Source organism: Cohnella sp. WQ 127256, assembly GCF_024519285.1.
In the GTDB taxonomy this organism is placed as follows: domain Bacteria; phylum Bacillota; class Bacilli; order Paenibacillales; family Paenibacillaceae; genus Cohnella.
The window spans coordinates 230,687-288,357 of record NZ_JAMZCY010000010.1; the positions used below are offsets into that span (position 1 = coordinate 230,687).

At 46.1% G+C, this 57,671-nt stretch carries 39 protein-coding genes and 1 pseudogene (2 of these 40 running past the window's edge); 33 read left to right on the top strand and 7 right to left on the bottom strand.

Annotated elements, in window-relative coordinates; translation table 11 throughout:
* Positions 1-365 carry the beginning of a X2-like carbohydrate binding domain-containing protein gene (locus M1K58_RS25920; protein ID WP_256761784.1) on the bottom strand. 4,084 nt of this gene lie to the left of the window's left edge, so only the first 365 of its 4,449 coding nucleotides appear in the window; the start codon lies at positions 363-365; its stop codon lies beyond the left edge, outside the window.
* Between the two features lie 883 nt (positions 366-1,248).
* On the opposite strand from M1K58_RS25920, the gene M1K58_RS25925 reads away from it, so the two are divergent.
* The 9 genes and pseudogenes from M1K58_RS25925 (at position 1,249) to M1K58_RS25965 (ending at position 23,939) form a co-directional block, all read left to right on the top strand.
* Complete coding sequence (locus tag M1K58_RS25925) at positions 1,249-3,855, top strand: S-layer homology domain-containing protein (protein WP_256761785.1); 2,607 nt, start codon at positions 1,249-1,251, stop codon at positions 3,853-3,855.
* A 332-nt stretch (positions 3,856-4,187) separates the two neighbouring features.
* Positions 4,188-4,544 (top strand): annotated as a pseudogene (locus M1K58_RS25930) (type II toxin-antitoxin system PemK/MazF family toxin).
* 175 nt (positions 4,545-4,719) lie between these two features.
* Positions 4,720-5,424 (top strand): response regulator transcription factor, encoded by a 705-nt coding sequence (locus tag M1K58_RS25935; RefSeq protein ID WP_256761786.1) that lies wholly within the window; start codon positions 4,720-4,722, stop codon positions 5,422-5,424.
* A 343-nt stretch (positions 5,425-5,767) separates the two neighbouring features.
* Positions 5,768-13,327, top strand: a complete 7,560-nt coding sequence (locus M1K58_RS25940) for an InlB B-repeat-containing protein (protein WP_256761787.1) — start codon at positions 5,768-5,770, stop codon at positions 13,325-13,327.
* A 153-nt stretch (positions 13,328-13,480) separates the two neighbouring features.
* Positions 13,481-13,708 (top strand): hypothetical protein, encoded by a 228-nt coding sequence (locus M1K58_RS25945; RefSeq protein WP_256761788.1) that lies wholly within the window; start codon positions 13,481-13,483, stop codon positions 13,706-13,708.
* A gap of 468 nt (positions 13,709-14,176) precedes the next feature.
* A complete protein-coding gene (locus M1K58_RS25950) occupies positions 14,177-14,527 on the top strand; it encodes a hypothetical protein (RefSeq protein ID WP_256761789.1) in 351 nt (116 codons plus the stop codon).
* A 397-nt stretch (positions 14,528-14,924) separates the two neighbouring features.
* Entirely contained in the window at positions 14,925-15,629 is a 705-nt protein-coding gene (locus tag M1K58_RS25955) for a response regulator transcription factor (RefSeq protein WP_256761790.1), read from the top strand.
* Between the two features lie 286 nt (positions 15,630-15,915).
* Positions 15,916-23,469 (top strand): InlB B-repeat-containing protein, encoded by a 7,554-nt coding sequence (locus M1K58_RS25960; protein ID WP_256761791.1) that lies wholly within the window; start codon positions 15,916-15,918, stop codon positions 23,467-23,469.
* A gap of 179 nt (positions 23,470-23,648) precedes the next feature.
* On the top strand, positions 23,649-23,939 hold the full coding sequence (locus M1K58_RS25965) for a winged helix-turn-helix domain-containing protein (protein WP_256761792.1): 291 nt from the start codon (positions 23,649-23,651) through the stop codon (positions 23,937-23,939).
* Between the two features lie 285 nt (positions 23,940-24,224).
* On the opposite strand, the gene M1K58_RS25970 is transcribed toward M1K58_RS25965, so the two are convergent.
* Positions 24,225-24,647, bottom strand: a complete 423-nt coding sequence (locus tag M1K58_RS25970) for a hypothetical protein (RefSeq protein ID WP_256761793.1) — start codon at positions 24,645-24,647, stop codon at positions 24,225-24,227.
* A 292-nt stretch (positions 24,648-24,939) separates the two neighbouring features.
* Here M1K58_RS25970 and M1K58_RS25975 point away from each other — a divergent pair, with 292 nt between their 5' ends.
* The 3 genes from M1K58_RS25975 to M1K58_RS25985 all read left to right on the top strand — a co-directional run bounded on the left by M1K58_RS25975 (position 24,940) and on the right by M1K58_RS25985 (position 34,126).
* Positions 24,940-29,328 (top strand): AAA family ATPase, encoded by a 4,389-nt coding sequence (locus M1K58_RS25975; RefSeq protein ID WP_256761794.1) that lies wholly within the window; start codon positions 24,940-24,942, stop codon positions 29,326-29,328.
* 317 nt (positions 29,329-29,645) lie between these two features.
* A complete protein-coding gene (locus M1K58_RS25980) occupies positions 29,646-32,429 on the top strand; it encodes a hemoblobin-interacting domain-containing protein (RefSeq protein ID WP_256761795.1) in 2,784 nt (927 codons plus the stop codon).
* A complete protein-coding gene (locus M1K58_RS25985) occupies positions 32,426-34,126 on the top strand; it encodes an S-layer homology domain-containing protein (RefSeq protein WP_256761796.1) in 1,701 nt (566 codons plus the stop codon). The genes M1K58_RS25980 and M1K58_RS25985 overlap by 4 nt, the downstream gene beginning before the upstream one ends.
* A 123-nt stretch (positions 34,127-34,249) precedes the next feature.
* Here M1K58_RS25985 and M1K58_RS25990 read toward each other — a convergent pair whose 3' ends face one another.
* The gene (locus M1K58_RS25990; RefSeq protein WP_256761797.1) at positions 34,250-34,819 is read right to left on the bottom strand and encodes an LOG family protein; all 570 of its coding nucleotides are present in this window, start codon (positions 34,817-34,819) and stop codon (positions 34,250-34,252) included.
* Positions 34,820-34,895: 76 nt separating this feature from the next.
* On the opposite strand from M1K58_RS25990, the gene M1K58_RS25995 reads away from it, so the two are divergent.
* Complete coding sequence (locus M1K58_RS25995) at positions 34,896-35,210, top strand: MazG nucleotide pyrophosphohydrolase domain-containing protein (RefSeq protein WP_256761798.1); 315 nt, start codon at positions 34,896-34,898, stop codon at positions 35,208-35,210.
* 33 nt (positions 35,211-35,243) lie between these two features.
* Here M1K58_RS25995 and M1K58_RS26000 read toward each other — a convergent pair whose 3' ends face one another.
* Positions 35,244-36,155: a helix-turn-helix transcriptional regulator gene (locus M1K58_RS26000; RefSeq protein ID WP_256761799.1), complete on the bottom strand. Its 912-nt coding sequence runs from the start codon at positions 36,153-36,155 to the stop codon at positions 35,244-35,246.
* A gap of 102 nt (positions 36,156-36,257) precedes the next feature.
* Between M1K58_RS26000 and M1K58_RS26005 the strand changes: the two genes are divergently transcribed.
* From M1K58_RS26005 to M1K58_RS26025, 5 genes are all read left to right on the top strand, one after another.
* On the top strand, positions 36,258-36,722 hold the full coding sequence (locus M1K58_RS26005) for a VOC family protein (RefSeq protein ID WP_256761800.1): 465 nt from the start codon (positions 36,258-36,260) through the stop codon (positions 36,720-36,722).
* A gap of 128 nt (positions 36,723-36,850) precedes the next feature.
* Complete coding sequence (locus M1K58_RS26010) at positions 36,851-37,420, top strand: YdeI/OmpD-associated family protein (protein ID WP_256761801.1); 570 nt, start codon at positions 36,851-36,853, stop codon at positions 37,418-37,420.
* A gap of 274 nt (positions 37,421-37,694) precedes the next feature.
* A complete protein-coding gene (locus tag M1K58_RS26015; RefSeq protein ID WP_256761802.1) occupies positions 37,695-38,753 on the top strand; it encodes a hypothetical protein in 1,059 nt (352 codons plus the stop codon).
* A gap of 69 nt (positions 38,754-38,822) precedes the next feature.
* Complete coding sequence (locus M1K58_RS26020; protein WP_256761803.1) at positions 38,823-39,626, top strand: metallophosphoesterase; 804 nt, start codon at positions 38,823-38,825, stop codon at positions 39,624-39,626.
* An 18-nt stretch (positions 39,627-39,644) separates the two neighbouring features.
* A complete protein-coding gene (locus tag M1K58_RS26025; RefSeq protein ID WP_256761804.1) occupies positions 39,645-40,364 on the top strand; it encodes a metallophosphoesterase family protein in 720 nt (239 codons plus the stop codon).
* 101 nt (positions 40,365-40,465) lie between these two features.
* On the opposite strand, the gene M1K58_RS29850 is transcribed toward M1K58_RS26025, so the two are convergent.
* Complete coding sequence (locus M1K58_RS29850; protein ID WP_483862590.1) at positions 40,466-40,666, bottom strand: hypothetical protein; 201 nt, start codon at positions 40,664-40,666, stop codon at positions 40,466-40,468.
* A 486-nt stretch (positions 40,667-41,152) separates the two neighbouring features.
* Between M1K58_RS29850 and M1K58_RS26035 the strand changes: the two genes are divergently transcribed.
* From M1K58_RS26035 to M1K58_RS26050, 4 genes are all read left to right on the top strand, one after another.
* Entirely contained in the window at positions 41,153-42,076 is a 924-nt protein-coding gene (locus tag M1K58_RS26035) for an AraC family transcriptional regulator (protein WP_256761805.1), read from the top strand.
* 39 nt (positions 42,077-42,115) lie between these two features.
* Positions 42,116-42,685 (top strand): GNAT family N-acetyltransferase, encoded by a 570-nt coding sequence (locus tag M1K58_RS26040; protein WP_256761806.1) that lies wholly within the window; start codon positions 42,116-42,118, stop codon positions 42,683-42,685.
* A gap of 173 nt (positions 42,686-42,858) precedes the next feature.
* A complete protein-coding gene (gene rbsK, locus M1K58_RS26045) occupies positions 42,859-43,752 on the top strand; it encodes a ribokinase (protein ID WP_256761807.1) in 894 nt (297 codons plus the stop codon).
* Between the two features lie 90 nt (positions 43,753-43,842).
* Positions 43,843-44,841, top strand: coding sequence for a LacI family DNA-binding transcriptional regulator (locus tag M1K58_RS26050; protein WP_256761808.1), 999 nt, complete (start codon positions 43,843-43,845; stop codon positions 44,839-44,841).
* Between the two features lie 143 nt (positions 44,842-44,984).
* On the opposite strand, the gene M1K58_RS26055 is transcribed toward M1K58_RS26050, so the two are convergent.
* On the bottom strand, positions 44,985-46,370 hold the full coding sequence (locus tag M1K58_RS26055; protein WP_256761809.1) for an MFS transporter: 1,386 nt from the start codon (positions 46,368-46,370) through the stop codon (positions 44,985-44,987).
* 112 nt (positions 46,371-46,482) lie between these two features.
* On the opposite strand from M1K58_RS26055, the gene M1K58_RS26060 reads away from it, so the two are divergent.
* The 11 genes from M1K58_RS26060 to M1K58_RS26110 all read left to right on the top strand — a co-directional run bounded on the left by M1K58_RS26060 (position 46,483) and on the right by M1K58_RS26110 (position 57,529).
* A complete protein-coding gene (locus M1K58_RS26060) occupies positions 46,483-47,370 on the top strand; it encodes a LysR family transcriptional regulator (protein WP_256761810.1) in 888 nt (295 codons plus the stop codon).
* 34 nt (positions 47,371-47,404) lie between these two features.
* Positions 47,405-47,974, top strand: coding sequence for an SF0329 family protein (locus M1K58_RS26065; RefSeq protein WP_256761811.1), 570 nt, complete (start codon positions 47,405-47,407; stop codon positions 47,972-47,974).
* A gap of 235 nt (positions 47,975-48,209) precedes the next feature.
* Positions 48,210-49,427 carry a cation:proton antiporter gene (locus tag M1K58_RS26070; RefSeq protein ID WP_256761812.1) on the top strand — a complete coding sequence of 406 codons (1,218 nt, stop codon included), beginning with the start codon at positions 48,210-48,212 and terminating at the stop codon, positions 49,425-49,427.
* Positions 49,428-49,456: 29 nt separating this feature from the next.
* Positions 49,457-49,945: a cation:proton antiporter regulatory subunit gene (locus tag M1K58_RS26075; protein WP_256761813.1), complete on the top strand. Its 489-nt coding sequence runs from the start codon at positions 49,457-49,459 to the stop codon at positions 49,943-49,945.
* 183 nt (positions 49,946-50,128) lie between these two features.
* A complete protein-coding gene (locus M1K58_RS26080; protein WP_256761814.1) occupies positions 50,129-50,488 on the top strand; it encodes a BlaI/MecI/CopY family transcriptional regulator in 360 nt (119 codons plus the stop codon).
* An 8-nt stretch (positions 50,489-50,496) separates the two neighbouring features.
* On the top strand, positions 50,497-52,164 hold the full coding sequence (locus M1K58_RS26085; RefSeq protein ID WP_256761815.1) for a M56 family metallopeptidase: 1,668 nt from the start codon (positions 50,497-50,499) through the stop codon (positions 52,162-52,164).
* Positions 52,165-52,369: 205 nt separating this feature from the next.
* Positions 52,370-53,482, top strand: a complete 1,113-nt coding sequence (locus M1K58_RS26090) for a helix-turn-helix domain-containing protein (protein ID WP_256761816.1) — start codon at positions 52,370-52,372, stop codon at positions 53,480-53,482.
* A 111-nt stretch (positions 53,483-53,593) separates the two neighbouring features.
* Positions 53,594-54,616, top strand: a complete 1,023-nt coding sequence (locus tag M1K58_RS26095; protein ID WP_256761817.1) for an ABC transporter substrate-binding protein — start codon at positions 53,594-53,596, stop codon at positions 54,614-54,616.
* The gene (locus tag M1K58_RS26100; protein WP_256761818.1) at positions 54,613-55,428 is read left to right on the top strand and encodes an alpha/beta hydrolase; all 816 of its coding nucleotides are present in this window, start codon (positions 54,613-54,615) and stop codon (positions 55,426-55,428) included. The genes M1K58_RS26095 and M1K58_RS26100 overlap by 4 nt, the downstream gene beginning before the upstream one ends.
* Before the next feature lie 80 nt (positions 55,429-55,508).
* Positions 55,509-56,540, top strand: a complete 1,032-nt coding sequence (locus M1K58_RS26105) for a FecCD family ABC transporter permease (RefSeq protein ID WP_256761819.1) — start codon at positions 55,509-55,511, stop codon at positions 56,538-56,540.
* Positions 56,540-57,529, top strand: coding sequence for a FecCD family ABC transporter permease (locus tag M1K58_RS26110; RefSeq protein WP_256761820.1), 990 nt, complete (start codon positions 56,540-56,542; stop codon positions 57,527-57,529). Before M1K58_RS26105 ends, M1K58_RS26110 begins: the two co-directional genes overlap by 1 nt.
* A gap of 69 nt (positions 57,530-57,598) precedes the next feature.
* On the opposite strand, the gene M1K58_RS26115 is transcribed toward M1K58_RS26110, so the two are convergent.
* Positions 57,599-57,671, bottom strand: partial view of a Crp/Fnr family transcriptional regulator gene (locus M1K58_RS26115; RefSeq protein ID WP_256761821.1) — the 3' portion only. 611 nt of this gene lie beyond the right edge of the window; the window shows 73 of its 684 coding nt (coding positions 612-684); the start codon falls outside the window, past its right edge; its stop codon occupies positions 57,599-57,601.

The window sequence follows — 57,671 nt, forward strand, 5'->3', positions numbered from 1 at the left end:
ATGACCGTCACGTTGTTACTGCCTAAATTGGCGACATAGATTTTGTTCGTCACCGGATTCACCGCGACTGCAACAGGACGGTCTCCCACCGGTACCGTCGTCGTCGTATTGGTCGCGCCGTAAACGACCGTCACGGTGCTGCTCCCATGATTGGCGACATAGATTTTGTTCGTCACCGGATTCACCGCGGCTGCAATTGGATGGGTTCCGACTGCCACGTCACCCAATTTCATATTTGCCGAAGCCGATGAAGGAGTTGCAAGAAGCGCAGTCATCAGAAGACAAATTACGAGAAGACAAGCAAGCCCGCTTTTGAGTTTTTGAACGATAACCTTACCATAATTCCGTTTTACGTAGGTTTCCATATATTATCTTCATCCCTTCTCTAATGGGGAACTTGAGCGGCGACTTTAAACTTGCTCAGATCGGCACGCTCAATGCCCTTAGATGTCTGACTTTGTACCCTCGCTTGCTGCGCAGGCAGCAGGGAGGGGCAAGCTCAGTAGCAACACTAAATACAAGCTGACCATCCTGTGTATCTTATCATGGTAGATTAGCCCATTAATGAAGTTTAAAGAAAACTTTAAGTTCGCGGTATAGATAAAGTATGCAGCGGAGATGTATTTCCCATATACCCTGCAAATATCTGTGAGGCGTTGAACACAAACATCACGATGAAGTCCTTTTGAACGTAAGAAAAGTCGCAAAAAGATCGAGGCTGATCCTGCCAATCCAATTGTTACGATTCGGGGGACGGGCTATATGCTGGTTGCCAGAAGTGCGTTGCAAGCATAAACATAGCGTTAAGGTTGGTAGTGTAACTTAATATTTTTTGGATTACTTTGGCTAAAGTAATGTTGGAGGAAGCAGCCCCACCAAATCATACAGGTGCATGGAGGGACGGTTCGAGCGGAGAGCGATGGCCGGACGGGGTCGATATTCTATTTTCAGGTGTATTGCGAGCGTGAGGGCTTCATATCTACCTATAGTCATAACTGGTAGCCATTGGTGCGTTGCAAGCGCAATCTTAAAGTTTTCTTTACATTTCACAAATGGGCTAATCTACCATGCTAAGATAGAATCACTATGGTATTTAGTATCACTTTTTCGTAAGGTGTTACGAATGCAACAGCATCCACTTTTAAGGATCCCTATTTTGAAGCAGCGGTGTAGAATGGTGTCGAAAGTAGTCGCAACTTGTGCAGTCTTGCTTTAGTTGTGAACGCAATCGTAATGGAGGAGAAGCAGTTGAGACAGATCAGAAGCATCTTATTATCCATTTTAGTTGTTTGCCTGGCTTTCACGGCCGGAGTACCTGTCAGTGAAGCGGCCGGCAGGGGAAAGATAGGCTTCGTCAGCGACATAACGGGAAGCCCCGGAGATACGATCACGGTGAAACTTTATGTGGATCTGACCGCCGTGAACAACGCATATGTGGAGTACCAACCACTTCCTGAACTTGAGGGATGGGGCACCACTTTTTTTGACCCTAGCTTTGGAAAAGAATGGGTTCGAGTCGGCAATCAGGACCGCTTTGTCATCGATTTGAACTTAAAAATAGCGGAAGATGCCGTGCCGGGCGTATACCACATTTCCATAAACAGGGAATTGACGTTTTACGAAGTGGATTATAAAACTTCGACGAACTATGATACGGATAATAAAACGATCACGGTTCTCGGATATACGGTAGCGCCCATTGACAACCAGACGTTAAGTCCGCTGATCGAAGGGTATGATGCCGGGTCTCAGGAAATGCGAACGATTGAGACGCAACGTACGGGCAGCGGGAATCTCGCTAATTTGCAAGCACAGCTTAGCGGTGCGAATGCAAACGATTTCGTTTTGACACAGCCGCAGCCGAATATGTTGAATACCGTAGGGGCAGCCTCTTCCTTCACCGTCAAAGCGATTGATGGCCTTACGCCGGGCACGTATACGGCGACGGTTAACGTATCGGCCAACAAGATGGCGGCGGGAGCAACATTTTCTGTGACGCAGGTCGTGTACCAGCGGCTATCGATTACCAGCCATCCGCAGAACATAATCGCCAAAGAAGGCGACGGCGCAAGCTTCGGCGTGACGGCGACAGGCGGGAGCCTTACCTATCAATGGCAGGAGGATACAGGGGAAGGCTTCACGAACATGGCGGGTCAGGACGGAGTGGCGTTGAATCTGTCGGCGGTAACCGAGGATATGTCGGGACGCCAGTATCGCGTTGTGGTCGCTGCCGGCGCCGGGCAAACTGAGACGTCGAACGCTGCGCAGCTCACTGTGAAGAACGTGCCGGGCACGCTCGAGCTTCTTGGAGCTTCGGAATCCGACGCCAAAGTTACGTTGACTTGGACGCCGTCAAGCGGCGCGACCGTTTACAAAGTATACAAAAGCGAGACGGCAGGCAACTATGCCGGTGCGGAAGAACGCACAGTATCGGCTAGTGTATATGAGTACGAGTGGTCGGGATTGACGAACGGCACGACGTACTACTTCAAGGTGAAAGCCGAGAACGAGGTCGGAGACAGCGCGTCGAACGAGAAGAGAGCAACACCGCAGGTTGCAGCGCCTGGAGTACCGGTACTGGAGCCTGCTACACCGGGAGATGCCCGAATAAGCCTAACGTGGGATCCGGTGATCGGTTCCACGGGGTACAAAATATTCAAAAGCACGACCTCTGGCGCTTATGGATCAGAGGAAGTTTCGGTAAGCGATTCGGTATACGGCTACGATGTAACAGGATTAACGAACGGCACAATGTACAATTTTGTGATCAAAGCGACGAACCCGGGAGGAGACAGTGCTGCGTCCAATGAAGTGAGCGCAACGCCGCGAACGGTTCCATCGACTCCAACGGGCGTAACTGCGGTAGCTGGCGATAGACAAGCAACGGTAAGTTTCACTACCCCGGCGAATGGCGGAAGCGACATTACTTACTACGAGGTTACGGCTATGCCGGGAACGATAACCGTAACAGGGGCGGGGAGCCCGATCACAGTAACAGGGCTATCCAACGGAGTTACGTATACGTTTACGGTGCAAGCTGTCAATAGCGCGGGCAGCAGCGTGGCCTCCGACGCCTCTAATTCCGTAACGCCGAGAAAGCCGTCCAGCAGCAGTAATACATCGACGCCATCTTCAACGCCTGCGACACCTACTACGACACCTGATCCGGTATCGACGCCTGGTTCTCCAGAGCCTACGGTTGATGTATTTAACAGTAGCATTGTGAATGAAACCAATTTAGTAAAGACGATTGAAGCCAAAGTAGTGGAAGCGAAGAATGCAAACGATACAATTGATTTTGCTGACACGCAAGGGCACTGGGCTGAAAAGACGATCGATATTTTCATCAAATTGCAACTGATTAAGGGCTACAAAGATGGTACGTTTAGGCCGAACAGTCCGATCACACGCGCTGAGTTTGCAGTGATTCTGAATCGCGCGTTCAATATCCAAGGTGGCAGCAATACGAGTGTTGTATTGAAGGACATTGGTGATAACTGGGCGAAAGAAGCGATTGAGAACCTTGTAGCGGCAGGGGTAATCAAAGGCTACACGGACGGTACGTTCAAGCCGGATAACACGATTACACGTGAAGAAATGGTTGTCATGCTGTCCCGCATTGTAAACCTTAACGACTTGGCGAAGGACACAACAAAAGGCAATTTCAAAGATCTGAATGGTGCTTATGCAGCTAGCGAGATCATAGCAGAAGCGCAGGCAGGTATTGTTAGCGGTAAAGGTAATGGAAAATTCGATCCCAAGAGCAATGCCACACGTGCAGAAGCATTGCAGATCATCTTGAATGTGCTGGAGCTTAACCCACAGTTGAAGACGTTGTTGGATTCGCTTAGCTAGTATTTGTGGGAACATTCCGGCATGGGCGAAGGGCAGTATTGCGATCGTACAACAAGCAGATATCAAGAGGCTGTCTCCAAAGTGAAATCTTCGGAGAAGCCTCTTTTTTCTGTTCTAACCGTTAACCGGACAATTATTCAGCAGCTCTAAGCTCCCGAGCGTATTGCGGTCAGCCAAGGATCTGAAGTTGACTTGGTTGTGAGTGATGATCATACGCTCATCATAATACCAAAGAAAAAAAAGCTACATTAGAAGACTTGTTGGCCCAATGTAAATCGGATAATCGCCATGACGAAGTTGATTTCGGAGTAGAAGGGAAGGAATTGCTTTAGATGAGTGCAGACCGAGGAGATCTAGTATGTATAAACTTTAATCCCCAAGCAGGTCACGAACAGTCCGGGAGAAGGTCTGCAATCGTGCTTTCACCACAAGCATTCAATGAGACGACGGGTTTTGTTTCCGTTTGATCAATCACCCATACCATTCGAGGCTGGGGGTATGAAGTATTGCTCCCCGATGGTTTGGTGTTTAATGGGGTGATTTTGACGGATCAGATTAAAAATCTTGATTGGCGAGCTAGTCGCATTGACATTGTTGGTAAAGCCCCGAATGAAGTCGTTAATGAGTGCTTAGATAAAATACACACTTTTTTATCGATTCAACGTTCTTATAGCCAATTATCTTTGTAATCTGTTTCTTTGGCATGCTTAATCTCGAGCGCGAACTTAAAGTTTTCTTTGAGTTTCGTCAATGGGCTAATCTACCATGTTAAGATACAAGGAGGAAAATCGCTATAATTTAACATACTTCAGGGGGAAAACGAGGCTATGGTGCCCCCATCGGTGGAAGGAAGGTGACGATGTGGTGGCCACTCCCAAAATAATGATCGTCGATGATGATCCCCATATATGCGAGATTGTTCAGGCGTATTGCGAGCGTGAGGGTTTCATATCCTCCTACAGTCACAACGGGACAGAAGCCATGAAGCTGCTCGAGACTTTCGAGCCGGATTTGATTGTACTGGATGTCATGCTAGCTAATGAAAATGGCATTGATTGGTGCATGAACGCACGTAGCTACACGAATGCGCCGATCGTGTTTCTGAGCAGCCGCGAGGAGGACGAGGTGAAAATCAGCGCATTATCCTATGGCGGCGACGATTACGTGACCAAGCCGTTCAGTCCGGGAGTACTCATGGCCAAGATCAAGGCTCATCTTCGCAGAGTATCGACGGGCAGAAGGGAACAACTGCTGGAGTTACCGGGTTTGACGCTGGATTTCTACGCGCAGTCCGTCAACATGGGTAGTGAAACCGTCTTTTTATCGAATAAAGAGTTCAGTCTACTGTCCTATATGGCGCAAAACGTGAATCGTGCCGTCAGTGTCGATGCGTTGTTTCAGCTCATCTGGGGAACGGAGAGTCTGGAGGATACGAGAACGGTCGCTGTACACATCAGTAATTTACGCAAAAAAATCGAAGCTGACCCTGCCAATCCTGAGAGAATCATTACGATTCGGGGGTCCGGGTATATGCTGGTTGCCAGAAGTGCGTTGCAAGCGCGAACATAGCGCTAAGGTTGGTAGCCTACCATAAGCAGGGTGAAATATTCGTAAAATATTTGGGGTTTATTTTGCCTGGCTCGGGTTTGGGGTAGTTCTTATTTGGTGAAAAAATGGGTTAATGGCGTTGAGTATACTTGACGCTGTTGACCCTTTTTTTGTTCTTTCCGCTAGCTTCGTCAAATGAACGCTTTCCAAGAGATTGTGTTGTAAGCGCGAACTTAAAGTTTTCTTTGTAATTCTCAAATGGTCCCATCTACCATGATAGAATGCTATTGCGTCTTTAACTGATTGAGAGAGCAGTATGGTAGTGAAAGAGATTCATTACAGCTACGAGAAGGGATGAATAAGTGTGAAGAAGGTAACAAAACGGGAGTGGAAGTTAAAATCACGGATTCTGGCGTGGATGCTGATCGTCAGCATGATCGTGACCGCACTGCCGGTACAGCAGGCGAAAGCGGCGGTCGAATTGCCGGCGCAACAGGCGGCAGCGTCCGAACCAAGCACGTTCCAAGATGTTCGTCCAACAGACTGGTTCTATGATGCGGCCGTCTATGTCCGGAAGAATGGTATATTCAGCGGAACGGGCGCTGGCCTCTTCTCGCCCGAGGGAACGATGACGCGTGCCATGTATGTAACGGCACTTGGACGAATGGCAGGCGTGGATGTAAGCGAGTATTTAACCTCGACCTTTGCCGATGTGCAGACGGGGATTTGGTATGCACCGTATGTAGCGTGGGCGGTTAAGAAAGGGATTACCTCCGGCACGGGCGGCCGGAACTTTTCTCCGGATGAAACCGTATCCAGAGAGCAGATGGCGACGATGACTTTGCGGTATCTTGAAAGCTATCAGATTCCCTATCAAACAAGCAATCGCGTAACCACGGAGCCGGGCGATCTCGCCGATGTTTCTCCTTGGGCGGTGGATTCAGTAGTTAAGCTGTGGCAAGCAGGTTTGTTCAACGGGGATAGAAATGGCAATTTCAACCCGCATGCTCAAGCGTCTCGTGCGGAAGCGGCTGTTCTCTTCATGCGCAACAACGCGGTTGTGGAGGCATGGAAAAATCAGAATCAAGCGACGCCGACACCAACGCCGACATCCGATACGGATAATGGCATGACGAACGGCACGGGTCTACCGTCATCCGCATCCGGCGGCGGTAGCGGCAACAACGGCAACAACGGCAATAACGGCAATAACGGCGGAGAAACGCCCGGAGGAAATGAAGGCGGCAACAATGGCAGCTTAGAATATGCGCTTACGTTCGAGAGCAACGGCGGCACAGCGGTAACAGGTCAGACGGTGAAGCGCGGCTCACATGCTGTGCTGCCGAAAGCGCCGACAAGGGATGGTTATACATTCGGCGGCTGGTATAGCGATAGCGAGTTGACAAGCCCTTACGACTTTGCGGCAGCGGTGATGGCTATCATTACGTTATATGCAAAGTGGAATGCCAACTACACGGTAAGCTTTGACAGTAACGGCGGCACGGCGGTAGCTGCATGGACGGTACAAGAAGGGGTAGCATTGAGTAAGTTGCCTGCCCCGACAAAGGAAGGGTATTTTTTCCAAGGGTGGTTTAAAGACAGCGATCTGTCGCTCATCTTCGCCGAAGGTAGCAGTGTTAGCGCTGATACGCAGTTGTATGCGAAATATCTGGATAATGTGAGTAATGCTGTACAGAGCATTCCGAGCTATTCAGTACTGGATGTCGCGCCGGGCTTCACCATCGCTGTCAACGATGCGAGCAGCAATAGGACGGCGACTGAGGTGCAGGCGGGTATCCTGTTCGAGGCGATCGCGAATCCCGACTTCGCGGGAGTTACCGTTACCCGCGGGAACGGTCTCTTCACGGTAGCGTCCGCAGCCGAAGACGGCAAGTTCGTCGAAGGCAATACCTATCAACTAACTTTGACGGATGACAATCTGTCTTTCCAAGGTCAAGACGCGACGACGCGCTTCTACGTGTTTAGCGTTGCTAAAGAAGAAGTTATGGTCGTTCCGCTGAATCCGAATATGATCTATCTGCCTTTCGCAGATGTCACGAATATGATGCTCGATGGCGCGGAAGTAGGTTCGCCGGCAATTTCGGTCCTTACGACGACGGTGGGTAACAGTGAAAACGGTCTTGCTGCGGCGAATGGCGGCAGTGGAACGTTCGCATACACCGGCAGCGCTGCGATTCAAGTGGGCGATATCGTCGCCATCTATGAAGGAGTGCAGCCTGATCTGCGCACGGTAGACACAACCGGCGCCGCCGACGGCGCTGTCGCTTATGTACAGATCACAGCGATTAACGGCAACACCTACACCTATGATCACGCGGATGCTAAGCAAGTGTTGTTCAGGCCGGACGTTCTGCCCGTGAGCGTAGCGGCGGATACGGATGGAGATCCGGACAATGATTCGATCACGGTGGCGCATACCGTGATGAACTACAGCGACAGTCAGTATGCGAAGCTCGGCTTGAGCGAGCTTACTACCGTCGATGTAGGTGATTTTATCGCTTTCTATGAGGGGGAAACAGTCGAAGAAGCCTCCGGAGTAATAGGTTATGGACGTATTACGTCGATTACGCCTGTGGCGGAGATGGATGTGATTGCATATACCGATGCCACGGAAGAAGACATCGCGCATATCTTCGACGTCTATCAGCAGCAAGCGATTGACGGCGACCTGTTATTGTCGGATGAGGAGATTGCGCAGCTTGAAGATCAAATTAAGCAGCAAGCGATCGCCAGCGGATTCGTCGATCAAGCCGCGAACTATCTGTCTGCTCTGGCTATGGAGACGAATGCCTTCAAGACGCAGATGGAAGTGAATATGCTATCGGCCTCCAAAGGTGCGGGCAAAGTCAGTGTGGAGAATCTGACCGTCGTCCCTTCGCTAGGCACGACAGTGAAGCATATTACCGGACAAACCTCCGGAGTTAGCGCTAAGCTTCAAATAGGAGCCGACATTGTCATTCGTATCCATGAAGAGAGCGACCTCGTCATCCATATGACCGGTACGTTCCTTCAGGAGATCAGCTTGAATCTCGGCGTCAATGGAGAGACGGCGTGGGGAGAGGCGTGCCTTTGGGGGCTCTGCGTGCCTTATCCGAGCGATTATCGGATCACCGCTAATCTGGATGCCTACACCTATACCGGGATCAACATTACAGCGGAGATTGCTACCGTCGAACATGATAAGCTGCAGGCTGCGCTGGCGGACTGGGATAAAGCGAATAATAACGGCAATCTCGGTAAAGTATTGAATATCGCGACAGAGATTCAAGCGTTAATCGACGGTGTGCAGGATACCGGCGTAGATGCGGAATCACTGAAGGAACAATACAAAGAGATGATGGAGAACGAGACGGATTGGGTTCCGTTAATCAAGAAGAAACTCTTCGAGAAGAGCATACGCGTAGTTTACGGTGTCATAGAAGTCAAATTCGAAGCAAACTTTGTGGTCAGCGCCAATGTGAACCTGACGATCGGGGCTGATTTCAACTACAAGACGGCGAAGCGCTTCTCGGTTACGATACATGTGCTCGAGTTCAGCGGCAGCAGCAGCACGGTAAGCTTGCCGGGCGACGGTGATTTTCAGTTTACTTTCTATGTGATGGGTACAATCGGCTTGCGGGCGGGTGTTCTGCTAGAGCTTAAAGCGGGGGTTGGCAGCGTTGAGCTGAATAGCATCGGGCTGTCTGCAGAACCGGGAGCTTATGTGAATTTATGGGGCTATTTCTATTATCAACTGAAAAATATAAACGGGAAGCAGTCTACTCGATCTTCCGGCGCGCTATATGTAGAACTGGGTATCTACCTGGAGATTGCAGTAGGCGCGCAATTGGGCGACGGGATGCTTTCGACGAGCGCAGAAGTGTACGGAAATACATGGCCGTTGTACACGATAGGGCAGCAACATAATGTCACTGACTTCGCCTATCCGCAGGATGATAAGCTCGGAGTCAACTTGGCAGGTAAGGCGACCTGGATTGCTATGCCGGAGCAGTGGCTGACGATGAGTACGTTTGATTTAAAGTCAGGAGAGTCGAGTAGCGAGGCGTATCCCCTTGCTAACTTCGATATTCAGGTAGACAATCCGAATTTCAGGTATAATCCGACGACTCAAATCATCGAAGTGGTGAACACGAGTCTTGCGGTAGATACAGGGAATCTGGTCATCACCTGGAAAAGCGCGCCGTTGTCATTCACGTCTGATCCGCTCAAGCGTACGATTCCGTTGACTTGGCTCGCCAGAGCGGGCGACTATACGTTGCAACTGGATCCGCGGAATGGCGGATTAACTCAGGTTTTCACTCACGCTTATAACGCGGCAATCAACGTGATAGAACCGACCTATCAAGGCTACACCTTTGACGGCTGGTATACGTTTGCTGCTGGCGGAGTGAAGGTCACACTGCCGAGCCGGATGGATGCGAGGGATTACTCTCTGTATGCGCATTGGATCGCCAAAACGGATACACCGTATACGGTTGAGCATTATTTGATCGACCCGAATACAAGATCAGCGTCTACGCCTGCGTATACGGAAAAATTGACAGGCACAACGGGTGCGAAGATTCAGATTACCTCTGACAGGTTCAAGAATTTGGGTTATGCGGACGGCAAAGTAAGCGGTGTGCCTATCAAGAACGACGGCTCGACGGTCGTAAGAATCGATTACTATCCGACGAATCGCACGATGACCTTCGATTGGGGGTATGAGGGCGGTCCTAGCAGTACGATAACGGAGCCGTTCGGCAAGAACATCGCCGCTCGTATACCACTGCCGACAAGAGCGGGCTATACGTTTGCTGGTTGGTTACAGGATGTCCCAAGCATGATGCCGACTGAGGACAAGACCTACACCGCAAGCTGGACAGCCAGAACGGACACGCCTTATCAAGTCGTACATTTGCAGCAAAATATATCGGATAACACCTATACTGTTGTCGATAGAGAATCGTATCGCGGCACAACCGACACCGTGGCGAGTCTGGCAGGTACAACGCCAAAAGTCTATGAAGGCTTTGCCTATGATCCGACTGCTGCGGGAATGGTGCAAACAGCTACGATAGCGGGTAACGGCTCAACGGTTCTAAAGCTGTACTACAAGCGCATTAGCTACGAGATGAAGCTCAATTACAATGGCGCTGATGTGGCTGATCAAACAGTGGATATACCATTCGGGGCAACAACGGAGCGATACCTTGGCGCTCCAGCTTGGCAGGGACGTACATTCGCAGGCTGGTCGCCTGCCCCTCCGACAACGATGCCTGCGGGCAATGTCGAGCTTACTGCAGAGTGGACACTGATTACTTATGCGGTGAGCTTCAACAGCAACGGCGCCGCGGAGGAAGTGACCGCACAGACAGTCGGTTACGGCTACCCGGCAAGCGAACCGCTTGAACCGACGAAGAACGGTTACGTGTTCGACGGCTGGTATAGCGATAGCGGCTTGGCGAATGGCTATGACTTTACGACACTGGTCACCGATCACATCACGTTGTACGCGAAATGGCTGCGTAGCTATACGGTAAGTTTCAACAGTAACGACGGCTCTGCGGTAGCCGGGCAGACGGTGAGCGAAGGCTACAAGGCGACAGCGCCTGAAGCACCCACGCTGGAAGGTTATGTGTTCAGCGGTTGGCATAGCGACAGCGGCTTGACGAATGCTTACGATTTCACGACAACGGTTGTGACCGCAAATATTACGTTGTATGCGAAATGGACGGTTAAGCAAAAAAACAGATACACCATAAGCTTTAACAGCAACGGTGGTACGGAAGTGGTTGAGATGACGGTGGAAGAAGGCGCCGTAGCGGCAGCGCCTGCCGCACCAACGCGCGAAGGGTATACGTTCGCTGGTTGGTACAGCGACAGCGGTTTGCTAAGCTCTTACGGTTTCACGGCAGCAGTGATGGAGTCGATCACGCTATATGCCAAGTGGACGCTTAACAGCTACACGGTAAGCTTTAACAGCAACGGCGGGTCAGCGGTTAATGCCCTGACAGTGGAATATCTCGGTATGGCTGTAGAGCCTGTCGCCCCAACACGGGCAGGTTATACGTTCGCTGGCTGGTACAGTGATATCAGCTTGGCGAATAAGTACAGCTTCACAACGTTGGTGACGGCGAACCTTACTTTGTATGCGAAGTGGAATGCCTTCTATACGGTGAGCTTCGACAAAAATCACCCCGCAGCGTCAGAGGTTGCTGACCAGACAGTAGAATTTGGCGGCAGAGCAACGGAACCTGAAGCCCCAACACGAACAGGTTATACGTTCGACGGTTGGTACAGCGATAGCAGCTTGGCGAATAAGTACAGCTTCGCAACGCTGGTGACGGCTAACCTCACGTTATATGCGAAATGGAATATTAACAGCTATACGGTGAGCTTTGACAGTGGCGGCGGCTCGACGGTCGCTCCCGCTACAATAGAATATGGCAGCAGTGCAGTTGAGCCTGCCGCCCCAACCCGGGCAGGTTATACGTTCGATGGTTGGTATTGGGATTGGTACGGCATCTATGACCCGATGATTCGCTTCGACTTCTCGCATCCGATCAAGATTGATCTGACGTTATATGCGAAATGGACGGTTAACGGCTATACGGTGAGCTTTAACAGCGACGGCGGCTCAGCGGTAACAAGCCAGACGGTGAATCATGGTGATGCGGCTGCGGCGCCTAATGTGCCGATCTGGAGTGGTTATGCGTTTGAAGGCTGGTACACGGATATTGATTTTGACGAGACGAGTGCTTACGACTTTACAGCAGCGGTGACGGCAGACATCACACTGTATGCAAAGTGGAGGGGATTAGCATGGCGACAAGTCGGCGAGACGAATCCGGCGAGTGAATCCTTGAAACTCGCAGTTGACAGTCAAGGTACTCTTTATTCTGCTGGTGTTGTGAACGGGAGTTATGATCTTACTGTAAGAAAATTAGAGGCAGGCGTGTGGAAGCAGATTGGCGGTGCAAATGACTTTCCCGAACTTAGGAACTTCAATAGTCTCATACTGGACAGCCAAGGTACTCCTTACATTGTTTATCAGAAGAACGTTGGGAATTCTATCAATGTCACCGTTGTGAAAAAGTATAACGGCGCCATCTGGGAGGAGCTAGGCAATACAGAAATTTACTCGAGTTGGGTATCGATTGCGTTCGACAGCGATGACGCTCCTTATATCGCTTATCTGGGCTGGAGGCAATTGCCGCCTGCAGGGGTAAAGAAATATGATGGCAGCAATTGGGTAAACTTAAGCGGGGGAGAGGAAGCTTTTAATAAGCCCGCTTACAAAGAGGCTCCACACCTCATGATTGACGGAAACGATATTCCATATGTACTCTATCAGTATTATGATAAGTATATTAATGGCAACGGATTAAGTGACGATGATATGCATACAGTTCTAGTGAAGTATGATAATAACGCTTGGCAGACTGCCAGCATCATCAACTTCGATAAGAGCAAATTACAGAAACCAGGTTATACATTTAGATTTGCAGTTGATCCCAATAACAAGATTTATATGATAGACTATGAGAATAAGAGCATATTTGGCCAAACTACAACGACGCTGACCGTTAGTCGATATAATGGCTCTGATGGGCAAACTGTCGGCAATCCCGAATTTGCTTTACTGAGTACCCAAACAGTTGCCGATCAGAAAGTAAGCCTCAACTTTGACAGCTATGGCACTCCTTATGTTTCTTATCTGGATGCTGCCGAAGGCGGCAAAGTGACCGTGAGGAAATACGATGGACAGGATTGGGTTGTTGTAGGCGATGCCGGCTTCTCCGCAGGCGGAGCTGACCAGATACATCACGTTATAGACAAAGACGGAAACATTTATGTGGTCTATGCAGATCAAACAAATGGGAACAGAACGACCGTGAGGAAGCATGATCCGAGCTGGTAGGAAGCTGCGATAGTAGAGACTAACAGACTGAGCACAGACTTATTGCAGATCAACAGATTCATAGACTAATAGCAGGATAGACCAGCCTACTCCCAGCGGAGTAGGCTAGTCTGCTTGAGGTGATGTCATTCGAATACCGGGAAGATCGAAGTGGTGAACAAGAACATTCAGGTGAGTGAGGGCAACCTGGTCATCACCTGGAAGGGGGCGCCGCTGTCTTTCACGTCCGATCCGCTCAAGCGTACGATTTCGTTGACTTGGCTCGCCAGAGTGGGAGACGATATCCTCCAACTGGACCCGCAGAACGGCGGAGCGACCCAGGTTGTCGCTGCCCCTTATAACGCGGCGATCAGCGTGACCCCCCCGGTATATCCGGGATAAACGTTTGACGGCTGGTAGTAGCTTTGGGGTTAACATAACGCTTGCATAGACAGTCAGGACACGCTTTACGTTGCTTATCCTGGTCAATCCAACTTAATCGTGAAGAAATATAACGGTGGTGATACTTGGGTACCCGTAGGCAGTATAAGAGATAGGGCGGACCGGTCATCCTCCTTTGCGTTCGACGACGATAATACTCCTTATATGGCTTATTTGGATAGAGGCAACGCTTATCACGTAAAAGTGGCGAAATATAACGGCAGCAATTAGGAGAGTGTAAGCAGTGAAAACGGCGACTCGTCCGACTCGAAAAATAATGCCAATTATCCAGTTATTACGGTGAAATACGAGGGTAGATCTTGGAATTCTGTCGGCAATTCCGGCTACCCGTTGAGTAGTATTTGGGACGTATCATTAGCGCTTGATCCATGTAACGTGCCTTATGTGGCCTACAAGAGTTATTTTAATGTGACCGTGAAGAGATTTACGGGCTCCGCTTGGGAATCGGTAGGCAATGCCGAATTCTCGGTAGGTACGAGTTCTTCCGCAAGCATAAGCATTGCCTTCGACAGCGATGGCACTCCTTATGTTGCTTATCGAGATGATGCACGCCGCAACAGGGTGACCGTGATGAAATACGAGAGCAACACTTGGAGCCCCGTAGGCAATTCTGGTTTCTCCGCAGATGATGCTAGTTGGGTGCGGCTTGCTAGAGACAGCAAGGACAACATGAATGTGAGCTATACATCCTATACAGGCAATTCGTATAAAAGTAAACTGACCGTGATGAAGTACGATCCATACTTACATCAACCTTGACAGATCAGACTGGCAGAACAACCTACTCCCATCGGTGCAGACTGTTTTGCTGTGAGCCTGGCATGGGCCATAACTTGATGTATGAGATCGAGCGCAAGTTTGCGGAACTCTCGCCGAAAGAACGCTTGGCGGACGGCAGAAACAAAGCGTTCCTGTGCAGGAGAATTACGCAGCCTGGCTGAACCAGCAACGATCACGCATGCTGACAAAGAGCTTGGTCGGCAAGGCTGCGTCGATGAGAGGCTAGTGCGGCTTCTCCAGCGGAAGTTGATAGAGGTGTGTTGTGAGCGCGCACATAAAGTTTTCTTTGTAATTCACAAGTGGTCTCCTCTACCATGATAAAATAGGAGGAGAAAAATCGACACTGGCGAAGGCACTGAAGGAAGGTGACGGTGTGATGGACGCGCACAAAATTATGATCGTCGATGATGATCCCCATATCTGCGAGATTGTTCAGGTGTATTGCGAGAGGGAGGGTTTCCAAACCGCCTACAGTCATAGCGGGACGGAAGCGATGAAGTTGCTTGCGTCTTTCGAGCCGGATTTGATTGTACTTGATGTCCTGCTGGCTAATGAAAACGGCATTGATTGGTGCAGGAACGCACGTAACTATACGAATGCGCCGATCGTGTTTCTGAGCAGCCGCGAGGAAGACGAGGTAAAAATCAGCGCATTATCCTATGGCGGCGACGATTATGTAACTAAGCCGTTCAGTCCGGGAGTACTCATGGCCAAGATCAAGGCTCATCTTCGCAGAGTGTCGACGGGCAGAAGGGAACAACTGTTGGAGTTACCGGGTTTGACGCTGGATTACTACGCACAGTCTGTCAACAGGGGGAGTGAAACCGTCTTTTTATCGAAAAAAGAGTTCAGTCTACTGTCCTATATGGCGCAAAACGTGAATCGTGCCGTCAGTGTCGATGCGTTGTTTCAGCTCATCTGGGGAACGGAGAGTGTGGAGGATACGAGAACGGTCGCTGTACATATCAGTAATTTACGCAAAAAAATCGAAGCTGACCCTGCCAATCCTGAGAGAATCATTACGATTCGGGGGTCCGGGTATATGCTGGTTGCCAGAGGTGCGTTGCAAGCGCGAACTTAGCGTTAAGGTTGGTAGCCTACCATAAACAGGGCGAAATATTCTAAAAAAATGGGTCGCAGCGTTGGGGTATGACTTGACGCGGTTGACCCTTTTTTTGTTCTTTTCGCTAGTTCGTCAAATGAACACTTTCCAAGAGATTGTGTTGTAAGCGCGAACTTAAAGTTTTCTTTGTAATTCACAAATGGTCCCATTTTCCATGATAGAATGCTATTGCGTCTTTAACGGATTGAGAGAGCAGTAGAGCAGTAAAGAGATTCATAACAGCTACGAGAAGGGATGAATGAGTGTGAAGAAGGCAACAAAACGAGTTTGGAAGTTGAAATCACGGATTTTAACGTGGATGCTGATTATCAGCATGGTGGTGACGTCACTACCGGTGCAGCAGGCGACAGCGGCCGAACTGCCGGTACAACAGACGATAACGCCCGAGCTTCTGGCAGCAGCCGAACCAAGCGGATTCCAGGACGTTAGACCAACGGACTGGTTCTATGATGCAGCCGCCTATGTCCAGAAGAATGGTATATTCAGCGGAACGGGTGGCGGTCTCTTCTCGCCCAAGGGAACGATGACGCGCGCCATGTATGTGACGGCGCTTGGACGAATGGCGGGCGTGGATGTAAGCGAATATTCCGCCTCGACCTTTACCGATGTGCAGGCGGGGATTTGGTATGCGCCATATGTAGCGTGGGCGGTCAAGAAAGGGATTGCCGACGGAACGGGCGGTCGGAACTTTTCTCCGGATGCAACCGTATCCAGAGAGCAGATGGCGACGCTGATTTTGCGGTATTTTGAAAGCTATCAGATTCCCTATCAAACTAGCAATCGCTTAACTACGAAGCCGAGCGATCTCGCGAACGTTTCTTCCTGGGCGGCTGACGCGGTCGTCAAGCTGTGGCAAGCAGGTTTGTTCGCCGGGGATAGCAATGGCAACTTCAACCCGCATGGACAAGCGTCTCGTGCGGAAGCGGCTGCTCTCTTTATGCGCATCAACGCGGTTGTGGAGGCGTGGGCTAATCAGAATCAAGAGACACCGACACCGACACCGACACCAACGCCGACACCAACGCCGATACCGACACCTGGACCCGGCGGGGTCGGGGGCGGCGGTGGCTCAGGCAGCGGCGGAAGCGGCGGCAACAACGGCGGCAATATCAATGACTCTCAGCATTTAATTACGTTCGAGAGCAACGGAGGTACTGCGGTTACTAGCCAGACGGTGAACGAAGGCGCTAAGGTTGCGGCACCTAGCGCACCGACGAAGAACGGTTATGTGTTCAGCGGCTGGTACAGCGATAGCGACTTGACGATCGCATACGACTTCACAACAGCTGTGGTGAAGGGTAATATCACTTTGTATGCAAAATGGTCGATTGACAAAAAAAATAGCTATACGGTAAAGTTCATCAGCAACGGTGGTACGGGAGTGGTTGACCAGACGGTGGAAGAAGGCGCCGTGGCTGCGGCACCCGACGCCCCAACGCGGGCAGGTTATACGTTCGGCGGCTGGTACAGCGATAGCAACTTGATAAGCTACTACGGTTTTACGGCAGCGGTTACGGGCAACATTACGTTGTATGCCAAGTGGCTTGCCGACTACACGGTGAGCTTTGACAGTAAAGGAGGCTCGGCGGTAGCTGCCCAAACGGTACGAGGAGGGGAAGCGCTGAGTAAACTGCCTGCCCCGGCGAAGGAAGGGTATATTTTCCAAGGGTGGTTTAGGGACAGCGATTTATCGCTCATCTTCGCGGAAGGCAGTTCCGTTACCGCGGATACGAAGTTGTATGCGAAGTATATAGATAGCGTGAGTAATTCCGTACAGAGCAATCCCAGCTACTCTGTGATGGATGTCGCTCCGGGCTTCACCATCGCTGTCCTCGATGAGACCGGTAGTCTGACCGAGTCTGAGGTAAAAGCGGGGATGGCGTTCGAGGAAACCTCTAACCCTGATTTCGCGGGGATTACCGTCACCGGCGGGAACGGTCTCTTCACGGTAGCGTCCGCAGCCGATGACGGTCTGTTCACAGAAGGCAACACCTATCAACTGACGTTGACGGACGACAATCTGTCTTTCCAAGATCAAGATGCAACGACGAGCATCTATGTTTTTAGCGTTGCCAAGGAAGAAGTCATGAACATTGCGCTCAATCCGAATATGAAATATCTGCCCTTCGCGGATGTCACGGATATGATGATGAATGGCGCGGATGTAGGTTCGCCTGCGATTCCGGTAATCACGACGACGGTGGGCGGCAGCGAGACCGGTCTCGCCGCGGCGAATGCGAGCAGCGGAACGTTCACGTATACCGGAATCCTCGAGCTTCAAGTTGGCGATACCGTCGCCATCTATGAAGGGGTTCGCCCCGATCGTCGCACGTTAGAAACAACCGGTGAAGAAGATGGCGATGTCGCCTATGTCCAAATCACAGCGGTGAGCGGTACAACCTACACCTATGGTCACGCGGATGCCAAGCAAGTGTTGTTCAGGCCGGATGTTCTGCCTGTGAGCGTAGAGGCGGATACGGACAAAGACCCGGACAACGACTCCATCACGGTAGCGCACACCGCGATGAACTACAGCGACAGTCTGTATGCGCCGCTAGGTTTGGATGAACTCACCACCGTCGATGTGGGCGATTTTATCGCTTTCTATGAGGGTGAATTTGGCGGAAAGGAAGCCAGAGTAATCGGTTATGGACGCATTACGTCGATCACGCCCGACGCAGAGATGGATATCATTACTTATACCGATGCTACAGAGGAAGATATCGTGCATGTCTTCGACGTCTATCAGAAGCAGAAGATTGACGGCAGTCAGTTGTTGTCGGATGAGGAGATTGCGTACCTCGAGGATCAAATTAAGCAGCAAGCGATAGCCAGCGGATTCGTCGATAAAGCGGCGAATTATCTATCTACCCTGGCCATGGAGACGGAAGCATTCAAGTCACAGATGGAAGTGAGAATGCTATCGGCCTCCAAAGGGAGCAAAGTCAGTGTGGAGAATCTGACCGTCGTGCCTTCACTTGGTACGAAGGTGAAGAATATTGCCGGACAAACCTCCGGAGTCAGCGCTTCGCTTCAAATAGGAGCCGATATTGTCATACGGATCCATGAAGAAAGCGACCTTGTCATTCATATGACCGGTACATTCCTTCAAGAGATCAGCTTGAATCTCAGCGTCAATGGGGAGACGCATTGGGATGAGGTATGCGTCTGGGTTCTCTGCATACCCTACCCGAGTGACTATCGTGTCACCGCTGATCTGGATACCTATACGTATACCGGGATCAACATTACGGCGAAGATGGCCACCGTCGAACACGATAAGCTGCAGGATGCGCTGGATGACTGGGATAAAGCAGCTACTGGCGGCAAGCTAGGCAATATTCGTGACATCGCGACAGAGATGAAAGCGTTAATCGACGGTGTGCAAGATACGTCAGTAGACTCGGCGGTATTGAAGGCACAGTATCAAGAGATGATGGAGAACGATACGGAGTGGGTTCCGTTAATCAAGATAAAGCTCTTCGAGAAGAAGGTGCGCTTGCTTAAAGGTCTCATTGAAATCCAATTTACAGCGGAGTTCGTTGTCAGCGCCAAAGTAAACTTGACGATCGGGACCGATTTCAACTATACGACGGCTAAGCGCTACTCGGCTACCGTGCGCGTGCTTAGTTTCACAGGCACGAGCAGCACCGTAAGCTTGCCGGGTGACGGTAATTACCAGTTTACCTTCTATGTCATGGGGGCGCTCGGATTGCGGGCGGGCATTCTTCTGGAGCTTAAAGCGGGGATTGGAAGCGTTAAGCTGAATAGCATCGGGCTGTCCATCGAAGCCGGTGCGTATGTGAATCTGTGGGGATACTTCTATTATCAGTTGAAGCAAGTGAACGGGGTTCAGACCACCCGGTCAAAGGGCGCTCTGTATGTAGAGATTGGCATTTATTTGGAGAGCGCAGCAGGCGCCCAATTAGGTGACGGATTGCTCTCGGCCAAGGTGCCGATCTACGAGAACACATGGCCGCTGTACACGATTGGAGAGCAGAAGCCTGTTGTCGACTTTGCCTATTCGCAGGATGAAGCGCCCGAGCTGATCTTGGCGGGCTCTGCGTCATTCATGGAAGTGCCGCGGATGTTGTTCTCGATGAGTACGTTTGATTTGAAGACAGGCAACACGGATACCCTGGAGTATGGCTTGAGAAATGATCTATTCGACATCCAATTGGGCGGCGATTGGAATTTCATGAGCAGGACGACTAAGGAGAAAATGACAATCGAAGTGATCAACACGAGCCATCAGACGAGCCGTGGCTACCTGGTCATCACATGGAAGGGGCAAGCGCCGCTGTCGTTCTCGTCCCAACCGCTCAAGCGCACGATTCCGGTGATTTGGATGGCCAATGCGGGCAACAAAACTCTCCAACTGGACCCTCAGAATGGCGGAGTGACCCAGGTTATCGTTGCACCTTATAATGCGGCGATCAGACCGACTACCCCGGTATATCCGGGATACACGTTTGACGGCTGGTATACGGCTGCTTCCGGCGGCACGAAGACGACGATTCCGAGTGTCATGCCAGGGGAGGATCAGAAGCTGTACGCGCACTGGATCCCGAACACGAATACGCCGTATACCGTTCAACATTATTTGATAGACCCGAATACCCAAACAGCGACTTCCCCTGTGTATACGGAAAAGAGAACCGGAACAACGGGTACGGAAATTCAGATCACTTCGGACAGGTATAAGGGTATAGGCTATAAGGACGGTACGGTAAGCGGCGTGTTGATCAAGGGTGACGGCTCGACAGTTGTCAGGCTTGATTACTATCCGGCGAATCGCACGATGACCCTCGCAGGGGGTTATGCGGGTGCGCCCGGAAGTTCGCTAACGGAAGCAATCGGCAAGAACATCGCCGCTCGTATACCGGTGCCGACAAGACCGGGATATACGTTCGCCGGCTGGTTGCCGGATGCTCCAAGTACGATGCCGTCTTCGGACACCACCTATACTGCGAAGTGGACAACGAGAGAGGACACGCCTTACCAGGTCGTATACTTGCTGCAAAATATCGGAAGCGACACCTATACGGTTGCGGATACGGAATCGTATCGCGGGACAACCGATACCGTGGCGAGCCTGACGAATCCGACCAAGTCCTATGAGGGCTTTACGTTCGACGACAGCGTTCCGGGAACGGTGCTGGCGGCTCCGATCGCGGGCAGAGGCACAACGGTGCTGAAGGTGTACTACAAGCGCGATAACTACGCCATGACGATCAATTACAATGGCTCCGGCGTAGCGACTAAGATCGTTGACGTACCGTTCGGGGCAACGACGAAATTATACCTTGGCGCTCCGACCCGGCAGGGGCAGGCATTCACGGGATGGTTGCCCGCTTCTCTGACCACGATGCCCGCAAGGGCTGTCGAGTTCATCGCTCAGTGGTCGCTGAACAACCACACGGTGAGATTCAACAGCAACGGCGGGTCGGCGGTGGCTGACCAGACGGTAGGTTATGGCTTCCAGGCAAGCGAACCGACTGAACCGACGAAGGACGATCTGGTGTTCGGCGGCTGGTACAGCGATAGCGCTCTGACCAGCGCTTACGACTTCACGACAGCGGTAGTGACGGCGGATGCGACATTATACGCGAAGTGGCTGCGCAGCTACACGGTGAGCTTCGACAGTAACGAAGGGTCGGAGGTGGCTGACCAGAAGGTAAACGAAGGAGACAAGGCTACGGCGCCTAGCGCGCCGACGAAGGAAGGCTATGTGTTCGGAGGCTGGCACAGCGACAGCGGCTTGACGAGCCTCTATGACTTCGAAGCGAGGAAGGTGACGGCTAACCTTACCTTGTATGCGAAGTGGGCGATTGCTCCCAAAAACAACTACACGGTGAGCTTCAACAGTAACGGCGGCACGGCAGTGGCTGCTCTGACGGTAGAGGAAGGAGCCGTGGCTACGGCGCCCGGCGCACCGACGCTGACCGGTCATATGTTCGAAGGCTGGTACAGGGAAAGCAGCTTGACGAACCGTTTCAACTTCTCGACGACACCGATCACAGCTAACCTCACGCTGTTCGCGAAGTGGACGAAGAACAGCTACACGGTGAGCTTCAACAGCAACGGAGGGTCGGCGGTGGCTAACCAGACGGTGGAATATAACGGCAAGGCTACGGCGCCTGCCGCACCGACGAGGAACGGTTACAAGTTCGTCGGTTGGTACAGCGACGCCGGTCTGAATACAGCCTACGATTTTGCGACAGTGGTGACGGCTAACCTCCCGCTATATGCGAAGTGGACGGAAGTCTACACGGTCAGCTTCAACAGTGACGGCGGTTCGAATGTAGCCGGCCAGACGGTGGAATATGGCGGCACGGCTGCGACGCCTGGCGTGCCGACGAAGACCGATTATACATTCCTCGGTTGGTACAGCGACAGCGACTTGACGATCGGCTACATCTTCACAACGCCGGTGACGGGTAACCTCACATTATACGCGAAGTGGAAATCTAACAAATTCACCGTGAGCTTCGACAGCGACGGCGGGTCAGCCGTAGAGAGTCGGTCGGTGAATCCTGGCGAGAAACTATGGTCAGCACCTTCTAAAGCACCGAGGTGGATGGGTTACAGGTTCGAGGGTTGGTACAGCGATCCCGAACGGACGCTCGTCTACGACTTCACGACGCCGGTGATGTCAGACATCACCCTGTACGCGAAGTGGTCGATGACATCGTGGCTAGATTTGGGTGAAGTGGAAGATAAGGATTTGGAGAGGGCGTCAAATATCGTATTCGACAGCCAGGGTACTCCTTATGTTGCTTATGTGAATAGAAATACCTATGATATCCATGAATTGCAGGTATTCGTGATGAAATACGAGGAAGACGAGTGGCGGGCCGTTGGCGATTTACCCGCCGCAGCATGGTTCACTCCCAACGATAATAATCATTCAAAAAAGCTTGAAATAACGCTTGCCATGGACAGCAGGGACACGCTTTACGTTGCTTATTATGGTAACTCCTCAAGGCTATCCGTGAAGAAATATATCGGAGACACTTGGGAAGACGTAGGGAGTATAACAAAAGCGGGGTTCGGCGCTTCTATTGCCTTCGACAAGGCTGGAACTCCTTATATGTCTTATATCGATGAGGTTTCGGCCGATTTGACCTTCTACCTCAATGTGGTGAAGTACAAAGATAGCAATTGGGAGCAGATAGATCGTTTTAAGGCCAATAGCTTTAGAACAGGCAGCTATAAAACAATCATCGCGTTAGACCCAAGCGACACCCCATATGTATTCTATACGTTTACACTATCCGATTATAGTGATACTAGTAGAACAGCTGTGGTGAAGTATGAGGGCGAGGGGTATGTTCGGAAGGATATAGATCCCGAAGGAACTCAATTACCGGTTCCTTTCCATGTCTCATTCGCGCTTGATCCAGATGGCGTACCTTATAAGTTTTATATCACTGGTAGTGGAGGTCGCGTGGAGAAATATACGGGCTCCGCTTGGGAGCCTGTAGGCACTACCTTACCTTCTGTCAAGGCGTATTATGGGGGGGGGGGTGTTCCCGTAAGTATCGCCATTGACAGCAACCGTATTCCTTATGTTGCTTTTCAAGATTCTACACAAGGCGATAGGATGACTGTGATGAAATACGAGAACGCAGCTTGGAACCCCGTAGAGAATGCCGGCTTCTCCGCCAAGGTCCCAAGGATCCTTAATATCGCCATAGACAGCAGCGACAGCATTTATGTGTACTACTCTTCCAATACAAGCAATAATTATAATCTGACCGTAATGAAATACGATCCGTACTTTCATCAACCTTGACAGATCAGACTGGCAGAACAGCCTACTCCCCTCGGAGTAGGCTGTTCTGCTGTGAGCCCGGCATGTGTACGGAGAAACGAGCGGAATCCCTTGCCCCGGGAGAACTTCAACAACAAATCGCCAAGCAAGAACAGCAGATTGCTGAACTGTAGAAGGGAACAACTGCTGGAGTTACTGGTTTGACGCTGGACTTCTACGCACAGACCGTCAACATGGGGAGTGAAACGATTTTATTATCGAACAAAGAGTTCAGTCTACTGTCCTATATGGCACAAAACGTGAATCGTGTCATCCGTGTCGATGCGTTGTTTCAGTTTACTTGGGGAACGGATAGCCTAGAGGACACGAGAACGGTCTCTGTACACATCAGTAATTTGCGTAAAAAGATCGAGGCTGAACCTGCCAATCCGGAGAGAATTGTTACGATTCGGGGGACGGGCTATATGCTAGTTGCCAGAAGTGCGTTGTAACGGGAACTTGAGCTTAACCCACAGTTGAAGAAGTTGTTTGATTCACTTAGCTAGTATCTGTGAAGGACGCCTGATTGGGGCGTCCTTCATTTCGTTGTAAACGAAAACCCCCAGTTCGACTGGAGATTCAAATAGCTTATAGCTATGAGAAGTAATCCCTTGCCTCTCTTACGCCGCTATTTTTAGGTATATTATTTTCTCGATTGAGAGCTGCCATCAACTCAATGTTGACTAAGAAAACCCTTTGCATTGTTACGATTATGACCTTTCTTAATCCTTATAGGGTTAAGAAGAGTCAACAACGTCTTGAATATCTTGTTTAGTAGACATAGGCGTTCCAAACGGATTGTTCTTCGCTTCCTGATAGGCCCAACTAAGTTCATCTAAGATAGCAGCTAAATTTGAAGCGTCCACACCGGTGATACCAGCGCGAGCGAATACTTCTACGGTAGGGGGAGATCCTCCACCGAGAGGAGTTAAATAGGCATAGATTGCATTTACCATCATTTCTTGAATAGTCTCGTCAACAATTGCTTGAATTTGAGCAACTGTTCTTGGATACGGCGTTGCACTGATTTCTAAATAGTATTGGACGGCGGATAGATTAGCTGCTGTGACATCATTAATTCCCATAGCGGCAAATGTCGTCTCATTAACATCCTTCCACTTGTCCGAGTCAGATGATGCAGATGCAGCATTGATTTTCATAGCGATTTTCCTCCATAGTTTGATAAAAAATAGCGATTTTCCTCCTTGCATTTTATCATGGAAGATTAGCCCATTAATGAACCTCAAAGAAAACTTTAAGTTCGCGCTCGAGATAAAGCATGCCAAAGAAACAGATTACAAAGATAATTGGCTGTAAGAACGTTGATTCGATATGATATCAACTAACTCCATACACGACACCATCACGATCTACATTATTAATAATTAATGGTAAAATGATGAAGAATCAATAAAAGTATTTATATAAGTATGAATGGGCCACGAAGGAGGATTGGACAACATCCCACCAATGGAAGGAATCGAATTACGGAAATTGATGAATGGAACCCCAATCGATATTTCTTCTTTTCTGCAAATCGCCCTAATGCTGACGGATGTGGTCTATACCTACCACAAAAGGGATACGATTATCGGCAATTTGAACCCGGCAGGCGTTCTAATTCAGTTAGAGAGAAAGCTTGTCGAGCTTACCGATACTCGAATAACCGATTACGCTTACCTTTCTCCAGAGCAAACAGGCAGGATCAATCGTACTCCCGAGAGGTGTAGCGACCTGTATGCTTTAGGGATGATTTTATACGAAATGCTTGCTGGGAGCCTACCATTTCGAGCACAGAGTATGGAACAATGGGTGCATGCCCATCTGGCAATGATACCAATTCCTCTGAGTGAACTACGTTCGGAAATTACGGGCCCTCTCGAAGGTATGATTATGAAGCTGTTGTCGAAGATGCCCGAGGGACGCTATCAGAGCGCTCACGGTTTAATAGTCGATTTACAGCGATGTGTCTCTTCTATAGAAAAGACAGGTAGAATTGTTCCTTTCGAGATTGCCCGTGCAGACGATGATAGCCGATTTCAGCTCCCGAATAGCCTCTTCGGACGCGAGGCGGAAGAGCTTCAGCTCTCCAAGGCTCTGGAACAAGCTCGTGCCGATACATGCACATTTGTCATTGTGTCTGGAGGGGCAGGTAGCGGTAAGACTGCGCTCGTTCATCAGCTTCAAGGTTCGGTTATACGGGCAGGTGGCCGCTTCATTTCGGGCAAATGTGAGCTGATGAATCGGGATATTCCGTTCTCGCCGATACTGGAAGCGCTTCGAAGATTGATTCAACAAGTGTGGAGCGAATCTCCAGAATCCGTCGCAAGACTTAAAGTACAGTTATTGGAGGCATTAGGCCGCAGAGCGGGTGTTATTGCACAGCTTTTACCGGAAGCGGAGAAGCTCCTTGGTAAACTTCCTTCGGTAGAGCTGTTGGGTCCTGCAGAAGCGGCCATTCGTTTTCGTCTGCTACTTCCTATTTTCATACAAATATTTGCGGGCAGCGGACATCCCCTGGTTATCTTTCTTGACGATCTGCAATGGGCGGATTCTGCTACGATGGATACCCTTCGTACAGTTGTATTGGATCCAACCTTACATGGTTTACTCCTTATAGGTACATTTCGTGAGGAGGCAGCTCCGCACCGGATAGCATCTGAAGATTCCCGAGCAACAGCCGCTTCATGGATAGAGAATTCATTCTTTCTGACGAAAATGCCAGCCTCTCTTAGCGTTCAGCATATTGCGCTGAATCCCCTAACTTATATAGACGTGAGACAATTCGTCTCTCATATCGTTAAAGAAAATTCCGCTCGTATCCGAATGTTAGCAGAGTCTTTATACCACCGAACAGGTGGTAATCCGCTCTATTTACACCGTCTTCTGGATAGCTTATACCGTGAGAAAAAGCTATATTATGACGATGAGCAGGCCAATTGGGTTTGGGATACAGTCGCTGTCACGCGTATGCCCGAAGATCCCGACATTTTGCATTTGATCGGTACTCGCATTCGCATGCTGCCATCCGATACCATTGAACTGCTAGCTGTAGCGGCGTCTATTGGGCATAGGTTTCGATTATCTATGGTCGCTGCGGCGAGCGGGCACTCTATGTTCCATGCGAATAGGCTGTTGTGCGTAGCCTCGGAAGAGGGATTAATCTCACAAGAGAATGATTTCAGCGAAACGGATACAGACGAGGTTTGCTATACTTTTCTGCACGATCGAGTGCAACAAGCCGCTTATCAGACAGTTCACGAAACGCAACGAGCAGATCTACATCTCAAGATCGGACGTTCCATGTGCAACCTTGCATCGGATAGCCTGGATGATTGGATATTTGATCGTGTATATCACTTGAATCTAGGTAGCGAACGAATGGCAAGCCAAGCGGAGAAGAGGGAGCTAGCTGCTTATAATCTCGAAGCCGCTTTGAAGTCGCAAGCTTCCACGGCTTTTGCCACCGCCAAGAATTTGTTGGAAAAAGGTTTACGTCTAGTCGAGAATGATGAGCAGGGGCAGAATTCGCTAGCGTATCGTTTAATGCTCGAGTTACCCGTGTGCGAATATATGTGCGGAAGAGTCGACCGCGCGGAAGAGTTGCTCGATCAGCTACTGCTCCGCACCGTGGGTGTGGTCGAGCGCTCCCGAATTTACCTGATTCAAATCTCTATGTATGCCTATCTCAAAAGAGATCGAACAGCCGTTGCTATTGGATTCAAGGCGCTTAAGGAAATCGGATTTCTTCTGCCGGCGAAACCTTCCAATGCCCTAATCAAGGAAGAAATGCACCTGGTACAGATCGAATTGACTAGCATGCTTAACGAACCGGAGCTTATTCCAAGTGATGATCCCCATTACATTGCAATGTCCAATCTAGTCATGGCGATATCGACATCGGTATTTTCGTTAAGTTCTGAACGATCCGTCGTGTTATTTTCCAGATTCATTCGATTCAGCTTGAATGATGGAAAAGGAAGTAGCGAGGCTTTTGCGTATATCCTTGCGTTATACGGTGTCATCATTCTTAGAGATAAGATCGTTGACGCCCCAATAGGACTTCATTACATGGATGCAGCTTTACGAATAGCGTCATCTTTCGAAAGTGCGGATTTGTTATGCAAGCTGAGCTACTTTAGGGGAATCGCTAGATTATTAGACCAACCGGAAGAAAGTATTACTCATTTCGAACAATCGATGCGTTATGGAATGGAATCCGCGAATTTGATCTTTGTTAGCATAGCGGCGCTTACGTGTGTAATCGCTCATACTGGAGATTTACATACTTTGTCTGCACGGATAAAGAATTACGAAGATGTCTCAAGGCAGCTTCTAGATGAGGTCGCGAAGAACGTTTTTCGTATTTTGCGATGGTATATTGCCCAATTGCAGGGTGGTGCCGGCGAGGGCGAGGAAGTCGTTTTGCCGGTGCAGAACGATCGATTCAAGGGGACTATGAATAACGAAGTTTCTTATATCTATACCTGTAAAATAGAGATTGCTTATTTGTTCGGACGGTACAAGGAAGCCCTGGAGTGGATAGAACAAGGGACGTTTAATACCGCCAGACAGAATTGGTTGCAGGCTCGTAAGCAACATGTTTATCACGCGCTTACGCTTGCCGCTAGATATGCCGAGGCGCCGATGGAGGAACGCGCAGGCATTCAGGCCAGACTGAAGAAGTTATTGCGAGTCATGAAGCAATGGTCAGGGTACTATGGGCAGAATACTTCGGTCTGCTTGCTAGTCTCGGCCGAGCTGCACAGAATTGACGGGAATTCACTCGCTGCCGCCAAAGGGTACGATGATGCGATCCTTGAAGCGCGAAGCCAAAATGACAGGTTGATGGAAGCGATCGCTTGCGAACGAGCTTCCGTATTTTATAGGGAAGCGGGAAGCCGGAACGGAGCGGACGTGTTTATGGCGGATGCCAGCGTTGCGTATTCGGCTTGGGGGGCTACCCGCAAAGCGCAAAGGTTGCGAGAGGATTACCCGGGTCTGCGGTTCTTCGATGCTGAATCGCAATCGCAAGAAGATGGAATGGCGGCTAAGGGATTAGCTGGATTTGAAAAGGAGCGCGAGAAGGTACCGACAATCTACGACGATAATGTGTTTATTATACAAACTTTGGAAGGAATGAGTGCGGGGAGTGGCGAAAATGCAATGCATCGCTTCCTGGAATCGGCGATTAGTTATTCGGGTGCGGAGAAGGGATACTTGTTAACCAGTCACGAAGAGGGCTTTACGATAGAGAAGCTAGCGGGCAGTCATAAGGATGTTCGGAATGAGGTTTCATTTGTAGAGAGCGTCGTACGTTATGTCGCCCGAACTGGGGAACCGGTTGTGCAGGGTGATGCTTCGCGAAGCCTATGCATAACGGATTCCTATACTCACCGCAGTCTCCCGCTATCCATCCTTTGTATGCCGGTTCTTTTTCCGGGGCAGTCGTGGTCGTCTGTTCTATATTTAGAGAATAACCTCCTCCCTGGCGTGTTCTCTACGAGGACACTGGGGGTACTGGATCTCATGATAGCCCGAATGGTGTATTTGAGATCATTCAACCATTGGCGTCAACAGATTAGAGAATCAAACGATATGGTTAGTGCTTCCACATTGTCTGACCAAGATTCGCGGCCGCCTGTCAATGCGCTGACGATCCGCGAAATGGAAATGCTGTACGCATTGGCGGATGGCTTGTCTAACAAGGAAATCGCTTATCGGTTTGGGTTAACGGAAGGTACGGTCAAGAGTTACGTTTTCAACTTATATGGTAAGCTCGGGGCGAAACGAAGAGCTCAGGCGATTGCGCACGCAAGAGAACGGGGATTATTGGAGTAAATATATGTTATTAATAGAGGATAAACCAAAAAATGGAGCGGGTAGATGCTCTGTTATTGGTTTATTTTTTTGCGCGGCACCAACTTTCGTTAGTACCGCGGAGTTAAGCGTAGGATATATACTTATCTTCGTGACGCGGGAAAATAATTTGGAGGTTGAAGGGGATATATTGCGAAGAAACTTGTCGGATATTAGGAAGTTGATGAGATTTGTCTATTCACCCTGGCGTTAATTACGCTTGGTACATGGTTAGGAGGTAGTGTTCGGGAAGCGCAAGCATAGATCGTTCATTAAATTCATAAGGAGTGGGACTTATCGTGCTAATAAGAACAAGCTTGAAAATGAAACTGGTTTCATTCGTTGTCATGGCAACTGTCGTGTTATCCGTTTTTAATTTTGCGGGTTCACCGACTGTCGTTCATGCAGCAGGTACGGCTCCAGCGCTGTCCGCTGTCGATCCTGTGGCGATAAGCAACGGCAACAAGACCGTTACGCTGACATTCGATCAGCCTATCGCATTATCAGCCGATGCACCAAGCGTACCTGTTCTAATCAAAAGATCGGGTATGGGTTCATTCGTGCAGTCGGATTTCTCAGGTGTGAGCGTTACCGGCGCTGTGTATACGAAGTTGCAAATTTCGTTTAGTACGCCGCTGACCGGAACGAATAACCAAATTAGAGTGCAGGCGGGCGTAGTGGTAAATGCGGATGCCTCCCAAGCTAATGCGGCGATCACAATTGGCAATATCCCATTAGGTGACGTAACGCCGCCTGAGTATTTGAGCCAAGCGATTAGTTCGGACGGTAACAAGGTGACTTTAACGTTTGACGAGCCTATTATTAACAATCCAGATCAACCATTGGATGCTCAACTTTACTATAAAGATGCTCTACTCGACCTAGCAGCAGCAAATCCTATTGTCGTTAATGGCAACACGATCGTTATCACCTTGGCCGCCGCTTTTTCTGAAGGAAGTTATGATCTTTATCTCTCGAACGTTCAGGATCAATCTGGAAACTATTCGATTAATGATGATGAGCGTCTACATATTGAGATCTATAACTATCTCTATGCTCCAAAATTAACAGTAGATGAACCCAAAACCTATGCATTGCCCATAGGACATGTTATTGTATTACAATTTGACCAAAACATGGCTAACAATTTAAATAGCGATGTCGCATTGAAAACAGCGATTACGATCTCCAATGATGACGGCATCCATTATAGTCCGCTGGGTATCAGCGATCGGGTAATCATCGATAATAACAATGATTCTTCATATCTCTACTTATACCTTCTTCCTGCTAAGCAGAGGTCGGGAACATATAAAGTGAAAATAGCTGCAGGCGCCCTCAAAAATTTAAGTGGCGTTGCAACTACTTCTGATATCATCACTCCGCCGTTCACATTAGAAACCTACGTAGCTCCAATGCTATTAGACGCAACTGCTGTTAACACTAGCGATAACGGCATAACCGTAACAACTGTGACGTTGAACTTTAGCAAAGTCATTCATGACGTTACAGGCGGGTCATTAAAGGACTGGATTATGCTGAACAGAAGCACTAGTAATCCGAGATATGATTTGCTAGGTGATTCAGATACTGTTGAATTCGACACAACGGGCCAAAAGCTTATAATCACACTGCATAACCCGCTTGAAGGAAACCAGAACCAGATATTTATTTATGCAGGCGCTCTTCAAGATCAGAACTACAGTACGTTGCCTAGCATTCTAACCCGTTACCTTTCCATAGCACCCACGGATGACACTGCTCCGCCACAATTGAAAAGCTATGCTATCGATAATCAGAACCACGATATCACCTTTGTTTTTGATGAAAATATTATCAACGCTACAACGCATGCTACAACGTTAAAAGCAGCAGTCAACATAGTGTCCGGCTTCAATATTGAGCCTGATAATGCTCATCCATTTGCTGCATTAGGCACAAACGATACAGTAACGATTAGCGGCAATAAGCTCGTCATTCACTCGGCCTCGGCGTTAACGGAATTGAGCAACTATGTCCGTATTGCCGCAAATACGCTCAAAGATGAGAGCGGTAATGTGGTCGCTAATGACATTATTACGGAAGAAATTCAACCGAAAGATTTGCTCGCACCTAATTTAACTGATTTTGATCTTAAACCCATGTTGATTGGATCTAAGAATGTTAATGTTTTAAGTATGCTTTTCGATAAAGATCTTACGGACAATACAATAGATGCACGTGGTGTATCCCATCTTAAGGAAAAGGTTTCCTATTCAATAAACCAAGGGATTACTTACTTGCCATTAAGCCCAGATGATTCAGTAGTAGCAGCAGGTGGCAATATAATTGGCGTTTTGATTCACACTCCACTTAGCGGGAGGGTAATCTTTAAGCTGGATGCAGGCGCCGTAAAAGACGACAACGGCAATGTATTGAACTCGCCTGTTACGCTAGAGATAGCGCTAGCGCCGGTAGTCATACTTTCAACCAACCTCTATAGCAATGTACCGAGCGAATTGAAATTTGTAGACAATCCGGATTGGGCAAACAATATTCAGAAGATCGAGGTTGCTCAATGGATTAAAAATCCCGGGGATGAATACCCGATAGTAACCACATTGACGGAGGCAGACTACACCGTTACTTCAGGAAAAATAACGATCAAAAAAGGAATCTTTGAAAATAACAATAATTACAGGATTAACGTTGTTTCCTTTCCATATGCAAATCAATATTTCGCAAGCAAAGCGGTCGTGTCTACAGAAGCGTATTACAGCACTCCGATCGCTGTCGAGAGAACGAATGGCATCACAGCAAGAGTTTCGATATTAAACACTGGTACGGACGATAAATCTGCGACCCTCATCTTCCAACTGAAAAAAGGCGATTCCTCTGTGAGCATCGTTCCTATGAGCGCATCGAATTTGATTAGTGGCATGTACACCGTCAATTTTAATGTTCCGGATCCTGGCAATCCCGATTACAAAGTGTATGTCTATGTCGTGAGCGAATATAGTAATGATCCCGCTAACGTCGGAATCAATCTATCAACTGAAAAGACGCAATGGGAATTTGATTATTATTGGGGGATGAATCAATGAAGCTGAATAAGCTTAGTTTAGTTTTACTGTTTGCAATAGGCTTGACGATTGTACCCCTGACGGCTTATGCCGCTGAATCTGTTGCAATCACGGGAACAACAACCCATCATCCCGGCGATTCCATTACGATTTCCGGCAAATCAGAATTTTCCCAAGTCATCATTAAGGTGCTTCGTCCCGGCAATAGCAGTGTGTTGTACTTCGATATAGCCAAGGTGACTGCAGGACAATACTCAAATACGCTTACACTAGGCAGCAGCGAGCCAATAGGAACCTATACCGTCGTAGTTGGACAATCGAACACGGTCGCTACTACGACATTTGCCGTCACGGCAAATGAAAATGTCAATCCTGGCGGTGGCGGCGGCGGTGGTGGTGGCGGTGGCGGTGGCGGTGGTCCTATCACTGGAACGATAACGCCTCCGGTGGACGTAAGGCCGGGTGCTATCTTCGTGGATACCGGCAAAAATGCGGTCAAGGAAGTGAAGGCAGCCGACGGAACGGTTACAACAACCGTTTCGCAGGACGCTGGAACGCTGGCGGCAGCATTCAAGCAACTAGCTGATCAGACGGGCAGTGACAAAGCCACCGTGGTCGTTATCAAAATTGACAACAAGGTAGGCCCCGTCAAAGTCGATTTGCCAGTTTCCGCACTGAAGGATGCAAGTATCAGAACGCCGAACGCGGTCCTTTCCATCGAGACGAACAGCGGCAGGTACTCGCTCCCGCTAAGCATTTTCGACATCGATTCGATTTCCCGAAAATTGGGCGTAAGCATCAATGACCTCGTCATCCACGTTGAAATTTCGCCCGTGTCTTCCGATATCAATGCGCTCATTCAAGCAAGCGCGGAGAAAGAGGGAGGCAACCAGTTGGGACGTGCTGTTTCTTTCACGATAACCGTCGGCGGCAATGGAAATCGTATCGAATTGAATGACTTCGGAATGACCTATGTAACTAGGTCGATCCTTATGCCTCATTCGGTGGACACGAATCAGAGCACGGGCATACTTTATGATCCCGTGACAGGCAAAATTTCATTTGTGCCCTCCGTATTCGTAGCACCGAATACGAACGGCACGGTTGAAGCCCGCATCATGTTGAACAGAAACAGTATTTACAGCGCCGTTACAATGAACAAGTCTTTTGATGACATCAGCAAGCATTGGGCCAGAGCGGATATCGAGCTTATGGCTAACAAACTAATCGTCAAAGGAGTTTCGAATACCCAATTTGCTCCGGAAAGCAGCATTACCCGCGCTGAATTCGCGACGATGTTGGTTCATGCCTTAGGCTTAACCTCCGATGCGGCTTCAGCAACCTTCAAAGACGTAAAAGCAAGCGATTGGTTTGCCGGCTCTGTAGGCGCCGCTGTTAAAGCTAAGCTAGTTACTGGCTTTAGCGATAACAGCTTCAAACCGAATGCTACCATTACGCGAGAACAAATGGCGGTTATGGTTTCCAAAGCCATCAGCGCAGCTGGAAAAACAGTCCCTGCATCGAACGATGCCTTGGCTAAATTCAATGACAAAGCCTCCATCAGCAGTTGGGCGCAAGCCGCAGTCTCACAATCTGTTGAAGCAAAAATCATAGCCGGCATAACGGATAAGACCTTTGTTCCATCTGCTAATGCAAGCCGCGCACAAGCCGTTGTTATGATAAAGCGATTGCTGCATTACGTAAATTTCATTAATTAGATCGCTAAACCAAACAAAGAATACCGTCCGCTCGAGGGATGGTATTCTTTGTTTATTTTGCATATCTCTAGCATTGCACTCTGCCAGGGCGCTCAATGGTTGATGGAAATCAAAATATGTAGACTATTTAGTGTATGTTTTTACTCTAGGCGGGACATAATTTGCAAACTTTTCCAATAATCCTGCTGGCTCCTGATCTACTAAAAGCATTTGATGGTACTGATCTTGCAAAAACTGTTGTTCGTTCATATGGTCGAAAAATGAAATCAGCAGATCATAATAATGGTTAACATTTAATATACCGCATGGTTTTTGATGTAAACCGATTTGACTCCATGTAAATACTTCGAAAAACTCTTCTAATGTACCTGGACCACCTGGAAGCGCAATAAAGCCATCTGCTAACTCCATCATCTTGCTTTTTCGCTCGTGCATGGACTCAACAGTTATTAATTTTGTTAAGTTTTTGTGTGATATTTCTCGTTCCTCAAGTAGCTTTGGAATCACACCAATGACTTGACCGCCCGCCTGTAACACAGTATCAGCTACCGTTCCCATGATGCCAACACTGGCACCGCCGTACACTAAAGTAATGCCACGCCTTACTAATTCTTCACCTAATTTTATTGCCCCTTCTTTGTATGCTATAGATGATCCATTACTAGATCCACAAAAAATAGCTATTTTATTCATAAAATTAACCTCATTTCGAAGAGTATTATATAATTATAATTATAGCTAGTTTCTGTTTAAATAGGGGGTACATAAATTGGATGTAAATACGTTTCAAAAATGGGTCAAGGATTATTATGAAGCACGAGGTTGGTCAGAACTCGATATTTTCATTCGCATAGGTTTTTTAGCGGAGGAAACGGGAGAAGTAGCACGTGCTATTAGAGCGTTAGAAATTGGTCGAGATCGTCCAGATGAATCCGTCGGTACATACGCTGAAAATAAGCAGGAGCTAGTAGAAGAACTTGGCGATGTACTGGGGAACGTTATAGTAATTGCCAACAAGTACGATGTTAGCCTTGAGGATATTTTTAAATCTCATCAAGAGAAATTACATAATCGTTATAAGTAGAAGTTCAGAGCAATACCCCTTTTCTTCGACAAATTAGGAGTAACTATCCATCATTTTATTTAAATAATTTCGGAAGTCTTCAACATAAGTTTTGGGCTCTACGATTTTTAGATTTGTGCCGAAACTTGCTAAAAATTGAAATCCCGTACTGTTTTGAGGGACATAAATTGTTGCTAATAAAAATGCAGAACTGTAGTTTTCAACACTCTTTCGACCGTACCTTTCAATGAATTGATCTTTTATGCTTGGTGAAATCAATGCCTTAATAGCGACTAGTTGCGGTTGATAACTTGATTCACGTTCTTGTTCTAATAAATATTCTCTAGGGTTAAATGTTTTTTCATCCATATTAAGATTATCAATCCGAGATAATTTAAACGTTCTATAGCTCATACGATGTAAACAGAATCCTTTCAGATACCAACTCGTTTCGCTAAAATGAAGCTGATATGGCTCGACGATTCTATTCGTCGTGGTGCCATTTTTATCTATATAATCAAATGAAACTAACCTTCTTTTTAATATTGATTCTTGAAACGTCTTCAAGGTTTGAAGAACCTCAGACCGACCCTCCCAATCATAAAATGACAGTTGAATTGAACTTTTCAGAGACAATGGGCTAACCATCGCTTCTATTTTTTTAATAGTAATTTCAACTTCTTCGCTAATTAGAATTTGTTCCAATCCGCCGAGCGCAGTTAATATATTCTCTAAGTCGGAGCTACTTAAAAGACGTTTATCAACCTTGTATTCATCCATAATACCGTAGCCGCCATTGACTCCATTGATAGAATAGATCGGGATGTTTGATAGGCTCAGTGTTTCCATATCGCGAAGAATGGTCCTTTTGGAAACATTAAATAATTGCGTAAATTCTCTTGTTGAAACGATATTTTTCTTCAGCAATATCATGATTATTGAAATAAGTCTCTCAACCTTGTCCATATTTCTCCCTCCTTTTTCTTTACTTAATCTAAGAATGGTGACATATAGGTGTCACCGTTTGTAGATTATACTACATTTATCACAAGAAGGAGGTATTACATTATGTCAGCTATTGTATATTTGAACTTTGATGGAATTGCAGAGCAAGTGATTGATTTCTATTCGGAGGCTTTAGGTTCAAATGAAGTAAAAAAAGTTAAATTTAAGGATTTCCCACAAGATCCAAACTATCCACTGCCAGAAAATGAGTTAAATATGATTATGGAGTCTTCAATAGAATTCGCAGGCGGGAAAATAATGATGTCGGATATTTTGCCTTCAATGAAGATGGTGACAGGTGAGTTGGTGATGGGAAATAATGTACTGATTAGTCTAGTCATCGATGATAAACAAAAAATGGAGCAATACTTTAATAATTTGTCCGTCGGTGGCAACGTTATGATGCCGTTATCTAATACTCCGTGGTCTTCGTACTTTGGAATGCTGGTTGATAGGTTTGGGGTTTATTGGAAATTTAATAGTGATGCAGATAAGTTTCTTGATAAAGTCGTTTCCAACAAACAGTAACTCATTCTAAAAAATGGTCTTGCAATTGAAGACCATTTTTTAGTGTGTTTTTTCTTGGAAAGGTATATTTAGATATCTTCAGACGACGGAAATATGAATCAATTTAGAAGGGATAATGTATCTTATCTATGGAAATTGAAAATCTGATTCCAGCGAAATCGAGAGAAGATGTGAGGATTTGGCTGCAGGAAAATGGAAAGATTAAAAAGTCATGCTGGGTCTTGGTTAGTATGACGCCTACCCCTAATATGTTGTTATATTTGGACGCGGTCGAGGAAGCTTTGTGCTTTGGATGGATCGATGGAGTCAAAAAGAAAATTTCTGAAACGGAGCTGGCTCAGAGGTTGTCTCCTAGAAGTAAAAAAAGTTCATGGACTGAATTAAATAAAGAGCGTGTCCGCCGTCTCGAAAAGTTGGGGTTAATGAGAGACGAAGGAAGCAGGGTTCTTCCTAATATGGATCACAATTCTTTTAGGATAGATGAAGATATAGAACTAAGGCTAAAGGAGGAAAAGCAAGTATACGATAATTTCATGGCATTTCCAGATCTATATAGAAGAATTCGGATCGACACGATACAAAGCAATAAGAATCAGTCTGAATTGTATAGAAGCAGATTAGACAAATTCATAACAAATACTAGAGAAAACAAAATGTACGGTCAATGGAATGATAATGGGCGTCTACTAAATTATTAAGATCATCTGGGTAAGTTTACCTGTGACCAGTATGCGACACATATGGAGTGCTCAATATTGATGGTTCGCAAAGAATAGATTACGTCATGACGCGCAAAAAAGACCTTTTGAGGGAGCACGCACCAAAACGAACAACAAAGATGACGCCAGGAAATGTTGATCCTGAGCGTCATCTTTGTTGTGCGAGCTGCGCAACCTAGAATAATCAGATTTTCAGCTATATTTCATTCGATTTCGGTATTATATAATTCTAATATACGGAAAGGGGAACATTATGATAAAAAAACAACAGTCAATAAATATCAATAATACGATAGAAAAAGTTATTATTTTTTTACAAAACAATATACAGAAAAAGTGTGGTGAAGTGACCATAGAGCTCGTGGCGAAGGAGGTCAGTTATTCCAAATCCCATATCCAAGCACTCTTTACTGAGGTGTTTGGGGAACCCATGATGCGCATATTCATGCGGATGAAGATTATAGAGGCAGTAAACATAAGTTTGAGGCCAAATGTACAAAAAGACATACTAGAAGTAATTAATCTAAGCGACTATGCAGTTCTTGACAGGGCAACGAACAATTTGTACGGTTCGACTTTTAAAAAACTAGTAGAGAATGAGGGAATTATCATGGAATCAAAAAAACTAGATATGTTAAGCGCAGAATTAGAAAATGTTGAATTTAATATTAGAAATCTCGTATGTGAGTTGATTGCAGGCGAATATGTATGGAGTGAACACAAGATAGGGGAAGACGTAGAACTCCTTGGACAATATATCAACAGCATATTTACAAAAAAAGAGTTTTTAGAAGAGGCGTACAAAATAAATCCTCAAAACCCTTTAACTAGTGTATTTCTAGGAATAGATTCATATGTTAACGAAAACACTGACAGTTCGGAAACACACTTCCGAAAGGCGATAGAGTATGCACAAGTAGATTTGAGATTTAAAGGTGTAGGTCCATTTTTACTCATTTATGCTATGTGGCTACATTGTGAATCTCGTAATGAAGAAGCTGTCCATGTGACAGAAGATGCAATCATACAAATGCCCGACTGTTATTTCTTGCCCTTCTATCGAGGATTGTTTGCACTACACGGTGAAAACGAAGGGGAGTATGAAAATTTAGAAATCGATAACGATGAAAGTATGAAAGACGAACTGGAAGAAATTAATGCTCATTTTACGAGAGCAATTCAACTTAACGAAAACTATGCTCCAGCATACTACTTCAAAGGGAAGGCCGGAACTTGGTTAAACAAAAAAGGAGATGATGATTTTAAAAAAGCGAGGCAGCTAGATAAGGTATTTTCTTGTGTAATCATGTAATAGAAGCGAAAACCACCGATTAGGGTCCCCAACCTAAAGTGATAAATCCAATGAATGGAGGTCAAGACAATGGCTTCTTTCGACCTAATATCGGATACTCATTTGGATTTCTGGATCACGGTTGGAGCCAGTTCGGAATTGCAGCTAAAGAAGATCGACAAGCTCATAGATCAACTGCTCCCTCCGACCCCGTCAAAAGTTCTGATCCTCGCCGGTGATCTCGGACACTACAATGGGCAGAACGTATTACTGCTACAGAGCTTGAAACGAGTTTACGACCATATCTTATTCGTTTTCGGCAACCATGACTTATATCTTGTATCGAGAAAGGTTTGTCAGAAGTATTCCTATAACTCAATGATCCGTCGCGACGAAATGAAGTCGTTAGCTGAGGAGATCGAAGGCGTTACCTGTCTGGATGGAACCAGTATCACGATAGATAGCATCACTTACGGCGGAACAGGGATGTGGTACGACTTTTCCTTTGGTCTTCAGGAATTGCATATGCATATTGATCACATTCGAAGAGTTTGGAAAGGCGTGATGAACGATAATAAGTTTATTCACACGCTTCCTAACTTTGAAGCAGAAATGGCCAAGCTAGAGCGCGTCTTCGCAGAAAGCAAAGTAATTGTCACTCATGTTGGGCCGGACTGGTCAAAGGTTACAGGCGAGTATCGCTATGATCCGGTGACCAGTTTCTACTATTTTGACGGTTCTTCCCTTCTAACCCGAGCCCAGGGCAAAACATGGTGTTTTGGTCATACACATGATCATTATTCGTATGAAAAGAACGGCTGTCATCTGGTCAATAATGCGCTTGGTTATCCGGGGGGAAAGCGGCGGATGCAGATACAGACTATTGAGATTTGAAGTAAGGATGTGTGCATTGTGAGAACGATCGTGATTTCAGATATTCATGGGTATTATCGCACCTTTGTAGCGCTTCTATCTCGCGTCTCCTATGATCCTACTGGTGATAGACTTATTTTGCTTGGTGATTATGTTGATGGAGGGCCTGCGGCTCTTGAGGTTGTTCGATTGGTTCAACAGATGGCGAGAAATCCGAATGTGTATGCAATTGGGGGTAATCATGACGACATGTTTCTCGATTGGTTGGATGGCAAAGATTATCGCCTATCTCCTTATACGAACCCCAAGAATGGTGGACAGCAGACGATTAAGTCATTTTGTCCAACGTTGATTGACGATACAGAGACGAGAGAGTATATCAAAAAAAATTATGTTAGTGAAATTACCTTTTTGCGGAGCTTACCCAATTTCTTTGAAGATAATCATCATATCTATGTACATGCCGGTATTGATCCTAAACAGAATGACTGGAAACAAACATCGCATAAGGATTTTCGTTGGATTCGAGGACGCTTTCATGGTTATCAATCGAAACTCAATATAACCAAGACCATCATCTTTGGGCACGAGGCTTGTGCACGTCTTCATAAAGATGAGATGAATTTTAATCCTTGGTTTGGTGACCAAAGGGTTGGGATCGACGGTGGGATAAAATTCGGGAAGGTTATGAACGCGTTAATTATTTGTGAAAATGGGGAGTATCATACGAAAAGTATTGCAAGCTGTGACGATAAATAAGTGTTGAATTCTAATGTTGATATTTGACCATAAGAAAACTGCCTTCGTTGAAAAGGCGGTTTATTCTATCGTGTCCCGATAGCGTAGTAAAGGAGAACACGCTATTTATTTATTTTTCCTTCGTTGATTAGCCATTCTTTATCCTTCAAAGTAAAAACTCCAGGCTCCCATTCCTCTAATTGTCCGTTTCCTCCAATTATATGTCCATTATATTCATAAATGGAGGCGTATATTTTCTTTCCTGTTTTTTGTTTTTCTTTTAGCATGTAGGTTGTAATTTCAATTTCTTTATACGGCTTCAAATCAATACCTGCGATTGTTGCAGGTAGAAAGTTTTTTGTATCTTGCGTTCTTTCGCTTATTTTTTCCTCAATATGCCAGCCGAACGATTTAAGATATTCAACATGTTTAACATTGTTCTGATCGATTGGCTCTTTACTGCAACCAATCAGGAAAACAAAACAACATAATGTAAAATAAATATTAATCTTTTTAATCTTAATGCACCTCCATTTTTCAAATTTTTACATTTCAATTTAAGACGTGAAGACCCACATGAATGTTGCAAATCTTCAACATCCTGTCAGTTAGCTTAATAAGAATAAGCAGAAAGCCGAAGTTTGGTGTTCGTGTCGGTCACAGAAAACAGGCACGATTTGACCAACATATTTTTCTTATTCGATGCGGTGTTCAACTCAGGGAGGGTTATCAATATTAAGGTGAGAAGATCGGGTTTGCGGTGTATAATTTTGGTAGTCTAATACAATAGTAATTGGAGAATGCGATAAATGAATAATGACTATAAAGATAGAATTGATAGAGTAATTAAATACATAGAGGAAAATAGGAATCAAAGACTCAATCTCGATATATTGGCTGCTGTTTCAAATTTTTCGAAATATCATTTTACAAGAATATTTACATCTATAGTCGGTGTGACACCAGTTGCATTTGTAAATCAAGAGCGTTTACAAAAGGCTGTCCATTTGTTGGTTGAAACCAACACGCCCATTTTGGAAATATCAAATCAATGCGGTTTCGAATCGGCGTCATCCTTTAATGCCCTCTTTAAGAAGCACTACAACAAAACACCAAGTGACGTTAGAAATAGCGTAAGGAAAAATAGCAATTTCTCATTACACCTTAGCAATATGCAAGAAGAATTATCTCCTCTGCAGGATTACAATAGAAATAGAGAAAATCAACTCTTAAAAAGAGCATGGGAAAATATGATAACAATTAAGCAACTTCCAGAGCATGAAGTGGCTTACGTTAGACATGTAGGGAGTTATTTGGATACTCATGTTGCTTGGGACAAGTTAGGACGTTGGGCAAGCCAACAGGGACTAACCCCGAACAAGCATCATTTTATCGGAATATCATTGGATGATGGGAATCTCGTTGACGAATTTGCTTGTAGATACGACGCTTGTGTAACATTACCAAGTGGATTCGAGAGACATGAACATAAAATACATGTGGATTTCAAAACACTTTCTGGTGGAATGTATGCTTTATATCCATACTACGACACAATTGATAGATTTGTTCTGGCCTATCAAAACGTATTCAATCTATGGTTACCGAATAGTGAGTATGATGCCGACGATAGTCCATGCCTCGAATTTTGTATGAATGATCCCGCTAAGGATAAAGAAGGGAAATGTAAGGTCGACTTATACATACCGATCAAGAAGAGAGTTGTAGTTTAAGGATATTCTGATAAAAAGAAAACATGGAGCGGTGACGGAATGAACATAGAAGCAGTTTTTGAGCAGTTTCCTATCCTGAATTCAGATGATTTCGTATTAAAGAAGATTGAAGATCATCATCTTAACGAAGTTTTTGAAATCTATAACAATGACAAAGTGTTTGAATACTGCGGCATAATACCCAAACACAATAAAGATACTGTAAAAAATATGATTGGCCATTTTGAGAGAGATTATAAAAAAAGGTCAAGGGTTAAGTGGGGGATATTCGCCAACCCTAAGCCCGATCAGCTGCTTGGAATTATTGAAGCTGTCGACTTTAATCAAAAGGTACACGTTGTAACGATTGGCTACTATTTATCGGAATCACATTGGGGAAAAGGTACCGCTACCGAAGCGGTAAAAATATTACTCGATTTTTTGTTTATGGATGTCAACGTCAACAGAATTCAAGCTGAAGTGATGCCTCTAAATGAGACTTCTAAGAAGGTATTATTGAAGAATGGTTTCATCAAAGAAGGAACATTAAGACAAGCAACACTATGGGCAGGTAAAGGTATCGTCGACTTAGAAATATATAGTATTTTAAAAGAAGACTATGTAAAATGATTTTCGTGAGATTATAACGTAATATAAAAGCTAATAAAAAAGTGACTTTAGAATCGTTGACTTTAAAATGGAAGCGATTTATCATTTCATTTAACCGGTTAAATGAAATCCCGATATATAAGCATGATCCGGCAGATGATGAGCTATTACGGCCCAGAGGAGGTTGAATTGAATTGAAAATCGTTGTCGTTGGTAGCATTAACATGGATTATTCGCTGAGGGTGCAGCAATTGCCCCGCAAGGGAGAGACCGTATCGGCGTCCTCGTATATTGTTACGGCAGGCGGTAAGGGTGCTAACCAAGCTGTTGCCGCCAGAAGGCTGGGTGCGGAAGTTGCGCTCATCGGCGCACTGGGCGCAGACGAGGCGGGACGCGAGCTTAAGGCTCGGTTAAATCAGGAAGGTATTGACCTGTCGGGTGTAGCGGTGACTAATGGCTACACGGGAATCGCGCAAATTACGGTAGAGGATTCGGGAGAAAATTCGATCGTGATTGCTCCCGGAGCGAACAGCGAGCTGGAAAGCGTTTGGATCGAGCGGAACGAATCGCTGCTTCGTGAGGCGGACTTCGTACTTGTGCAATTGGAGATTCCGATGGATTCGGTAGGGACTGCCGTTCGGGTGGCGCATCGCCTTGGCCGCAAGGTTATACTGAATCCGGCGCCGGCGAAGCCCATTCCGGAGGAGTTGTATCCTTGCATCGACATCCTGACCCCAAACGAGACGGAGCTACAGAAGCTGACTGGCTACTCTGACGTTCAGGAGGGTGCGAAAGCACTGCTTGCCAAAGGCGTAAAACGTGTCATCGTGACATTGGGGGAACGGGGCTGCTTCTGCATGGACGCGGAGCATGCATTGTCCGTGCCGAGCGTACCGATTATCGCCATCGACGCGACGGGTGCCGGAGACGCATTCAATGGAGCGTTGGCCGTAGCATTAAGCGAGAAGATGGCGCTGGAGGAAGCGTTAGGCTTCGCAAACCAGGTAGGTGCGTGGGTGGCATCCCGCGCCGGGGCGCAGATTGCGATGCCTTATCGCCGGGAGATTGACGGAGAAGCTATCTCCTAATCATTTGGCTGTTCAGCTGCACTAGGAGAATAGATCGCGAGAGCTCAGACGGAATGCTGCTATGCGGGGGAATGGCAAGGAGGAATGAAGATGAAGAAACCAACCATGCTGGACATTGCGAAGCGGGTCGGCGTTACGAAGGCGACGGTATCCATGGTAATGAACAAGAAGGACGCACTGATCAGCCAGGAGACAAGGGAAAAGATTATTCGGGTTGCGGACGAGCTCGGTTACATTCCGAATACGTTGGCGCGAAGCCTTAATACGAAGAAATCGGGCACGATCGGCGTCATCCTTCCGGATATCACGAACCCATTCTTTGCGGAAATGGCGAGAGCTATTGAAGACGAAGCGCATCGGATGCAGTACAATGTCATCATCTGCAATACCGACAACCAGGTTCCGATGGAAGACCGCTGCATACGGTTACTGATTGGTAAGCTCGTGGACGGCGTGATCCTGATTGCGGGGGGGACAAGCGAGAGCAGCCTTACACTGCTGCAGCAGCATGCGGTTCCGTTCGTACTGGTGGACCGTCACATTCCGGGCTGCGAGGATTATCCCGGCGTTTACTGCATGAGTGACGACGGGGTAATGGCCGGCGTCCGGCACTTGTACGACAAGGGATTGCGCAAAATCGTTTACGTGAGAGGCCCTCGGGAGCTGCCAGTGTTCGAATACAGGGTGAATGCATACGAGGAAATCATGAAGCAGCTCGGGATTTATGACGAGCGCTACGTCTTTGATGGCTTGCCGACGCTGGACGGAGGTATTTCCGTTACCGATCGGATTTTGCGGGAAATAGAGGGCGTCGAGGGAGTTATCTACAGCAACGACGTGATGGCAATGGGCGGGCTGAAGGCTCTCAACCGAATGGGCTATCGTGTACCCGACGACATTCGCGTCATCGGCTACGACAATATTCAGATTTCCCGGTTCATTGAGCCTGAGCTGACGACGATCGCTCAGCCGATTGCCGAGATGGGCAAGGCATCTTGCACCCTCATTATCAATATTATTAACGAAGTGCCCTTAGATCAAATGAAGATTTTCTTCAAAGCAGAACTGATCGTCAGAGGAACCTCTTGATGGGAACATTTCGTTCTTGATGACAACGCAAGCCTAGAATAGAGACCTAAGAAGCTTAAGCGCAGCAAGCCCCTCATCAAATGTGAGGGGCTTTTCGTATGAACATTTTACGCAGAGGATTGATTTTACTTGCAGGTGAAAACCTACGACTCTTGCAATTGTCCTGACTCTCGGCGCCGTCGATTCATGAATACCAAAGACAGTGCAATTACCGTGAGGATAATCCCAAGCACTTGAAATCCCTCGAAGTTAAACTTATCTCCCATTACGATACCTATAAGCAAGGAAGAAAGTATCGTTCCCAGGTATCTGGATGTATTAAATAGTCCGGATGCTACACCGATGATTTCTTTCGGAGAAGTTTGGAACAAGGCCGCTTGCATGCCTACATTGTTCAACCCGTTGCTAATACCGAATGCAGCCAATGCGAAACTCACGCTCATAACGGGTGAAGTTTGATTCAGTGTCACGAGCCACACCGACCCTATTGTCATCAGGATTGCGGACACTAGCAATGCGGGTCGAGGTCCTGATTTATCGATCCATCGTCCTGCTATTGGAGAAGTAATTAGCGAGCACAAACCTAAGCTTAGCATGAGAATTCCTGTTTGGAACTCGCTGACATGGCGTACCAATTGCAAGTAGGACGGAAGCCCGAAAAAGAGCGAATAATAAAGTACGTTAACGAGCATAAATTCGATATTAACCCTAATCATTGCAGGATATTTGGCGAATGTTCGCAAAGGAATAAAGGGTGACCTCGCTTTTAACTCATGTCGTACGAATGCTCCCAGCGCACTGAGGCCTATCAGCCCGACAATAACATGACTTAGTGAGATATGCCCGGATGATTTTGCTGAGAGTAATCCAAAGAGTAGGGCAACCAGTCCCACTGTGAAGAGCAGGACCCCTGACGCATCAATCAAATCAAACCATTTGCGAAAGGACATGCCCTGCGCAACGGATGTTGACGGTCCGTCCTTAGGGATATTCCTCCAAGATAATAGAAAGCTTAACACCACGAATGGAATATTGACGAAAAAGATAGCCGGCCAGCCCCACCAGTGAATGAAAACCCCGCCAATAAACGGTCCGATGGCTGCCGCTCCGGATAGGAATATGGACAAAACAGACAGCGCGGTCGCTTGTTTCTCCGTAATATGAATTCGCACTATGGCCATGCCAACCGCAACCATCATGCTTGTTCCGATGGCTTGCACAATGCGAAACACGATGAGCCACCCGAAGCTTGGTGATAGTGGAGCTAATAATGATGCAATGAAGGCTACGACAAGCCCGATAAGAAATATCTTCCTGCGACCGAATAAATCGCTTGCCTTTCCCATGATAGGTTGAGCGATAGCGCTCGCAATATAAAAGGAAAAAACAATCCAGGAAACACCTGTGAAGTCTAGCTGGAACACATTTTGTAGACTTGGAATAGCAACAGAAACCATCGAAGAATTTAAGGGGTTCAATAGTATCCCAAGACCAACTGAAATCATCAACCACCTGCTGCGAGCATTCATTTTTGGTCCCCCCAAAGTGTATTAATGTCATCGTACTTGAAGTCGCATATTTATTCCAACGCATTTCATGTTATGATTTCATTGACTCTGAGGAATGAATGGGAGGTGCTATATGGAGCTTCTTCAACTGCAATATTTTCTCGCGGTAGCTCGTTTGGAACATGTGACCGAAGCCGCACGAAGTCTGCACGTTACTCAATCGTCCTTAAGCAAAACGATTCAACGCTTGGAGGAGGATCTAGGGGTCCCTCTATTCGATCGAACAGGGAGGAAGCTGCGATTGAATGAGTTCGGTAGCAGATTCCTTCGCCGTGCAGAAAGGGCTTTATTTGAATTGGAACAGGGGAAGCAGGAGATTAGCGATTTGTCCAGCCCGGAACAGGGCACACTCGAATTGGCGGTGACGACCGCAAGCACGTTACCAAATATCCTTCGTGAATTTCGCAAAAAGCGGCCCGATATCCAATTCCATGTGCAGATGCTAACCATGAAGGAAATGGTTACGCTTCTTCATAGAGGAGAAGTCGATTACTGCTTGTCCTCACCACCGATACAAGGGGATGACATTGAATGTGAAATCGTGTTCAACGATCCAATTCTTGTTGCTGTACCAAAGGATCATCGGCTGGCAAACCGAAGCAGCGTATCCTTGGCAGAACTAAGGGATGAATGGTTTGTCGGTGTAAAGAGGGGCTACGGTACTCGCGATCTAGTGGACGCTATTTGCAAATCGGCTGGATTTGCACCTAAATATGTATATGAGGGTGATGAGCCTGCAAGGCTAAGCTCTCTGGTCGAAGCAGAAATTGGTATAGCTTTCATACCAAGCACGGCAAGGTTTTCACGGGAACGTATCAAATATCTCCAAGTTGAGAATCACGAATTGGTACGAGAGATTGCATTATTATGGCACAGGGGCCGATACATTTCGCAGGCTGCTCTGGAGTTTCGCGAGGTCGTTGTACAATATTTTGGAGAGATATCCAAACAGACAATGTAAACAGGCTGCACAACGAATACGATAGGAGGATTACATGTCCTGGAGCAAATTGAAGCAAAATTTGGAGAGCTTTCTGAGTCCTGCGTTATACGGAAGGGTCGAATACCGTGCAACCGGCTACCGATATTTACCTGATAAAGCAGGGCTTTGTTATATTATGGTAGATAAAAAGAATGTACTCAATATGTGTGATGTCACTACCCTAATCAGATGGTATCAGACGGAGCTGGAAATTAAGAATGATTCAATTTTCCATATTCCAATCCACAATGAAGAAATTGAAGCGGTCAGAAAAGATACAAAGGGGAACGTTCCAGAGGATCGTCTAAAAGTAATTGTAACAAGTAGAAAAATATCAGAACTTGCAAAGGAACTATGGTCAGCACAGTCATCATTAAGTAAATCAAATTTTAAAGATGTAGCTACTAAGTTTTTATCCATTTCTATAGAGGAAAGCTTAGAGAGCAAGGATATCTTATTAAACATTCTAGCTTTGGTAGACAGACGAGTTGGAAAAAAGCGACTGTTAAATTTGACCGAGAAGATGAAGTTAAAGCATCCAATTGTGCAGTATTTTTATGAACTGCGGCGTAGTACCTTTTGAAAATAAATAACTCATTCACCTCATTCAGAGGGGCGGCGAGCCCCTCTTTTTTGTTGCGTTAGTTCAGTTTTTCCTTTGCAGTGTTGTTACTATGGCGCTGTTTTTAATCATCCACATTTATCCAAGGATAGTTTTCCTTTTGTTGGACAAAAATACGAAAGGGAAATGCTCCTTAGTTTTTTCTGAATGGAAGCTGGGCGGCTGATCAAGTTACATAGGAGGGAAATAAAGCTGTATGGACCATATGATCTTCGAGGTTGGAACCGCATTGTTACTTATAGCGATATTCTCGCTGATTGCAGGTAAATTCAAGTTTTCAATCATACCCTTTTTAATTGTTTTGGGGATGTTAGTTGGTCCGCATGCTCCGACTATTGGTTTGATTGATTTAACTTTCATTGAGAGCAATGCAGTGATCACATTTCTAGGACGTATGGGAGTTTTATTTTTATTATTTTATATTGGACTCGAGTTTTCGGTCTCCAAATTAATTAAATCCGGGCGCAACATTGTGTTTGGTGGATCGGTATACGTTCTCTTAAATTTTATAACTGGTTTAGCCTATGGTTTCTTGGTAAAATTCCCATTATATGAGACGTTAATTATTGCAGGGATGTTGTCCGTATCCTCCACGGCCATAGTGGCGAAAGTATTGGTAGATTTCAGACGGACGGGAAACTCCGAAACAGAGCTCATCTTGGGCATGATTTTGTTTGATGATTTGTTTCTTGCTGTCTTCCTATCCGTGATGTCAGGACTGCTGCTTGGAGGAGCATCATCCGTAGGTGGAATTCTGCTATCCGTAGCGATCTCAATGGGTTATATGCTGCTGTTCTTCGTCATCGCAAGGAAAGGGACGCCTTTATTAAACAAATTGTTAAATATCACATCCAATGAGATATTTATTATTGTAGTATTCTCATTGCTGTTCTTTATCTCAGGCTTCTCCGAGACTTTGCACGTAGCAGAAGCCATCGGTGCATTATTATTTGGACTAGCCTTATCGGAGACAAATCATAGTAAAAGGATTGAGCATCTTGTGATTCCGTTCCGGGATTTCTTCGGTGCCATATTCTTCTTTAGCTTCGGTCTAAGTATTGATCCATTAACACTTGGAGATGCAGCATGGATTGCGATCGGGGCTATCCTGCTAACAGTGTTGGCGAATATTGTAGCCGGTATGATTGCAGGCCGAAAAGCTGGACTATCCCATAAAGCTTCAACCAATATTGGACTTACGGTTATGGCTCGTGGCGAGTTCACGATCATTGTAGCTAATTTAGGCATATCAGCAGGTTTATTACCGATTCTCAAGCCATTTTCTGCACTATATGTGTTAATATTGGCTATTGTTGGACCTTTACTGGCGAAAGAATCAAAACATGTCTATAATGGCTTAAATAAAATATTTAAATGGAACAAACCCAAAGAAAAATCAAAAGAAGCAAACTGATATATATTGAATGGAGGATGTATAAGTAGATGGGAACGATAAGAGAATCTGATCTTCCTGGAATAGGGAAAAAGTATCAAATGGAAACGAATTCGGGCGGTAAGATGGTTGTAGTCATTCATGATGATGGAAGACGGGAGCTTTATCATTTTTTAGATGAGGATCCAGATGAATGTATCTCACAAGTAAGCTTGGACGATGAGGAAGCCAGACAGATCGCTTCAATTATTGGAGGTATGCATTACAAGCCTAAAGCGTTGGATACGATTCAAGTGACGCTCGATGAACTTGTAATTGAATGGCAGAAAATTGAACCACACTTTAAAAGTATTAATAAATCAATCGAGGAACTACAAGTTAGAGCACGATCGGGAGCAACGATCCTTGCTATTGTTGAGAAGGGAAATCAGAAGATTAATCCTGAACCTGAATATAAATTAATGGCGGGTATGACTCTTGTTATAGCTGGAGAGAGAAAACAAATTAAGCTGCTGCATAATTTGCTGCTACAAGGATAACGCAAGTGAAGTAGCGCTGATGCGCAATACGATTAGGGGCTTAGAATCTATAAGAGGATTCTAAGGCCTTTTTTTTTGCGTAAATGGTTTTGCTTACCCCCTCGACAAAGACATTCTAATGCAGTAGAATGTGATTATATTGTTCTACTGTAGTAGAACACGGGTGAAATGAGGTGCTTACATATGGTTATGAAGCTTTTCGACAGCGAGCTTAATATTATGGAAATCTTGTGGAGAGATGGCGATACCGCCGCAAAGAGGATTGCAGAAATAACGAAGGAAAAAATAGGTTGGAGCAAGACCACGACCTATACCATCATTAAGAGGTGCCTTGATAAAGGGGCGATTGAACGGCAAGAGCCAAATTTTGTTTGCCGTGCACTTGTTACACGGGAGCAGGCGCAAGAGCACGAAACAACAGAACTTATTAATAAGATGTATGATGGTGCCCCCGACAGACTCATTGCTTCACTTTTGGGACAGAAACGGTTGACGACTGATGAAATTAATCACTTAAAGCAACTTATTGAGAGCTTGGAATGAGGTGGGAGATGTCATTACTTGAAATGAGTTTATCGGCTTCCATCTTCATTCTTGCGGTTGTGTTCTTTCGTTCCCTGCTCATTCACAAGATGCCCAAAATGACCTTTATGTTTCTTTGGGGTCTTGCGTTATTCCAACTGCTTGTACCTGTTTCTGTTCATTCGCAATTTAGCATTTTTACGGCGGTTAACTATTTAGGAAAGATGTTTACAGTACAAGAAGTAATTCCCGTAGCGGATAGCTCACCCTTAGTAAATGGGGGGACGGTTATCATACCACCCCTAACGGATCATTTGATCCTACCAACCTTACCACTGCAAACAGCTTCACCAATATCACCTATTGTGTGGTTATGGCTTATTGGTTTTATGTTATGTGCTTTGTTTTTCATCATCCCACATTTAAGGGGTCGCAAGAATTACAAAATGTCGTTACCCATTAAAAGTGATTTCATCAGAGAATGGCAGAAGTCAATTCCTTTGTGGCGAAAGGTACAAATCCGTCAATCAGATATAATTACGACTCCGCTCACCTATGGTATTTTTCAGCCTGTGATACTCTTACCGAAAAATATAGATTACACCGATGAAAAACAACTAGAGTTTATCCTTACCCACGAGTTCACTCACATCAAACGGTTTGACACGCTCAAAAAGTGGTTGCTTGCCGCCAGCGTTTGTATCCATTGGTTTAACCCTTTCGTGTGGGTAATGTACGTTCTTGCCAACCGCGACATAGAGCTAAGCTGTGATGAAACGGTGATATGGACATTTGGTGAAAGCATGAAACCCGCTTATGCTATGGCGCTTGTCCGTTTGGAGGAAAAGAAAAGTGGACTGTCCCCATTTGCCAGTAATTTTTCCAAGAACTCAATTGAAGAAAGGATTATATCTATTATGAAAGCTAAGAATACCACGATTACGACGATACTTCTCGCTGTTGCGATTGTAGTCGGAACTGTTACTGTTTTTGCAACTTCTGCACTGGACAATACGGAAGCGGCCTCAGGTTTCGACAACCCTATAGCCGAACCTATGGCAGAACCTATGGCAGAAAGTATGCCTGCCTTATACCAAGGCGGCGATTCTACATTAGCCTCAATGCCGATTGATTTAACATTTACCAAATTGGATGTGCCGAAGTTGATAGACCAACTAAACGCATCAAAGTATCGGGCGGTTTATCTGGACAACGAGATTTATCTGCGTGTAACGAATGATAACTCCATAATGATTAGCAAGGACAACGGGGCAGTTTGGAAACAATATGATACTACTGGTGTCGAAGCAACAGATTTTGCTCACTGGCTTCTGGTAAATGATCCGAATCCGGGCTATTCCATAAAAGAAATGCAGAGTCGCTTGGCAAATGGGGCAGAAGTAAAACATCTAGTGCTTGAAAACGGAAAGGAATTGTATTTTGTAATGGACAAGAACGGCGTACAGATTGAGCTTGTGCAGCCCGAAAAAATAGCTTCTGTCCTGATTGACGGTCAAAGAATGATGATTACTTCCGAGAGAAACCAACCCATGCATATATCAGCACAGATGCTGGAATCATTTTATGACTTGTTAGTTTCCAACAATATACTAACAAAAACTCATGCAGAACAAGATTATTCGGAAAGAATAAAGCATCTTAAAGAAAATGATACGATCTTTAAGATAACGAAATAAAAGGAATATAAGGGATTACAGCAATCAAATAGAATGTCTGGGGACGCGAGCGATTCGCGTCCTTATTTGTATTGATTTCAACGTTGAACAATAGGAGTAAGCATTGCTTGGTTTCTAAAAGCAAAGTATAATTGATAATCATTATCATTGTGCGGATGGATAAGCGAGCGGGCTGTATGTATACAAGCAGTAAAGAGGTGACAGAATGCAAAAGCAATTTCAAAAAACAGATTTAAGTGAGGCTAGACAGTATATAGAAGAGAATTTCACGAAGCAGCTGTCTTTAGCTCATTTGGCTGATCTGACTGGTCTTAGTTCGAGTTACTTTTCTGCGGCGTTCAAACAAGAATATATTCAAAGTCCAATGGAGTTTGTGACACAGTTACGTATACAAAAGGCTAAACAATTATTACAGAAAGATGACGTTCGATTAAAATTTGTAGCAGAAGCTGTTGGCTATAGTGATGAATTTTATTTTAGTCGAGTGTTCAAAAAGGTAGAAGGTGTATCTCCAACGGTGTATACGAGCCAGCAAAAGTCTCATATTGGTGTTGTAACGGGTAATATGATGGGGTATTTACATGCAGCAGGAATAATACCTTTCGCTGCACCCTTAAGCGCCAAATGGACACCCTACTACTATAATTTGTGGCCGCAGCAAATCGAGCATAAGGTAGCATTAACTAACAATAAAAATTATTGTAGCCCAAATGAGCTATTACACTTGCAAATGGATCTTCTTATCTCTCCAAGAGATTTGCCATCAAAGGTGGTCAAACTGATGGAGGATCATTTCCCAGTCTATTGGCTGGATGATAAGCAAAATTGCTTAATCGAATTAACTGAGCTGGCTGCCCGTTTAAATAAACGAGAAGAAGCGACGCAGTGGATCACTCAGTACAATGCACGATTGGAAGACATTCGTCGAGGGTTAGGCTGGTCCACTCATCCACCTAAAGTTCTAGCTATTCGTATCTATCAGCAGCAAATATTTGCTTATTGTAATACAGGCATGCAGCATCTTTTATTTCAAGATTTGGGGGCTGTATCAAGCTATGAGCATCCTGGATTATATAATGCTGAAATCACTTTTGAAGAGCTAGGCAAATTGCAGGTGGACAAGCTATTTACGATTGTATGTCCCGATGATGAGTCACGAGCAACATGGCATCATTTGCAAAGAGATGCTGGATTCAAACAGTTAGAGGCTATCAAGAATCAACAAATCTATGTTATTCATTCGGATCCCTGGTTTGAATATTCACCCGTTGCATTAAGACGAATGCTAGATGAGGTTGCAGTGATGATGCTACCTTAAAAATGTACATGAGTGATCATGATATGTTACATGGTCAAGGTGTCACATCTCTTATATACTCATATTGAGAATGATTATTAATGAGAATATGAGAAAGAAGGAACGTCAATCATGAAGAGGTTTAATGCAAAAAAAATAAGTTATGCTGTAATGGTTGGTTTATTATCCATTGTACTAGCAGCTTGTGGCAGCAATAATGGAGCTAATCAACAAGCAACAGATACTCCAGCAACAACAGGTGAATCTGGCGCATCATCTAGTGCACCAGTTGAATCACCTGTAAAGGAAACGGAAGATGTGGCTAGAGAAGCGTTTGTCGTCAAAGACCAAGTAGGCAATGAAGTAAACATTCCCGGCACTGTAAAAAAGGTGTATGCACCTGGTTTAGAGGATTACTTAGTTACACTTGGTGTGACTCCAGTAGCACAATGGTCAACGGGTGAAAGCCCTCAGCAATATCTACAGTATGCGTTAAGTGGTGTAAAGGAAATTAGCTTTGCTAATGGAGTTCCCTCTCCAGAATCTATCGTAGATTTGGAGCCGGAGTTAATTATATTCCCAACTGCTTTTTACGCACAAAATGGTGTGCATGAAAACTATTCACAAATTGCTTCAACTTACGTGTTTAAGAATGCACTTGGTAACGTTGTAGAAGCAACAGAAACGATCGCCAAAATGCTAGGATTAGAGGATAAGGCAACAGAGGCTATTGCTACTTATAATACAAAGTTAGAAGCAACGAAAGCACAGTTAGCTAGCATTTCTGCCGGTAAAAAAGCGATTTATATTAATGCGAATGCCCGCGCGATCTTTTTGGTAGGTAACTTCCATTATGGGGGCTATGTGCTGAGTGAGCTAGGATTTGCTCAAAGTGCTCTTGTAGAAGGTCAGCCATCTGCTAATATTTCTCTAGAAATGCTGTCTGACATAGACACGGATTATATCTTTATTAACAACAATGACGGGCTTGGGGATGCCTTCCTGGCAGATATTAAAGCTAGCCCATTATGGAGCGCACTGCCAGCAGTTAAAGCGGGACAAGTGTTTGAGGTTAAAGGCGACCACTGGAGATCAAGTGGATTAATTGCTTATCAAAAAACGATGGACGATATTGTGGCGTTCTTGCAACCATGATCATCAAGCCGTACGTAAAGCCTAACTATGAAACGATGCTGATTACGAATAAAACTAATGACTTAAGCTATGAAATTTTTATTGCCAAACCTTCGGATGAGCCTGCAAAGGATGGCTATGGTGTCATCTATGTGCTAGACGGTAATGGACTATTTGAAACCGCTGCTGAGATCACTCGATTGTTGACACGTAAGCCTAAAGGATATCCTCCAGCTATCGTTGTCGGTATTGGTTATCCGGGTGGGGAAGCATTTGATACCGTGCGTCGAATTTATGATTTAACCATGCCAGCCGAGCTTGCAAATTTACCGCAGCGTCCCAATGGGGAGCCTTGGCCAGAATTTGGAGGAGCTGATGAGCTACTTTCATTTTTCGAAAATGATTTAATGCCCGCGATTGATCAGAAGTACGTGATAGATAAGCAGAAGCAGGCATTGTTTGGTCATTCATTGGGAGGCTTGTTCGTTCTTCATGCTTTATATTCACAATCACCACTATTTTCACATTATATTGCAAGCAGTTCATCCATATGGTGGAATCATCATGCAATCGTAAACGAGTTTGAAGTCTTTAAAGCAAAGCTGTCAAAGAGTGATCTAAGTCATGTACTCCGAACGCTTATGATCGTCGGTGGAGATGAGCTTGAGTATATGGTCAAGGATAGCTTAGATTTATGTACTAGCATGATGTCGTTACACATTCCAAGCCTTGAAGTAAGCTGGGCACTGCTTGAGCAAGAGGATCATGTAAGTGTAATATCTGGTGCGATTAGTCGAGCAGTCAAATTTATGCTTACAACATCTTCCGGTTAAGCAAGACATCATATTCGTTTGCAACTGAGCTGGCCCTTGGCTGGCTCTTTTTGTAAAGTGAAGGGAAAGGGCTGGAAGCAATGGTCTCGAATGCTCAGAAAACATCTTTAACAGGAGCAAAAAAGTTATCATTTATATTATTGCTTATCCTAATGCTCCTACTATTAATAGGAGCCTTAGTTCTTGCTATGGCGCTAGGCGCAAAAAAAATTCCATTTGCAGATGTATTCTTGTCGATCTTTGCCTTTGATGGTTCGGCTGCGACTCATCAGGTGATCCAGACCATTCGCTTGCCTCGCGTACTTGCTGCTATGGCTACCGGAGCTGGATTTGCAGTAAGTGGAGCTATTATTCAAGGGATAAGCCGCAATCCTTTAGCTGATTCAGGTATTCTTGGATTAAATGCTGGGGCCGGTGTCATGCTCGTCATTGCGATGGTTTTCTTTCCGACACTTACATTTACGGGATCTCTTTGGCTATGTATTATCGGTGCGGCATTAGGAGCAGGTTTAGTGTTTAGTGTTGGCTTATTAAGCAAACGAGGTTTGACGCCTATTCGACTTGTATTGGCCGGGGCTGCAATATCTGCAATGCTAACTGCCTTAAGCGAAGGGATAAGTATTTTTTTCTCCATTTCACAGCAGGTGGCCTTTTGGTATGGAGGAGGCTTAAGTGGCATTAGCATGGCCCATTTACAGCAAATGCTACCGTGGATGATCCTTGCTCTAATCCTTGCTATCGTCATTTCGAAGTCCATTACACTCCTATCTGTTGGGGATGAAACAGCGGAAGGTCTTGGCGTTCATATTAAGCTGATCAAGAATCTGTCCCTTATAGCAGCATTCGTGTTAGCTGGGGTTTCATGTGCTTTAGCTGGATCTGTTAGCTTTATTGGGTTACTTGCTCCTCACTTGGTACGTTACTTAGTGGGTATAGATTATCGCCATATTATTCCATTATCCGCAATATTGGGAGCTATCATTGTTGTGCTAGCTGATTTAGTGGCACGAATCGTGAATGCCCCCTATGAAATTCCTGTGGGAGCAGTCATTGCTGTTATCGGGATTCCATTCTTTCTGTTTTTGGCACGTAAAGAAGGGCGGGAACGATAATGCAGCTAAGATGGAAGTTTACAGTCATCGCAATAATTTTACTTCTAGGCTTTATGTATAGTCTATCTACGGGTCAAAGTAGCTTAAGCTTAGAAGAGTTATGGCAAACTTTAATGGGAAAGGGAACCCCGAGGCAGGAGCTTGTCCTTTTTCAGTTCCGTATTCCTCGTATGATACTGGCTTTTCTAGTGGGTGGAGCGTTAGCTCTAGCAGGCATGCTACTACAAGCTCTAAGTCGAAATGCATTAGCGGACCCCGGAATATTGGGGATAAATGCTGGAGCAGGATTATCCATGATGCTATTTTTGCTCTTACAAAACAGTTCCACCGGCTTACATACCTATGTTCAACCGTTCTATGCTCTAATGGGCGGATTTATCGTTGTATTCCTATTATTTTTACTTTCATATGATCGCATTCAGGGCATTGTTCCCATACGATTAATTTATACGGGTGTTGCTATTGCGGCCGCGATTAGTGCATTGATGATTGTGCTAACCTACGTCCTGGATCCTTCGCAATATCAAATGATAAAGGTATGGCTGGCAGGGAATATAGGTAATAGTAATTGGAACCATGTGTATGCTATGCTACCTTGGTTAATTTTTATAGTACCTTTAATCTATCGTAATCATCTCGTATTAGATGTGCTAAAGCTTAACGATCCAATCGTAATCAGTGTAGGTGTGTCTGTAAATAAATATCGCGTTTGGTTTTTAGTTTGCAGTGTATTATTGGCAGCACCAGCGGTTGCGGTTAGTGGAAGTATTGGCTTTGTTGGATTAGTCGTTCCACATTTAGTTAGACGACTATTTCGTGGTCATAAAATAATGATTCCCGCATGCTTATTAATAGGAGGCGGATTAGTTGTTATCGCCGATGCTCTTGGTAAGATGGTAGTCGCCAATACTGAAATACCAGCAGGAGTTATCGTTGCCTTAATAGGTGCTCCATACTTTCTATATTTATTAATTAAAAGTGATCATTGACACTTAAATAAGAGCCCTCGGAATCGACATAGATTCCGAGGGCTCTTTGTAAGCTTACCGACATCATGCTCAAACGTCGCCGAGTATATTTCTAAGTGTATCAATGTTGCACACGAGTATTTTCTTCTGATCAATTCGTATG

Excerpts from the sequence above, each read along its gene's own strand:
- M1K58_RS26110 (WP_256761820.1), top strand. The coding sequence starts at position 56,540 with ATGCAGCTAAGATGGAAGTTTACAGTCATCGCAATAATTTTACTTCTA.
- M1K58_RS25970 (WP_256761793.1), bottom strand. The coding sequence starts at position 24,647 with ATGAAAATCAATGCTGCATCTGCATCATCTGACTCGGACAAGTGGAAG.
- M1K58_RS26000 (WP_256761799.1), bottom strand. The coding sequence starts at position 36,155 with ATGGACAAGGTTGAGAGACTTATTTCAATAATCATGATATTGCTGAAG.
- M1K58_RS26085 (WP_256761815.1), top strand. The coding sequence starts at position 50,497 with ATGTCATTACTTGAAATGAGTTTATCGGCTTCCATCTTCATTCTTGCG.
- M1K58_RS26075 (WP_256761813.1), top strand. The coding sequence starts at position 49,457 with ATGGGAACGATAAGAGAATCTGATCTTCCTGGAATAGGGAAAAAGTAT.
- M1K58_RS26020 (WP_256761803.1), top strand. The coding sequence starts at position 38,823 with ATGGCTTCTTTCGACCTAATATCGGATACTCATTTGGATTTCTGGATC.
- M1K58_RS25990 (WP_256761797.1), bottom strand. The coding sequence starts at position 34,819 with ATGAATAAAATAGCTATTTTTTGTGGATCTAGTAATGGATCATCTATA.
- M1K58_RS26065 (WP_256761811.1), top strand. The coding sequence starts at position 47,405 with ATGTCCTGGAGCAAATTGAAGCAAAATTTGGAGAGCTTTCTGAGTCCT.
- M1K58_RS26095 (WP_256761817.1), top strand. The coding sequence starts at position 53,594 with ATGAAGAGGTTTAATGCAAAAAAAATAAGTTATGCTGTAATGGTTGGT.
- M1K58_RS26050 (WP_256761808.1), top strand. The coding sequence starts at position 43,843 with ATGAAGAAACCAACCATGCTGGACATTGCGAAGCGGGTCGGCGTTACG.
- M1K58_RS26040 (WP_256761806.1), top strand. The coding sequence starts at position 42,116 with ATGAACATAGAAGCAGTTTTTGAGCAGTTTCCTATCCTGAATTCAGAT.
- M1K58_RS26035 (WP_256761805.1), top strand. The coding sequence starts at position 41,153 with ATGAATAATGACTATAAAGATAGAATTGATAGAGTAATTAAATACATA.
- M1K58_RS26055 (WP_256761809.1), bottom strand. The coding sequence starts at position 46,370 with ATGAATGCTCGCAGCAGGTGGTTGATGATTTCAGTTGGTCTTGGGATA.
- M1K58_RS25955 (WP_256761790.1), top strand. The coding sequence starts at position 14,925 with ATGGACGCGCACAAAATTATGATCGTCGATGATGATCCCCATATCTGC.
- M1K58_RS26005 (WP_256761800.1), top strand. The coding sequence starts at position 36,258 with ATGTCAGCTATTGTATATTTGAACTTTGATGGAATTGCAGAGCAAGTG.
- M1K58_RS26060 (WP_256761810.1), top strand. The coding sequence starts at position 46,483 with ATGGAGCTTCTTCAACTGCAATATTTTCTCGCGGTAGCTCGTTTGGAA.
- M1K58_RS26080 (WP_256761814.1), top strand. The coding sequence starts at position 50,129 with ATGGTTATGAAGCTTTTCGACAGCGAGCTTAATATTATGGAAATCTTG.
- M1K58_RS26070 (WP_256761812.1), top strand. The coding sequence starts at position 48,210 with ATGGACCATATGATCTTCGAGGTTGGAACCGCATTGTTACTTATAGCG.
- M1K58_RS26100 (WP_256761818.1), top strand. The coding sequence starts at position 54,613 with ATGATCATCAAGCCGTACGTAAAGCCTAACTATGAAACGATGCTGATT.
- M1K58_RS26015 (WP_256761802.1), top strand. The coding sequence starts at position 37,695 with ATGATAAAAAAACAACAGTCAATAAATATCAATAATACGATAGAAAAA.
- M1K58_RS26010 (WP_256761801.1), top strand. The coding sequence starts at position 36,851 with ATGGAAATTGAAAATCTGATTCCAGCGAAATCGAGAGAAGATGTGAGG.
- M1K58_RS26105 (WP_256761819.1), top strand. The coding sequence starts at position 55,509 with ATGGTCTCGAATGCTCAGAAAACATCTTTAACAGGAGCAAAAAAGTTA.
- M1K58_RS26090 (WP_256761816.1), top strand. The coding sequence starts at position 52,370 with ATGCAAAAGCAATTTCAAAAAACAGATTTAAGTGAGGCTAGACAGTAT.
- M1K58_RS25985 (WP_256761796.1), top strand. The coding sequence starts at position 32,426 with ATGAAGCTGAATAAGCTTAGTTTAGTTTTACTGTTTGCAATAGGCTTG.